The 56117-nt window shown below is 62.1% G+C and carries 53 protein-coding genes and 5 pseudogenes (2 of these 58 running past the window's edge); 21 read left to right on the forward strand and 37 right to left on the reverse strand.

Annotated elements, in window-relative coordinates; all coding sequences use genetic code 11:
• Both ligD and IVA93_RS11010 read left to right on the forward strand, forming a co-directional pair.
• A protein-coding gene (ligD, locus tag IVA93_RS11005) for a non-homologous end-joining DNA ligase (RefSeq protein WP_018460253.1) crosses the window boundary here: on the forward strand, positions 1–402 show its end. It extends 405 nt beyond the left edge of the window; only the last 402 of its 807 coding nucleotides appear in the window; its start codon lies beyond the left edge, outside the window; its stop codon occupies positions 400–402.
• A 526-nt stretch (positions 403–928) separates the two neighbouring features.
• Positions 929–1106 (forward strand): annotated as a pseudogene (locus IVA93_RS11010) (DUF3606 domain-containing protein).
• Between the two features lie 521 nt (positions 1107–1627).
• On the opposite strand, the gene IVA93_RS11015 reads toward IVA93_RS11010, so the two are convergent.
• The 8 genes and pseudogenes from IVA93_RS11015 to IVA93_RS11050 form a co-directional block, all read right to left on the reverse strand.
• A complete protein-coding gene (locus IVA93_RS11015; protein ID WP_247361292.1) occupies positions 1628–2032 on the reverse strand; it encodes a hypothetical protein in 405 nt (134 codons plus the stop codon).
• A 686-nt stretch (positions 2033–2718) separates the two neighbouring features.
• On the reverse strand, positions 2719–3141 hold the full coding sequence (locus IVA93_RS11020) for a hypothetical protein (protein ID WP_247361295.1): 423 nt from the start codon (positions 3139–3141) through the stop codon (positions 2719–2721).
• Between the two features lie 19 nt (positions 3142–3160).
• Positions 3161–3382, reverse strand: a complete 222-nt coding sequence (locus IVA93_RS11025) for a hypothetical protein (RefSeq protein ID WP_247361298.1) — start codon at positions 3380–3382, stop codon at positions 3161–3163.
• Positions 3383–4223: 841 nt separating this feature from the next.
• Positions 4224–5444, reverse strand: a complete 1221-nt coding sequence (locus tag IVA93_RS11030; RefSeq protein ID WP_247285483.1) for an IS701 family transposase — start codon at positions 5442–5444, stop codon at positions 4224–4226.
• 450 nt (positions 5445–5894) lie between these two features.
• Entirely contained in the window at positions 5895–6647 is a 753-nt protein-coding gene (locus IVA93_RS11035) for a Crp/Fnr family transcriptional regulator (RefSeq protein WP_247361299.1), read from the reverse strand.
• A 512-nt stretch (positions 6648–7159) separates the two neighbouring features.
• Positions 7160–7324 (reverse strand): hypothetical protein, encoded by a 165-nt coding sequence (locus tag IVA93_RS11040; protein WP_018460487.1) that lies wholly within the window; start codon positions 7322–7324, stop codon positions 7160–7162.
• Complete coding sequence (locus tag IVA93_RS11045) at positions 7321–7683, reverse strand: hypothetical protein (RefSeq protein ID WP_018460486.1); 363 nt, start codon at positions 7681–7683, stop codon at positions 7321–7323. The genes IVA93_RS11040 and IVA93_RS11045 overlap by 4 nt, the downstream gene beginning before the upstream one ends.
• A 363-nt stretch (positions 7684–8046) precedes the next feature.
• Positions 8047–8289, reverse strand: a pseudogene (locus IVA93_RS11050) (IS256 family transposase); the annotation flags it as partial.
• Between the two features lie 266 nt (positions 8290–8555).
• Between IVA93_RS11050 and IVA93_RS11055 the strand changes: the two are divergent.
• Positions 8556–9773, forward strand: a complete 1218-nt coding sequence (locus tag IVA93_RS11055; protein WP_247789916.1) for an IS110 family RNA-guided transposase — start codon at positions 8556–8558, stop codon at positions 9771–9773.
• Here IVA93_RS11055 and IVA93_RS11060 read toward each other — a convergent pair.
• The 3 genes and pseudogenes from IVA93_RS11060 to IVA93_RS11075 form a co-directional block, all read right to left on the reverse strand.
• Positions 9752–10075 (reverse strand): hypothetical protein, encoded by a 324-nt coding sequence (locus IVA93_RS11060; protein ID WP_157643167.1) that lies wholly within the window; start codon positions 10073–10075, stop codon positions 9752–9754. The genes IVA93_RS11055 and IVA93_RS11060 overlap by 22 nt on opposite strands.
• Positions 10076–10080: 5 nt before the next feature.
• Positions 10081–10908: pseudogene (locus IVA93_RS11065) on the reverse strand (IS256 family transposase); the annotation flags it as partial.
• Positions 10909–12167: 1259 nt separating this feature from the next.
• Positions 12168–12785: a LabA-like NYN domain-containing protein gene (locus tag IVA93_RS11075; RefSeq protein ID WP_247789767.1), complete on the reverse strand. Its 618-nt coding sequence runs from the start codon at positions 12783–12785 to the stop codon at positions 12168–12170.
• A 657-nt stretch (positions 12786–13442) separates the two neighbouring features.
• Here IVA93_RS11075 and IVA93_RS11080 point away from each other — a divergent pair.
• Positions 13443–13706, forward strand: a pseudogene (locus IVA93_RS11080) (transposase); the annotation flags it as partial.
• A 234-nt stretch (positions 13707–13940) separates the two neighbouring features.
• Here IVA93_RS11080 and IVA93_RS11085 read toward each other — a convergent pair.
• Positions 13941–14993, reverse strand: a complete 1053-nt coding sequence (locus IVA93_RS11085; protein WP_247385528.1) for an IS110 family RNA-guided transposase — start codon at positions 14991–14993, stop codon at positions 13941–13943.
• A 153-nt stretch (positions 14994–15146) separates the two neighbouring features.
• Here IVA93_RS11085 and bcsS point away from each other — a divergent pair, with 153 nt between their 5' ends.
• The 3 genes from bcsS (at position 15147) to IVA93_RS11100 (ending at position 18249) form a co-directional block, all read left to right on the forward strand.
• Positions 15147–15656, forward strand: a complete 510-nt coding sequence (bcsS, locus tag IVA93_RS11090) for a cellulose biosynthesis protein BcsS (protein ID WP_083926438.1) — start codon at positions 15147–15149, stop codon at positions 15654–15656.
• 250 nt (positions 15657–15906) lie between these two features.
• Positions 15907–17307, forward strand: coding sequence for an IS1182 family transposase (locus IVA93_RS11095; protein WP_247486096.1), 1401 nt, complete (start codon positions 15907–15909; stop codon positions 17305–17307).
• Between the two features lie 732 nt (positions 17308–18039).
• The gene (locus IVA93_RS11100; RefSeq protein WP_018456712.1) at positions 18040–18249 is read left to right on the forward strand and encodes a hypothetical protein; all 210 of its coding nucleotides are present in this window, start codon (positions 18040–18042) and stop codon (positions 18247–18249) included.
• 111 nt (positions 18250–18360) lie between these two features.
• On the opposite strand, the pseudogene IVA93_RS11105 reads toward IVA93_RS11100, so the two are convergent.
• Positions 18361–18574 (reverse strand): annotated as a pseudogene (locus tag IVA93_RS11105) (hypothetical protein).
• Between the two features lie 634 nt (positions 18575–19208).
• Between IVA93_RS11105 and IVA93_RS11110 the strand changes: the two are divergent.
• A complete protein-coding gene (locus IVA93_RS11110; RefSeq protein ID WP_247541871.1) occupies positions 19209–19724 on the forward strand; it encodes a hypothetical protein in 516 nt (171 codons plus the stop codon).
• A gap of 698 nt (positions 19725–20422) precedes the next feature.
• Positions 20423–20659 (forward strand): PilZ domain-containing protein, encoded by a 237-nt coding sequence (locus IVA93_RS11115; protein ID WP_083926437.1) that lies wholly within the window; start codon positions 20423–20425, stop codon positions 20657–20659.
• Positions 20660–21317: 658 nt separating this feature from the next.
• On the opposite strand, the gene IVA93_RS11120 is transcribed toward IVA93_RS11115, so the two are convergent.
• From IVA93_RS11120 to IVA93_RS11135, 4 genes are all read right to left on the reverse strand, one after another.
• Positions 21318–21908: a tyrosine-type recombinase/integrase gene (locus IVA93_RS11120; protein ID WP_247361304.1), complete on the reverse strand. Its 591-nt coding sequence runs from the start codon at positions 21906–21908 to the stop codon at positions 21318–21320.
• Positions 21859–22266 (reverse strand): site-specific integrase, encoded by a 408-nt coding sequence (locus IVA93_RS11125; protein ID WP_018456706.1) that lies wholly within the window; start codon positions 22264–22266, stop codon positions 21859–21861. The genes IVA93_RS11120 and IVA93_RS11125 overlap by 50 nt, the downstream gene beginning before the upstream one ends.
• 213 nt (positions 22267–22479) lie before the next feature.
• Positions 22480–22653, reverse strand: coding sequence for a hypothetical protein (locus IVA93_RS11130; RefSeq protein ID WP_018456705.1), 174 nt, complete (start codon positions 22651–22653; stop codon positions 22480–22482).
• Positions 22654–23357: 704 nt separating this feature from the next.
• The gene (locus IVA93_RS11135; RefSeq protein WP_018456704.1) at positions 23358–23576 is read right to left on the reverse strand and encodes a hypothetical protein; all 219 of its coding nucleotides are present in this window, start codon (positions 23574–23576) and stop codon (positions 23358–23360) included.
• A 227-nt stretch (positions 23577–23803) separates the two neighbouring features.
• Between IVA93_RS11135 and IVA93_RS11140 the strand changes: the two genes are divergently transcribed.
• The 4 genes from IVA93_RS11140 (at position 23804) to uraD (ending at position 26413) form a co-directional block, all read left to right on the forward strand.
• Positions 23804–24082 carry a hypothetical protein gene (locus IVA93_RS11140; RefSeq protein ID WP_018456703.1) on the forward strand — a complete coding sequence of 93 codons (279 nt, stop codon included), beginning with the start codon at positions 23804–23806 and terminating at the stop codon, positions 24080–24082.
• 88 nt (positions 24083–24170) lie between these two features.
• Complete coding sequence (locus IVA93_RS11145) at positions 24171–24584, forward strand: DUF3830 family protein (RefSeq protein WP_007601448.1); 414 nt, start codon at positions 24171–24173, stop codon at positions 24582–24584.
• A complete protein-coding gene (puuE, locus tag IVA93_RS11150; RefSeq protein WP_247297953.1) occupies positions 24585–25520 on the forward strand; it encodes an allantoinase PuuE in 936 nt (311 codons plus the stop codon).
• 5 nt (positions 25521–25525) lie between these two features.
• Positions 25526–26413: a 2-oxo-4-hydroxy-4-carboxy-5-ureidoimidazoline decarboxylase gene (gene uraD, locus IVA93_RS11155; RefSeq protein WP_247297950.1), complete on the forward strand. Its 888-nt coding sequence runs from the start codon at positions 25526–25528 to the stop codon at positions 26411–26413.
• On the opposite strand, the gene IVA93_RS11160 is transcribed toward uraD, so the two are convergent.
• Positions 26410–29136: a molybdopterin-dependent oxidoreductase gene (locus IVA93_RS11160; RefSeq protein ID WP_247361308.1), complete on the reverse strand. Its 2727-nt coding sequence runs from the start codon at positions 29134–29136 to the stop codon at positions 26410–26412. The two genes, uraD and IVA93_RS11160, sit on opposite strands and share 4 nt — an antisense overlap.
• Positions 29133–29960 (reverse strand): FAD binding domain-containing protein, encoded by an 828-nt coding sequence (locus tag IVA93_RS11165; RefSeq protein WP_247361312.1) that lies wholly within the window; start codon positions 29958–29960, stop codon positions 29133–29135. The genes IVA93_RS11160 and IVA93_RS11165 overlap by 4 nt, the downstream gene beginning before the upstream one ends.
• Positions 29961–30113: 153 nt before the next feature.
• On the opposite strand from IVA93_RS11165, the gene IVA93_RS11170 reads away from it, so the two are divergent.
• Positions 30114–31463 carry an 8-oxoguanine deaminase gene (locus tag IVA93_RS11170; RefSeq protein WP_247361315.1) on the forward strand — a complete coding sequence of 450 codons (1350 nt, stop codon included), beginning with the start codon at positions 30114–30116 and terminating at the stop codon, positions 31461–31463.
• 112 nt (positions 31464–31575) lie between these two features.
• Here IVA93_RS11170 and IVA93_RS11175 read toward each other — a convergent pair whose 3' ends face one another.
• The 4 genes from IVA93_RS11175 to IVA93_RS11190 all read right to left on the reverse strand — a co-directional run bounded on the left by IVA93_RS11175 (position 31576) and on the right by IVA93_RS11190 (position 36281).
• Positions 31576–32652 carry a BMP family ABC transporter substrate-binding protein gene (locus tag IVA93_RS11175; RefSeq protein ID WP_247361318.1) on the reverse strand — a complete coding sequence of 359 codons (1077 nt, stop codon included), beginning with the start codon at positions 32650–32652 and terminating at the stop codon, positions 31576–31578.
• A gap of 78 nt (positions 32653–32730) precedes the next feature.
• On the reverse strand, positions 32731–33648 hold the full coding sequence (locus IVA93_RS11180; protein WP_018456695.1) for an ABC transporter permease: 918 nt from the start codon (positions 33646–33648) through the stop codon (positions 32731–32733).
• Complete coding sequence (locus IVA93_RS11185) at positions 33635–34726, reverse strand: ABC transporter permease (RefSeq protein WP_018456694.1); 1092 nt, start codon at positions 34724–34726, stop codon at positions 33635–33637. The genes IVA93_RS11180 and IVA93_RS11185 overlap by 14 nt, the downstream gene beginning before the upstream one ends.
• Positions 34710–36281, reverse strand: coding sequence for an ABC transporter ATP-binding protein (locus IVA93_RS11190; protein WP_247789768.1), 1572 nt, complete (start codon positions 36279–36281; stop codon positions 34710–34712). Before IVA93_RS11190 ends, IVA93_RS11185 begins: the two co-directional genes overlap by 17 nt.
• A 573-nt stretch (positions 36282–36854) precedes the next feature.
• Between IVA93_RS11190 and IVA93_RS11195 the strand changes: the two genes are divergently transcribed.
• The gene (locus IVA93_RS11195; protein WP_018456692.1) at positions 36855–37964 is read left to right on the forward strand and encodes a hypothetical protein; all 1110 of its coding nucleotides are present in this window, start codon (positions 36855–36857) and stop codon (positions 37962–37964) included.
• A gap of 132 nt (positions 37965–38096) precedes the next feature.
• On the opposite strand, the gene IVA93_RS11200 is transcribed toward IVA93_RS11195, so the two are convergent.
• The 6 genes from IVA93_RS11200 to IVA93_RS11225 are packed head-to-tail and all read right to left on the reverse strand — an operon-like array spanning position 38097 to position 43969.
• Positions 38097–38582, reverse strand: a complete 486-nt coding sequence (locus tag IVA93_RS11200; protein ID WP_018456691.1) for a nucleoside deaminase — start codon at positions 38580–38582, stop codon at positions 38097–38099.
• A 13-nt stretch (positions 38583–38595) separates the two neighbouring features.
• Positions 38596–40128 (reverse strand): ABC transporter ATP-binding protein, encoded by a 1533-nt coding sequence (locus IVA93_RS11205; RefSeq protein ID WP_247541881.1) that lies wholly within the window; start codon positions 40126–40128, stop codon positions 38596–38598.
• On the reverse strand, positions 40125–40808 hold the full coding sequence (biuH, locus tag IVA93_RS11210; protein WP_018456689.1) for a biuret amidohydrolase: 684 nt from the start codon (positions 40806–40808) through the stop codon (positions 40125–40127). The genes IVA93_RS11205 and biuH overlap by 4 nt, the downstream gene beginning before the upstream one ends.
• Positions 40809–40819: 11 nt before the next feature.
• Positions 40820–41746, reverse strand: a complete 927-nt coding sequence (locus IVA93_RS11215) for an ABC transporter permease (protein ID WP_018456688.1) — start codon at positions 41744–41746, stop codon at positions 40820–40822.
• A 1-nt stretch (position 41747) separates the two neighbouring features.
• Positions 41748–42860, reverse strand: a complete 1113-nt coding sequence (locus IVA93_RS11220) for an ABC transporter permease (RefSeq protein ID WP_018456687.1) — start codon at positions 42858–42860, stop codon at positions 41748–41750.
• Positions 42857–43969 (reverse strand): BMP family ABC transporter substrate-binding protein, encoded by a 1113-nt coding sequence (locus IVA93_RS11225; protein ID WP_026233222.1) that lies wholly within the window; start codon positions 43967–43969, stop codon positions 42857–42859. Before IVA93_RS11225 ends, IVA93_RS11220 begins: the two co-directional genes overlap by 4 nt.
• A 403-nt stretch (positions 43970–44372) precedes the next feature.
• On the opposite strand from IVA93_RS11225, the gene IVA93_RS11230 reads away from it, so the two are divergent.
• On the forward strand, positions 44373–45632 hold the full coding sequence (locus IVA93_RS11230; protein WP_085384829.1) for an allantoate amidohydrolase: 1260 nt from the start codon (positions 44373–44375) through the stop codon (positions 45630–45632).
• Between the two features lie 97 nt (positions 45633–45729).
• Positions 45730–47103, forward strand: a complete 1374-nt coding sequence (locus IVA93_RS11235) for a hypothetical protein (RefSeq protein ID WP_247789769.1) — start codon at positions 45730–45732, stop codon at positions 47101–47103.
• A gap of 10 nt (positions 47104–47113) precedes the next feature.
• Here IVA93_RS11235 and IVA93_RS11240 read toward each other — a convergent pair whose 3' ends face one another.
• Positions 47114–48433, reverse strand: coding sequence for a dicarboxylate/amino acid:cation symporter (locus IVA93_RS11240; protein WP_018456682.1), 1320 nt, complete (start codon positions 48431–48433; stop codon positions 47114–47116).
• Between the two features lie 213 nt (positions 48434–48646).
• Positions 48647–48868 carry a hypothetical protein gene (locus IVA93_RS11245; protein WP_018456680.1) on the reverse strand — a complete coding sequence of 74 codons (222 nt, stop codon included), beginning with the start codon at positions 48866–48868 and terminating at the stop codon, positions 48647–48649.
• Between the two features lie 348 nt (positions 48869–49216).
• Here IVA93_RS11245 and IVA93_RS11250 point away from each other — a divergent pair, with 348 nt between their 5' ends.
• On the forward strand, positions 49217–49399 hold the full coding sequence (locus IVA93_RS11250; protein ID WP_247361327.1) for a hypothetical protein: 183 nt from the start codon (positions 49217–49219) through the stop codon (positions 49397–49399).
• 19 nt (positions 49400–49418) lie between these two features.
• Here IVA93_RS11250 and IVA93_RS11255 read toward each other — a convergent pair whose 3' ends face one another.
• From IVA93_RS11255 to IVA93_RS11265, 3 genes are all read right to left on the reverse strand, one after another.
• Positions 49419–50795: a vWA domain-containing protein gene (locus tag IVA93_RS11255; RefSeq protein ID WP_247361329.1), complete on the reverse strand. Its 1377-nt coding sequence runs from the start codon at positions 50793–50795 to the stop codon at positions 49419–49421.
• 5 nt (positions 50796–50800) lie between these two features.
• Complete coding sequence (locus IVA93_RS11260; protein ID WP_007601482.1) at positions 50801–51748, reverse strand: AAA family ATPase; 948 nt, start codon at positions 51746–51748, stop codon at positions 50801–50803.
• Positions 51749–51896: 148 nt separating this feature from the next.
• Complete coding sequence (locus IVA93_RS11265; RefSeq protein WP_007612817.1) at positions 51897–52097, reverse strand: hypothetical protein; 201 nt, start codon at positions 52095–52097, stop codon at positions 51897–51899.
• Between the two features lie 223 nt (positions 52098–52320).
• On the opposite strand from IVA93_RS11265, the gene IVA93_RS11270 reads away from it, so the two are divergent.
• On the forward strand, positions 52321–53295 hold the full coding sequence (locus tag IVA93_RS11270) for a quinone oxidoreductase family protein (RefSeq protein WP_204511912.1): 975 nt from the start codon (positions 52321–52323) through the stop codon (positions 53293–53295).
• Between the two features lie 142 nt (positions 53296–53437).
• On the opposite strand, the gene IVA93_RS11275 is transcribed toward IVA93_RS11270, so the two are convergent.
• Both IVA93_RS11275 and IVA93_RS11280 read right to left on the reverse strand, forming a co-directional pair.
• The gene (locus tag IVA93_RS11275) at positions 53438–53713 is read right to left on the reverse strand and encodes a hypothetical protein (RefSeq protein ID WP_247361331.1); all 276 of its coding nucleotides are present in this window, start codon (positions 53711–53713) and stop codon (positions 53438–53440) included.
• 96 nt (positions 53714–53809) lie between these two features.
• Entirely contained in the window at positions 53810–54418 is a 609-nt protein-coding gene (locus IVA93_RS11280) for a S24 family peptidase (protein WP_247297883.1), read from the reverse strand.
• Between the two features lie 165 nt (positions 54419–54583).
• Here IVA93_RS11280 and IVA93_RS11285 point away from each other — a divergent pair, with 165 nt between their 5' ends.
• Together IVA93_RS11285 and IVA93_RS11290 are read left to right on the forward strand one after the other, a co-directional pair.
• Complete coding sequence (locus IVA93_RS11285) at positions 54584–55111, forward strand: GcrA family cell cycle regulator (protein ID WP_247789770.1); 528 nt, start codon at positions 54584–54586, stop codon at positions 55109–55111.
• A 46-nt stretch (positions 55112–55157) separates the two neighbouring features.
• Positions 55158–55733: a hypothetical protein gene (locus tag IVA93_RS11290; RefSeq protein ID WP_247361333.1), complete on the forward strand. Its 576-nt coding sequence runs from the start codon at positions 55158–55160 to the stop codon at positions 55731–55733.
• Positions 55734–55779: 46 nt separating this feature from the next.
• Here IVA93_RS11290 and IVA93_RS11295 read toward each other — a convergent pair whose 3' ends face one another.
• Positions 55780–56117: the 3' portion of a hypothetical protein gene (locus IVA93_RS11295; RefSeq protein WP_247369311.1), read on the reverse strand. It continues 19 nt past the right edge of the window; only the last 338 of its 357 coding nucleotides appear in the window; its start codon lies beyond the right edge, outside the window — the gene reads right to left on this strand; it ends in the stop codon at positions 55780–55782.

A 56117-nucleotide genomic window follows, 5' to 3' on the forward strand; every position in this document is an offset into this window, starting at 1 on the left:
CTGAACTACGAGGGTATCGTCTCGAAGCGGGTTGATGCCCCGTATCGGTCGGAGCGGGTTGAGGCCTGGCAGAAGATCAAGACGGTGCACCGCGAAAAATTCCCTGTCGTTGGTTTCGTCAAGGACCCGTCCGGCGTCGCCGCGCTCTACCTCGGCAAGCAGGAGGGCAAAGAGCTGCGGTATATGGGGAAGGTCGGCACGGGTTGGAGCCGGACGAAGTCGGCGGAGATCCGCAAGGCCCTGGATACCGTCGTTAGCCCGAAGCAGAAGCTCACAAAGCCCATCAAGAAGCCGAAGGCCACGTGGGTCGATCCGAAGTTCTACGCCGAGATCGAATACCGGGACATCACCTCTGAAGGCCTGCTGCGCGCCAGTTCATTCAAAGGGTTGTCCAAGAAATAACTGATGTACATTTGACGCCTCAGCACGCGGGCTAGTGATACCTCTGCGTGAGCGATGAGGATGCGGTGGCCTTGAAGCGCCAACGCTCCAAGCAGACGGGCTCTGTTGAAGCCTCTCGCCATTGCTGCCAAAGGCAGGACAAGCTCACAACGGGGCCAAGCAGGGCTCTTGCTCAAGCGCACCTATAACGCAGATTAAGCGATCAGCGCAGAGGCGCCAGCTTCATACGCAGCGGTAGGAACGGGGCGAAGCAGGTCAAGTTTTCCAAGCTATATGTAACCTCCCCAGACTAGGCCTCCGCCCTTCCGGAGGCCTTCCTTTTGGGAACACACCGTTCTTACGGGCGTTTTCCTTGCCAGTGAGTGGAGTACCGGCATGCCGGACCGCGTAACCCAAGTGGTAAAAAAAGCCCAAGCCATCCTGGCTCGCTATGTCGAGCCTGGCCCGAGGGACTGCGAGAAGACGATCAATGACCTGCTGACCGTTCTTGACGATGAACGGCTTGTACAGGCGATGGGGGAGGAACATGAGCGACAATCTCACCAAACGGGACCAGCGCGACCGTAGCAAGATCAACATGCATGAAGACTTCGAGGTCAAATATTGGACCAGGGAGCTTGGTTGTCTCCAGCGACGAGCTGCAGAAGGCCGTCGACAAGGTAGGCAATTCGGCCGCCGCGGTTCGCAAAGAATTGGCGGCGTAACCGAGGCGCGCGGTATGCTTGCGATCTTTGGAGCAAGGCCCGCGCGCTTTTTCATGCCATGACGATCCCAACTGTCCCATCTGCTTTGGCTTAGGCTTTGTCTGCGAGAACCACCGGGACCGGGCATGGAGTGCAGAGCTCGGCTGCCAGTGTGGTGCCGGTGATCCGTGCGGTTGCAATTCCTCCGACGAAATCAAATCAAGGCATTGAAGAGCCTGACGCAAGCCACGTTATTCCCAATCCAGACGGAAAGAAGCGTCGTCATTGAACGGCAGACGACATCGAAGTGGGGACGCGCTATCCCGACGCGACGTTCGCTTTGATTGCGGCGCCCACGACAGAGCAATCGTTAGCGAAGATTACCGGCTTGGCGCATCGGACATCGGCGATCCTCACAGTAAGACGGCCGGCAGTCGTCGCCTGCGGCATGGCGTAAGACGGGCTGCCCGACGGGTGGTGTACAGGACAGAGGGCAGTCGAGAGCGTTTGGCCGTGATCGTGATCTGTGATTGCGGGCATATTCATCCAACTCGCTTTGCCACTTCGGCAACGATCAAATCCCGCTCCTGTAAATGAGCCTTTTGAGTCTCAATCAGAGTGTCGAGGACGGACAACGCGAGAGCAAGATCGCGCCCCTCGCGCTTGAGTCGGTTTATCAGCGTCTCTTGCTGGCTGATGTGTTGCTCGCCTTCATGAAGGCGACGCTCGGCCAAGGCTAAGAGTGCGCGGAGGCGCGGCAGCGGTCTCCCTTGCCTTCGCTCTGGCTCAAAGCGACCGAGCCGCCGTGGACCACACCACACTTCGATCGGTTGGTTCGCCACCCCGGCAGAGCCAAGCTGAAGAGCCTCTTCCGCGCTGCCGCACTCGATCTCCTGCACGTCCAGCGTCTTGCCCCAGTCGTCGAGCGTGAAGATATAGCAGCGCATCGAACTTTTGCAGCTGTTGCTCAGTCAAAGAATTCCGACACGGCCTAGACGTTCCTTAAGGATTTACCGGTTCAGCACCTTCGGTCGGCTTTCCCGGTTCCCGAATTAACTTCCAGCCTGCACATCAAGCTTAATTTGAACCTTAGATTGCGGCGAGCCTTCCGCGGGTTATCTTGGCGCATCGGACATTGCTCCCGTCCGGGCCCACCCATGGCGAAGTCGTCGCGCCAACATATTCGACGCGACGCTTCGTTCGATTGCAGGCCATTTCGTTGAAAAGCCAGCCGGACCACGAACCGCTTGATCTCGTCGAGATGCGTCGGCAACTCACCGGACTGCGTTCGCAACATTCCGACAATTTTCGAATAGCGTCGTTGTTGAACCGCTTCCTCGTGAAGATCGCGTTTCTGTCAGAGCCGAGGGACGTCGCGCACTCCCAACATCTTCGGTCTGAGTTCGCACGTACGCTACAAAAGGTTGGAGAGATCGCCTCGCGGTCTCCATCAGTAAAGCCATCAGACGCCGGCAAGCAGCCTAAGTAACATTAACGCACGGACGTTCTTGCGCCTGCCGCTGGCGGAGCCGACGCTGGATGCAGTCGCGAAGTCGTCCTCGTCTCGCGTAACGGCGCCTTCGCGGCGAGGGGTCGCCGCCGTCACAAGCGACGGCCCCGCCCATGATCAGCTCTAGTGACCGCGCCCTACTGCTCGGGGCACAAACGGCAGTCTCGGAGAAAACGACTTCGCGATCGCGAGAACTGCGGCTTCGTCAGTTTCGAGTGCGATCTTCTGGGCGAGCATCACATCGCCAATCGCCAACGCCCGTTCGGGGAGGAAGCACCACCCCACCTTAGGCTCCAGTTTTTCATCCAGCTCCAAAACATTACTCATCGTGCCCTGATAAATTCGGTATCGACGGCCAGTAAGAGAACCAGCGACTTCAAAAAAGCCATTGGCATCAAATTGCGCGCGCTGTTCTGGAGATAACCATTCCCGCAAAAGACGACGTGCACGCGCTTCCGGGCCATTTTGCTCGTTGAAGCTCCGATAGAGGGCACGCAGGGCACGCAGACGCGCGCCCTGGGCGACGTTACGTCCGAACAAAAACATCTTTGGTGCTGGAACGGTTCTAACCGCCGACTAAGTGCGGATAGAACAGCGTTTCCTCCGCTGTTGGATCAAATGACCGTATCAGCTTGAGATCGCCGGCCGGCGTCCGAGTGGCAGCGGTAAATCCTTGGCCGTTAAATTTCTTGAAGCGCCGCTCAGCCTCGGCGAGCCCGTTGGGGTCGTCTTGCTCAAAGAAATGTCTGCTGTCGCCTGTGCTGTCCATTACGATCTGGGTAGCCATGGAGGAGAACTCCGCGATCCTTAGCCTCTGATGAAAAACAAACCTCGCCCCGGTGAATAGTGTTCCTGCTCTCGGCAAATTTCGATGTGCCTTCTTGTTAGTCAGCGGTCGTTTGGCTCGCTGAATGGACGAAGACCTGATCCGCCGCGGCCTGACGGCGGCACAACGGGGTAAGCTGGTCGGAAAGCGGAAAGCGGCTTAGAGGCGGTGCATCCGGAGACGAGGAAGGGCGGCGACCGCAGATCAAACCGCAAAATCGGCGGTAAGGACAAGTTCGCCAAGGACACGGCGGAAAAGAGCGGAGAACCACTTCGCAGTGCCGAGCGGAATTTTAGGCGCACTCGGAAGCTAGGTCCCGAGCTTGGACCATGTTTCAACACGTCGCGTACCAGCCGTCAGGAAATGGAACGAGCAGCCAGGGGCCGTCCTCAATGTTATCGTTTGCAGCTACGGGTCTGCTGGGCGCTCGAGGCTCGGAGGCGAACTCATCCACCTCAGCGGCATTGGCCGCGTTACGTTTTTCGGCTAAATCTCTTTGCATGAACAAAACTCCCCACCGGGGCACCAACAAATTGGCAGCGTTTTCAAAAAATATCGGTCAAACTTTAGGCGACAAGATATCAGACCCTCGGCAAGCGATAGGAGGGCGGCGCTGTCCTTTTTGCACGCTAGCATTACAGTTGCTTTTTTGATTTGAAGTGGGCGCGTTGAGCGGCAGCCTGGTGAGCTCTGCGCCAGAAGGACCATGCGATGATGTGTGCGGGTTGAATCCGCTTCCGCGCAAGTCTGATAGCAATGCGGCGGATTTCCTGGATTGACCAACGGATCAGTGGTGGGGTGGTTATGTTTTGGCTTTTGCCGGGGGGCGCCGTTTCGTTTTTTTGGGCGGTGGCGGATTAGCGCGATGTCGGATCGCGGCCATCATGGCGAAGGCGAGCATCACCAAGGACACATGACGGTGCCAGCCATGCCAGGATCTGCTCTCGTTGTGATCGAGCCCGAACTCGTTTTTCGCCGTTTCAAAGCTGTCCTCGATCGCCCATCGATGGCCTTCGACCGCGACCAGCGTTTCAATGGCTGTTCCCGCTGGGCACCAGGTGGTGAAGAAGGCGAGGTCATCATCGGCAATGCGACGACGGATCAGTAGACCGCGTGTCCACAAACCGTCATTTGCACTGTTGGACTGCTCGGCCTCGAGATCCGCCAATTCGAGATAACACCAATCGTGCAGCCGCGGTCCTTTGGTTCCGGCTCCCGCCGACAGGCGCTTCCAGTCGGATGAGCGCCGCGTCCGGGCGAGGTCTGCAGCCGTACCGGCGACCGGCGGTCGCTTGCCCCAGGATCGAAACACATGAGCGCTGCTGACCCCAAGCACGTAGCCTTTGCCTGCCCGACGTAGTTGCTGTTCGATGTTGCCAACACCGTAGACGGTATCACCGGCAACCCACTTGAATGGTACAGACCCGGCTATCGCGCGTGCGATCATTCTCGTCGCAAGCTTTGGTTTGGTCGCAAAGCCGACATCGGCAGGCACATATGTGGCTTCCAGACGATCTGGATCGTCGGTCCATTCCTTCGGAAGATACAACGCGCGATCGATGAACGCATGGCCATGACGCGAAACGTAGGCAGCGAAGACGCCGATCTGGCAGTTCGTGATCTTTCCTGCCGAACCAGTGTATTGCCGCGCCACTCCGCATGACGCTTTGCCCTGTTTGAGAAAACCGGTCTCGTCGATCACGAGCACCGCATCGTCATCCGCCAAATGCTCGATGACATAGTCGTGCACGATATCGCGCAGGGCATCAGCGTCCCAGTCTCCACGACCCAGAATCGCCTGCTGCCGCCATGGGCCGGGATCGCCAGCCGCCTCCGCGCGCATCCAACCGGTCTTGCGCTGCTCATCTCCGAGCAGACCTTCCAGGAACAGACCTGCATTCGTCGCAACACGCTCTTGCGTGAACAACGGACGTATCCGTTGCTTGATCTCTCGAAGCGACGCCGCCCACAACGCAAGCGTCGCCTCAACCGACGCGGCCCGCGCCCACGACATTCGAATCATGGTTGCCCATGGATTCAGAAGCCCGCAACAAAAGCAACTGTAATGCTAGGCCATGTACCTATTAAGCGGCTGGCCGCCTGATGTCCGGACCGCCAACAGCGGCCGATGAGCCGATGGTCTCCGAGGTCGCAGACTTTGGCTTAGGCCAACAGACGAAAGGGTGGCCAAGAAGGGGGGACACGAAGGTCACCAGCTTTCAGTCTGCTCAACAGTGGCAGAGACCGTCAGGAGAACGCCGCCGTCATTCCTAACGACAATCGCGATGGTGCCTGGACGAGCAGCAAGGGTAAAATCGCGCACGGCCTCGCCTAGGGCAATCATGGCCACCTGTGAGCTGCAACAACGCTCTGCATTTCTTGGCCGAACTCGTCCAGAGTGACCCGTTCTGCTTCATGATAGTCGAAATGAAAACGCGGCATTTGCGCTAAGTTAGTAAGTGCCCGGACGTTCCTAAAACCGTGAGCCAGATTTGCTGAGCGTTGATCCTGCGCTTGGGTTCAACTCATGCAGATATTCAGGGCTGAACTCGGCTACAGCTTGCAGTTCGTCGGCGCGGAGCAGAGTAACGGTGTGGTTTTCCCATTCGATGAGGCCCAAACCCCTGAGTTCCTGGATCGTCCTGTTCACGTGAACTATCGAAAGCCCACATGCATCGGCAACATCTTGCTGGGTGAGCGGGATCCGGAAGCTGCCGTTGTCCGCCAGCCCAACGAATTCCATGCGAGTGGTAAGCTCGCAAAGAAGATGCGCGAGTCGACCTAAGGCTTGGCGCGCTCCGAGATTCTCAACCCATTCGCGATAGATGGCCGCCTGTATCAGCGTTTCGCGCCAAAACGCGTGTGTAAGTCCGAGAGATTCGGTCATCATCTCTCTGAGAGATGAATGAGACACAGCGGCTATCGTCGAATTGCCTACGCTGCACAGATCACAATCTGCAATCGGCAGATGCAGGGTAGGCAAGTCGGGCATGTCCCCAGCCAGGTAGAATGACGAGATCTGATTTCGATCATTCACCACCCTTTGCCGAGCTAGAAAGCCGTCGATCACAACGATGCAGCTGCTGGGCTTGTCTCCCTCGCGCACGGCGTATTCGCCATCAGCCAGGGACTTCACTTTGTATGGTATGCGCGCGAGTCTAACCTTATCGCGTTCGAATAGACCGCCGACTGCCTGTAGGCGCGCTATTAACTTGCGGTGCGGCATGATCACTCCCTTGCACATGCAGGCGGGAGCGCGACCTCTCTCAGCCACCGACGCCTACGGACAAAGCCTCGGCCGGTGATGCTTCAGTAGAGCATGAAACTCGCCAGCGTTCCTAGATTCTTCGGCAACGAACATCGCTTTCTCGCGCTCCAGCCGGATCCCGCCGATACGAATGTCCGCTTCGAGCCGCCGATCACGGCTAAGGTGGGGGACTTGCGCGCTTTGCGTTGGTAAGCCGACGTTCCTGAGTAAACGTCCTAGCTTCGCGGCTTCCGACGTGGCTTTCCAGCCTGGTTCCTCAACAGCGGGCGCATGCCGTCGATGCTGGTGATGCTGTTTTTAAATCCGGGCGGCAGCGGCAACTCGCCGGGCGCGGCATCGTTGCAGGCCGGGCAGGGGTCGCCGGCGCCGCCGCAGCCGCAGGCCTTTGGCCCGTCCCAAGGGCGTTCGGGATGGTTCTCGCAAACCCAGTGGGTGCCGTCACAGCGGGAGCATGCCACGTTCGGTCCTCGTCAATGCGCCGCGGACTCTTCCTCGATCTCCTGCCCGTGCAAATGGTCGAGCACATCGCCGAGGTCTCGCATGTCCAGCATGTTGCCGCAGCTCGTGCAGCAGATGAAGTGGTCACGTTCGCTTTGCGGCGGCGGACTTTGCGGCTTGCCCTCTCGGAACATCATGCGGCGCCCTGCAGCGGCAGCGCGAGCTGTACGTCAAAGCGCCTGGTGGCGTTGGCGGCGATGAAGTCCTGCAGGGCGACCGAGATATCGTCGTCGCTGTCGACGACGCGTTGCGCCAACGCATCGGCGATGTCGGAGGTGGCGTCGCGCGACCATCCTTCGCTCGCGTTGAAGCACACGATACGGACCGGATAGACATACTGGCCGGAGAGGAGGCCTTGCAGCACTGTTTCGAGATCGGTGTCCTGTTCGTCCGTCTCGCGCCAGGCGCAGCCGGCGTGCGCGCCAAAGTCTTCGAGCACGATGTAAATGTCTCGGTCGAGACGGTCGGTTGGCACGACCGAGGGCGAGGAACGCATACACTTACTCCGATACTACGGACGGCCGAGAGGCGGCCCCAGCTTGGGGGGCTGGTGGGGTAGGCCGGGGCCGCTCCGCCAGCTCAGGCGGCGAGCCGGCGATGACTCAAATGCCGCCGCTCCATGTGGTTCCACTTAGCTGGTCACCCGGAAAATCCCCAGTCGCGCGAGCTTACGTTCTTCTATCCTTCCTGGTCTCGATAGCGGGCGAGCTCCGCTCTTGCGAGTGCCCGGGCCTGTTCAAGCGCTTCTGCCCCGGTCAATAGGTTCGGTGCAAGCCGCCGCCCCGCGATATCGTCCCAATAGAAGTAAACGCTCGGCCGACCAGAGCTATCGCCAAATTTTGGTGACGGCCGGAGCCGGTCAGGCGGCGGCGGTTATGGGCTGGCGGTCGGTCGGCTTGGCGATGACCTCGATCCCATCATTGAATGTCACACCGACAACGAGTTTTGGCAACTGGTTGTGGCCATCGAGACGACGCCAGCTTCTCTGCGCGGCCTCGAGCAGTTTGAAGACCATCGCGAGTGCCGTCTTGTTGGACAGGCAGCCCTTCGATCGGATGGTGCGGTGGCGAACGGTGGCGAAGGTGCTTTCGATGGGGTTGGTAACCGGTATGAGATTTCTCGGTGCCAACGTTCCGCTGCGGTGTTCTGCGTCGTGGCGTATGGTGCGACCATCGGGACAGAGGCACCGGGAGCACGATGTGCGGGCAGGCCGATGCATTCGATGAGCCGCGAGCTCGAGTTAGTAGCTGGCCGCCTCTGCGACTCGCCCGGTTGCGCTGAGAGCGCGAATCCGTAGTTGTCGTGTCGCCCCTAGCTCCCGTCATGTGGTCTGATTGGCAGGAGGTGCGAATGCGACGGGTGATTGGCATCGACGTCCACCGAACTTTCGGGGAAGTGGTGATTTGGGAGGATGGCAGGCTCCGACATGCGGGCCGCATTGATATGACGCGGACTGCGTTGGAGGGATTTGGCAAGACCCTGCTGGCCAGTGATGAGGTGGTGGTCGAGGCGACCGGCAACAGCATGGCGGTATCGCGGGTTCTCGCACCGTTCGTGGCACGGGTGATTATCGCCAATCCGCTGCAGGTGAAGGCGATCGCCCAGGCTCACGTCAAGACCGACAAGATCGATGCCGGCACGCTCGCCAGTCTGCAGGCGGCTGGGTACCTGCCGCAGATCTGGACGCCTGACGCGGAGACGGAACGCAAGCGTCGGCTGGTGGCGCGGCGCTACCAGGTCGTGCGCCATCGCACGCGGCTCAAGAACGAGGTGCATTCGATCCTGCACGCGCACCTGATCCCGAAGTGCCCGCATGCCGATCTTTTCAACGGCCGCGGCCGGGCGTGGTTGGCCGCCCAACCGTTGCCGGACGATGAGCGCGCGGCGATCGATCGGCACGTCCGCGAGCTTGACCGGCTGGCGGAAGATCTGGCCCTGCTCGACCGCGAGATCGCGCAGGACGCCATCGACGATTCCGCGGTCAACAGATTGATGACGATCACCGGCGTCAACTTGGCGCTCGGTGCCGGCATCATGGCGGCGATCGGCGACATCAGCCGGTTCAACAGTCCGCAGAAGCTGGTGAGCTATTTTGGGCTGAACCCGCGGGTGCGGCAGTCCGGACTTGGCGCCGCCCATCACGGCCGCATCAGCAAGATCGGCCGCAGTCACGCGCGCGCCATGCTGGTCGAGGCGGCCTGGGCAGCGGCCAAGGCGCCCGGTCCGCTGCATGCGTTTTTCGTGCGCATCCGCGCCCGGCGCGGCCATCAGATCGCCGCGGTGGCCGTGGCCCGGAAGCTCACCGTGCTTTGCTGGCATTTGTTGACGAAGGGCGAGGATTACCTGTGGGGGCGCCCGGCACTGGTCGCCATCAAGACCCGCGCGATCCAGCTTCAAGCCGGACATCCGCAACAGAAAGGCAGCCGGCGTGGGCCAGCGTATGCCTACAACATCAAGGCACTGCGCGACCGCGAGATGTTGATTGCCGCACAGGCGGAGCAAAGCTACGAGCGCTTGGTGACGCAATGGAAACCACGGCGGCCAAAAACCGGTGCGCGGGCGCCTCAACTCGGCAAGACAAAATAGGGCAGCCTGGTGGCGCTTGCAGCCGATGCGCCACGCTTCGCCACGAGGTCGCCCGCGCCCACCCAGGATAATCTCGCCTGACGGCAAGTGCCAGCCAGGAATGCAGCCCCGTTCCACGCCAGCATGCCGCCGTGCTCGGGCCGGTCAAGGCCAAGCCTTGCGCTGGCCGCAAACGCGGCCAGCCTTGACTGCCCCTGCGCGCGGCGGCTGCGAGATCGATGGCCGGGACGGAAGAATGGCCCGCGGCGCAGCCGAACAAAAGAATGGACGTACGCGATTTCTGCAATCGTCATCTCGGTCATGAAAAAAATCGCTTGTCCATCTCATCCGTCGTCCGCAAGTGTTTCCAGTGCTCGGCCGGGAAGTCGTAGAACGCCAGTAGCGTGTCTCGATCCTTGCTCAGGCAATCGGCGGCCTTCTCGTACTTCAGCGCGTAGCTCTCGATGAAGGCGTCGAACGCCAGCTCGGCGGCGAGCTTCGTTTCAGCCATCCAGATCTCCTGCAACGCGCGTTTGGCCTTCGGCTGCTGGCTCTTCGGCAACTTGGCGAGCACGTTGGCGGTCTTGTGCACCCAGCAGCGCTGCTCGCGCGTTTTCGGCCAGACCTCGCCGGCCGCCTTCCAGAACCCGAGTGCGCCATCGGCGATGGTAAGCTGCGGCGCCACGTCGAGCCCGCGCCGCTTCAGATCGAGCAGCAGATCGCGCCAGTCCTGCGCGCTCTCGCGGGCGCCATCGGTGAAGCCGACCAGTTCCTTGCGGCCTTCCGGGGTCGCGCCGATCAGCACCAGGATGCACTGCTTTTCGTCTTCGAGGCGCGCTTGAAGATGGATGCCATCGGCCCAGATGTAGACGTAGCGCTTCGCCGACAGATCGCGCCTCTGCCACCCGGCGTGCTCGTCGAGCCAGCCATCCTTCAGGCGACCGATGGCGGATGCCGACAACCCGGCAGCATCCTTGCCGAGCAGCGCAGCCAGCGCCTCAGAGAAGTCGCCGGTCGAGATACCCTTCAGGTAAAGGATCGGCAGCAGCGTCTCGATCGACTTCGACCGGCGCATGTAGGGCGGCAGGATCGACGGCGAGAACCGGATGCGGCCAGGATCGGCGGCGTCCGCTTCGCGATCGCGTACAGAGGGGCGCTGCACGGAGATAGCAGGCAGCTCCGGTCGACGCCACTTCTGCCGAGGTTCACGCTCGCGGGTCTGTGTCTCTTCTAGTGGGCCGCAACGAGCGCTGCCATACTGAATGCGACTACGCTTGCAGCAGCCAAGGACCAGAGCGCTATAGCGATCTCTTTGGGCATGGTCGTGGCCTCCTGACGAAAGCCGCCTCACCCTTACTGCCGGACGAGCCTAGCGCGCATACCGATCAGCATTGTGTAGGCAAGCCGACGCCAAATCAGGTTCATCAGGACGAGCATGTGGTATCTCCCTATTTTATCCGGTCAGCTTCGACCTGTCATGTTTCAAGAAGATTTCGCCGAGGGTGCGAAATGGCTTCATCCGGCGATAAACAGGAGGCCCGCCGGTCTAGGCTGGCGGGCTTGTTTTCGAGCGTTCTCGACCGTTGGGATGGATCAAGGAATTTAGTCCCAAAGAAAGCGCGACTCCGAAATATCGGAGTCCGATCACCGCGGCTTGAGGGAACCCGCCCGGAATTTTCGCGTTTGATCGGCGGTTGTATCATCGTGGAGAGAAAGCCATGGGATCGCGCCACCGGGTCGTGCAATCATCCCCACTTGAAACACGGCTTGCCGAAGAAGCGAAGCGCCTCCGCGAGGAAGCTAAGTCGCTTCCACATGGTAGCGCACGGGAGGACATGATCCGCAAAGCCCGCCAAGCCGAAACCGGATCACACATGAGCGAATGGCTGAGATCCCCCGGCCTGCAGCCACCGGAATAGACGCCCCCGGATTTCCGCTCCTGCCCTCTTTTGGCAAGGCCTATAACTTAGGCTATTGGAACGTGTGTGCACTTTGAGACTTAGTGAGTCCTCTCGGCGAGGGCAGTACCGTGGACCGCGACTTTAAGAACGAAGTCTTTTCCAGCTATCAGCCAAATCCAACTAAGCCCTGCAACCACTGTGGCCAAAGGCCAGCCCTCGCGGTGAAGATGCTCAATCCCCAGACCGGGGGGATCGTTCGCATGTTCAAGTGCCAGTGCGGCGAGCAAACTTGGACCGAGGACAAAGAGTAGGGCCGCCTCAGTTGCCCGACGCTGGCCTCTTGAAGCGCCTTCGATCCACTGCCGCACGAACTTCGAACAGACTTCGAACAGGGTGACTATCGATCCGATCGGCGCCCAGCGCAATGGCCGCCATAGTGAACATCATGCCAGGCACGAATCGCCCCGCTGCTCACAGGCCCTAAGTACCAAAGTGGACGGCGGTCGCTAACAGCCTAGCCGGCAGGGTCGTTCCCTTTCGGCTCTTGCAAGAATTTTGGCATGTTTCCACGCGGTTCGCGATCACGCAGGGCCGGGCGTTCGGACGGGTCGCGGCCGAGCTTGGACTGCAGCTCGACGAGGTCGGTGAAGACGTCGGCCTGGCGGCGCAGCTCGTCGGCGATCATCGGCGGCTGGCTCGCGATCGTGGAAATCACGGTGACCCGCACGCCGCGGCGCTGAACGGCCTCGACCAGGGACCGGAAGTCGCCGTCACCCGAGAACAGCACCATCTGGTCGATGTGCTCGGCGAGCTCCATGGCGTTCACGGCGAGCTCGATGTCCATGTTGCCCTTGACCTTGCGCCGGCCGGAGGCGTCGATGAACTCCTTGGTCGCCTTGGTGACCACGGTGTAGCCGTTGTAGTCGAGCCAGTCGATCAGCGGCCGGATCGAGGAGTATTCCTGATCCTCGATGATCGCGGTGTAGTAGAACGCCCTAAGCAGCGTCCCGCGGCTCTGAAACTCCTTCAACAGGCGCTTGTAATCGATGTCGAAGCCGAGAGTTTTTGCCGTCGCGTAGAGATTGGCTCCATCGATGAAGAGCGCGATCTTGTCGGTAGAGGAAGGTGACATTCAGTTCACGCTTTCGGTGAAGCAGCGCGGATTAGGTTGAAAGCATCGCGAGCGCGCGACGCGGAGGCGGTCGTAATGTATATAGATCACTATCGAAGATCGTCGAGGAGGCGGATGCTTTAAGCTTCAACTATTTCCAAATGGTATCACGCCTTGGAAATCTGACATTAGCCGAAAGTTGGTCTGTCAGATTTGTAATGTGTCCTGTCTATTTCCAGGTGCTTGTTTCAGGGTGCTCGCGCCGTGACCGTTGGCGATTTCGCTCTGGTTTGATCTTTGGATCCACCGGCGCGGTCGCGGCTGGCGGTGGTCTGTCTCAGCTTCAGGCGGAGACGTTCTCCTGGTCGGAACGGAGAGAAGCCGACCCGTAGGATGGCAGCTCGAGCCGTGTTCCAGTTGCTGCTGACCGCTCCTTACTGCGACGGAATGAGATCTAAAGATAGGTCGGCACCGTGGCGTCGAGCTGAATGCCAGGAGGGGCGTTCGGCGGTGGATCGCTTAGGCCCACAAGGATGTCGCGGCGATTGAGACGGGTCTGCAGACGGGGGCGGGACCGGATACGTTCGAAGGACTGGTGCACCGAGCAGACCGGCTGACCTTGCCCCGCGGGCTTAATCCAGTTTGAAGTTCGTTCTGGCCCAAGACAAGGACCAGAGCATGAAGCGCAATCGCTTTTCGGAAGAGCAGATCATCGGGATTTTGAAGGAGCACGAGGCTGGGATCTCGGTCGCCGATCTCTGCCGCAAGCATGGCGTCAGCGACGCCAGTATCTACAAGTGGAAAGCTAAATTCGGCGGGATGGATGTCTCGGAGGCTAAGCGGCTGCGGTCGCTTGAGGACGAGAACACGAAGCTGAAGCGCTTGCTGGCTGACGCCATGCTGGATAATGCGGCGCTCAAGGATCTCCTGGGAAAGAATGTATGACCCGCCCCGCCCGTGCAAGGTCGTTTAATGAGGACGATGCAGTCTGCACAAATGTATCCGGCCTCTTGCAAGTGGGCCGCTGTTGCGGCCAGGCCATGATGAGATCCGCGCGTGCCGTTCCCAGATAAATGGTTCGGGCTCGAAGCCCGCTTTTTTGCACAGGGTTTACGGCGCGCCGATCGACTGTTTCGTCATCACCTTCACGAACCTCGCAGTCTGGAACAAACGGGATCAGCTAAAGGCCGGATCCCGCCGTTCATAGCTTGCGCCGGGCTTGGTCATCACCACCCATGCGATCCGCGCAATCTTGGCCGCCAAGGCCACGGTGACCTTGTTAGTGTGCATGCGTGCCTGAAGTCCATCAAGCCACGCGCCAAGGCGGTATCGCGAGCGATCAAGATGAGTCACGCAGGAACGGGCGCCATGGATGATCATCCGGCGCAGATATCGATTGCCGCGCTTGCTTATCCCCAGCAGCTTCGTTTTGCCTCCCGTAGAATATTCTCTCGGGACAAGACCTAGCCAAGCTGCCATATCGCGGGCCTTTTTGAACTGGCGGGCAGATCCAGCTGCTGCCAAAAGCGCCGTCGCGGCCAGCGGACCAATGCCCGGGATGGTCATCAATCGACGTGCGGTATCGCTTTGAGAGGCAATTGCCTCAATCTCGCGGTTGACCTCGGCAATCCGCAGCTCCAGCTGCCGCAGCTCGTCAAATGTAGATGCAAGAATGCGACGCATCGCCGAGGTTAGATCATTCGACTGATCGGCCAAAACCCTCGGCAGATCAGCCTTGAACTTGCCGGCGCCCTGGTGAATAGCGATCCCATATTCCAGGCAAAAAGCGCGCATCTGATTGATGAGGCACGTCCGTTGCGACATCATCCGATCGCGAACACGATGCAGCGCTTGCAGGTCAATGTGCTCAGGCGACCTTAGCTCGACGAAGCGCATCGTTGGTCTCGTCACGGCTTCGGCGATCGCCGCGGCATCGATGATGTCATTTTTGTTGGACTTCACATATGGCTTCACGAATTGAGCTGGGATAATGCGAACGGTGTGCCCCATGGCGGCGATCTTGCGGGCCAACCATTGTGAGCCGGAGCAGGCCTCCATCCCCACCAAAGCCGGTCCTGCACGTTCGAAGAACTGCAAGAGCGTATCGCGCCGAAAGGTCGCCTTCTGGATCGGCATTCCGGCGGCGTCGAGCCCAACGACGTGGAAAAGGTTCTTGCCAATGTCGATCCCAAACACCGTTGCCGGCCTGGGCTTGTTCCGTGTCCTCATTGCTTCCTCCTTTCAAAAGCCAACTCAGTCTGACTGAGAGGACGGGGCGGGTCATCCCATTAGTGGTGACGCCCGCGAGGAAGCGGAAAGCTGTCGCTCATCTGGTGGATGCCCACGGGATGAGCGAACGGCGGGCGTGTAAAGCCATCGGCTATTGCCTCGGCCCGCCGTTACAGCTTCATCGACACCGATCAGAAGCGGATCGGGCTCGATACCACTTTGGATGTGCTTGCGGGGTACCAGTTCACCCCGAATGGCTGGTCATGGCTTGTCGCCGCGGGCGTGACGGCCGTGAACAGTCATCTCTATGCCGCGCCTGGTTTGGCTGCGTCTAACACGCAGCTATATGGGCTTAAGGTTCTAACCTCTCTCTACGGCAAGCCGACCGACCAAACGATGGTCTATGTCCAGGCGCACTACAATACGGCGTCGGAGTTCTACTACGTGCAGGGCAAGACGGGCATTGCAATCGCGCCCAACGTTTTCGTGGGGCCCGAAGCAGCCTACTCGGGCAGCTGGACCTATAACCAGGTTCGCCTTGGCGGACACATTACTGGGTTTACCATCCTTGGTATGAACACGGGCGTCTCGCTCGGCTTTGTGCGGGATAGCAACTACGGCAAGGGCGTGTACGGCGGCTTGAACTTTCAGGTCCCTTTCTGATCAGCTCCCTGCGCTGGCTGGCCGCGTGACGATTTTGCGATAGACCTCCTGCACAGCTCGTCGTGGCAAATTACCCGCAATTGTCATACTGCCGCTCGATGTCAGTAAGTCGCCTTCTGGCCCTTAGCAGAAACGGCGTACAAGCCGCTGCGATGTCTGTTCTCCGTCCGATTGTGTTGCCAAACTCCGGTTGAGACGACTCGCGAACCGTGATTCCGTTGGTTTGAGGCGGCATTTGCGGGAGCAGCGGATGTTAGGTCGGCAGGAGAGCGGTCAGGGCCAGTTCTTTTACTCCTTTGATCTCGACAAGGTGGTGCCGGTTGATCACCTGGTACGGCAAATCGACGGTTTTCTGGACCTGAGTTGGGTGCACAACGAGCTCGCTCCATTCTACTCCCACACTGGCCGTCCTTCGATTGATCCGGTGCTCACGATCCGGATGCTGGTCTTGGGCTACGTATTTGCACTTCGTTCCGAGCGTCGGTTCTGCGCCGAGGTCCAGGTCAATCTGGCTTATAGATGGTTTTGCAAGCTCGGCATCGAGGATCATATCCCTGATCACTCGGTGTTTTGCCGGGCGCGGCGCGAACGCTTCCGTGAGAGCGATGCCTTACGCCGGGTTTTTGAACGTGTAGTGGCGCTGTGTATTTCGGCGGGGCTGGTCGGAGGCGAAGCGTTCTCAGTCGATGCGAGCCTGATCAAGGCCGATGTGAACAAGACTAGGCGACTTCCCGGCGACCAGCCTATTACCTGGCCAAAGGCGGAGGAAGCATCCCATGCGGTGCGCGAGTACATCGCAGCGCTTGATGCCGCCAATAGCGATAAGGACGGCGATGAAGACGGCGGCGGTTCAAGTGAAGGCAGCCGTCGCCGCAAGCCTCCCAAGGAAGTCTCGCTCACCGATCCGCAAGCAACATGGGTTACGAGGCCGGGCGTGGATCCATTCTTTGCTTATGATGCGAACTATCTCATCGACAACAAGGCCGGGATCATCCTCGATGCGGTAGGCACGCGCGCGAACCGTGCGGTTGAGATTGCTGTCACCCAGATCATGGTGGACCGTGTTGAGCGTCGCTTCGATCTGCGCCCCAAGAGATTGGCAGGCGACACGGCTTACGGCGCGGTCAGATTGCTCAAATGGCTAGTGGATCGCAAGATCACGCCGCACGTTCCGGTGTGGGACAAGTCGGCACGCCCCGATGGCACCTTTAGCCGAGCGGACTTCGTCTTCGACAAAAAGCGCAATGTCTATGTTTGCCCGGGTGGCGCGGAACTGACCAGCACCGGCAACATCGATCAAGGTCACATCGTTTACTACAGGGCCAGCAAGAGCGATTGCTCTGGCTGCGCCTTGAAGCCCAAATGCACGACGGCGGTCGTGCGCAAAATTACCCGTGACGTCAACGAAGATGTGCGCGATCATGTCCGTGCGCTGGCCAATACGGAAGCCTTCGAGCAATCGCACCGCGAGCGCAAAAAGGTCGAGATGCGTTTTGCTCATATGAAACGCATTCTCAGGCTCGACCGGCTTCGGCTGCGGGGCCTGAATGGCGTCAGGGACGAAGTGCTGCTCACAGCCACCGCGCAGAACCTGAGGCGGCTGGCCAAGCTAATCTGCCGTCCCCCGCCACAACTGGCAGTCGCGTGCTGAAATCCGCCGCAAAACGGAAACCGCCGACACCCCTTACCAAAAAAACCGCCGAAACTCCAAAGCCAAGCTCGCCCCCAAGTCAGAAACGAGTTTTGCAACACAATCCGTCCGACATCGGACGTGACCGCGCATGTCCGCATCCGGTTCATGCATGCGATGTTCAGCGCGTAATCTGGCAACCGCCGTTGCAGCGCCCCACGGCGCACGCATCCAGACATCGCGCTCGCTAAGGAAACGGTTACCGGTCACTGTCACCATTTACGTATAGGTCGCATAAATGCGGCAGCGCATTCTGAGAACACTCTAATTTTCGACACGCCCGATTGGCGGTCTCTTGCAGGGAGGGACCCAATGTTTAAGGGCTTCACTGTGGCAGTTGTGGCGCTGATTAGTACGGCGCAAGTGGATCAATACCTAACCAACGGTCGGTACACCGACGCGGCCATGGCTATGCTGCGGCAAATTCGTCACGCGTTGGATTTTAGATAGTTCTTTGCGAGGGAGACGCCTGATGGAAGGCACTTCATGGGCTGATCTCAATCGGGACGAACAGCGTGCCATCGCGATATTGGGAGCCGGTCTTTCCATCGAACTTTGCCACGCACTTGCTCTCCTGACGCTAGGTCGGCTCGGTCTGACCATAGGGTCTCATTTGACGATTGCTGGAGACGCTTTGCGGAGAAATGCCGTTCTGAAGGGTTTAGCAGGGTAAACATAGGACTGCGCTCGGGCATGCCAAACGCGATTGAACTCATTGTAGACGGTTACGTTAGCTTGAATGACCGGGGGGCTCTCGACGATTTGCGCATGCAGCGCCGGAAGCTGGCCGTAGACCTAAAGGCGCGCACAGGTTTTGATTATCAAGCAACGGTCCAGCAGATCGAAGACGATATCATCGTGATCGAGGCTGGGCTGGCGCGGTTGGATGCGGCGACGAGCTAACCTCCCGAAGCCGTTCGTGTTCAAATCTGCGATTGAAGACGCGCAAGAGCGCGGCCGATGGCCGCTTGTTTGCTGGGTGAAAGTTGCACATGGAAAACACCGGCTCGCGACCTACTCGACGTCAATCATTCCCTCCTTAGTAATGCGCAGTTTTCCGGACGTAGTAATACCCTTGTGCCTGAACGGCCGCTTTGATTTCGTCGCTGACCTTGAGAACTCTTGCTCTGCTCTTGCGCCACTTGTGTGCAGAGTAAAGCAGGGGTACGGCAGAGCCTGTACTCAGAACGAGCAAGTCGCGCTTGCTGCTGCGATAGACATCATACATTTCGCCCCCGCGATCATGTCGAACTACGCATGAAATATATTTTGGTCGGCTCGATGAAGAAGCTTAATATCTCGCATGGCGGTGTAGGTTGTAAATATGCAACGCCCGCGAGTTTTTTGCTCGGTGCCTTCCAAGCGGGGGCAAACTGAGGTGCCGCCCCGGCGGACTGTGAATTGCGGGGAAATCACCAGCGGCGGCACGATGAACTTAGGTTTTGTTTGTATGTTGTTCGTATGCCACGCCAACGCACCAACTCTGCTCTTGATCAGTACGAATTGGCGGTCGATGAGATCGTGACCGCTTGCGACGGTGATCTGCGCAGTGCGCTTCGAGCGCTCATGCTCCTCAACGAGCAGTTAGAGCAAGAGCTGACGCTTGTGAGCAGCGGGGTCCGTCCTCCTGACAAGCGACTTCATTAAAGTAAGTTGTGCTTGCGTATTGACATGCCCCACCACGCATCCGGCGTCATCCTGCTCTCAGCTTGGGTCCCGCCGATCGCCGGTTGATCCAGAAGCACGCCCGGCATCGGCGCGTGGTTGCCGGCATAGCGGTTGACTGGCCCCATGAGGCGGGAAGACGCCGGAGATCACCGAGCGGGCGTGGCTGCCAGATGACGACAAAGACACCGTCCGCCATGACAACTGAAGACGAGCGCGCCGCATTTTTCACGGTGATGGAGCGCGCCAACCGCGTCGGTGCGTTGTTGCCGGAGCGGATCGAGCACATCGATATTGACGATCCTGTTGTGCTCGCTGAATTGCGCGTGGTGATGGCCGAGTTCAACGCGACGTGTGGGGCTCTACTGGGCTTTAAAAAGCCCAGTAGCACCGGCTGCCGATCTCTTTTTGGGGGGCGGTTCTACAATTCTTTTTTCGGGATTTCGAAGGTTGAGCATGATCACCACCGATATCGGTCCGGCCGGTTCGCCCAATTCATCTCAGCAAATGCCTTCGCCAGCTTCTCCGGGCCGCATTTGGCTTTGAACGCTTCCCATTCTGCGCTGAAGCGCTGCTTCGCTACCTCCAATGTCGTCGCCTCGCCGAACGGCGCGCTGGGAATGGCCGGTGTGACGTTCCAAAGCCAAACGGCGGGCGGGCGCTCATGGGCAAGCCGGATCCCCCGATCAGCTGGCCGTCTCCAAACACCATGAAATCGTCAGGGCGGATTGCGCGGAGGCGGAGCATGTCAATCCTGATGCAGGTCTATGTTTGGAAACATCGTCTCCGCCGAAGCTCGCAGCATATCGAGTAGCATTCGCGCCTCTTGAAGCTGATGCTCTAGTTTGTGTTTATTGTCGCCCGGAGGGCAGTTCTCGATCAGCGCACGGGGTGTGCTGCAGGCAGAGATCGAGCAGAAGGATCGCGCGGCGAGCATGGTGAGCGGTCTCGACCGCTTGTTTGGAAGCGGATTTCGGAAATGGGACAACTTATGCACTTAGAAACACCACTCAATTGAAAAGAGGGGTAATGTACTGAGACCCGTTTAACGCGAGTTCAATTTTCCAATTGCTTTCGTGCATTGTTCTGAGACCGACCTTAGCAGGTCATTAATAATAAATTAGGCGCCGCAATCTAGGCTGCACGGGTTCGGCTTCGCACACCCCGGACGACCTTTCTGGCAAGCTTTGACCCCAGCGCTCTGGAGGCGTTGGGGTCTTTGCGTTTTGTGGGCCTTTGGGTTTAGCGCCCGACACGGCCGCGCTTGCCGCATCAGCGGGCGACGGTGTGTGCACAATCTCGGGGCCGATCTGACGGTAAACAATACATCTACCTCGTCAGCAAATTCTGATCTGAGTTTCCGCGACAGATTTCATCGATCTCTCAGAAATGGTGCGTAGAATTGAGCGCCATGGAAAAGCGAACCGCACGCCGTCAGCGCGTATTCAAAGGCGCAATGATCGAGTTTCCCGGAGGCGCCTTCAGTTGCGTCGTCCGAAATCTGTCCCACATGGGCGCCCAAGTGGACGTGCCTAGCGCATCTGGCATTCCGCACGAGTTCACATTGGTCATCCCCAGTGCACAGTTGCAGCAACCCTGCCGCGCGGTGTGGCGCTCCGACCGACGAATCGGAGTGGCGTTTTCCTGATCTTCAGTGTCGTTGTTAGCGCCGCGCGGTCTGTGCCGGGCGTAGTGGCCTGAGTGGCTGTGCCGTGAGCGCGCGGCGGCTCGCGGGAACTGCCGTTCGTTTTTTGATCCACATCAATAGTCCCGGCCATCGCGGCGCGACGTTGCAGCTATCATGACCCGGCAGACGAACCGGCACCCAAGCCCAAGCCGCCGCCCAAACCGAAGCGCAAGGCGTCGCGGATGGACGAGGCACGGGCAATTATCGCGGCCTATGCCGACGATCTGCGGGAGCTGAACAGAAAGCTGAAGCGGAAACTGTATTGACCGGCCGAGACGGAAGCGGGCGAAGGTGTATCGCGTCGTCCGATGATCCGGCGTCGGCCAGCCGGGTCCGCCTGTGAGCCGTACAACTACGGGTGTTCCACCAACGGAACGCTCGCGTTCGCGACCTGTTCAGCGAGGACTAGTCCGTGAACCGGGACCGACCCTGAAGCACGCGAAGGTGTACCGGATCGTGAGTTGAGGCGTATGGATGCAAAATATTTTTTGGATATCGGATCAGGACACAACGGAGGACACAGCCGCGTCATGGCATTGATCTAACTTATATTTTTGCCGTCTGCGAAGCCCTGCGGAGGGCAGGGCCTGGCCCGAGACGGCTTGGCGCAGTCAGGCGGCTAGCCGTGGCCCTCCAGACTTCTGGACCTTGCGACAGGCTCGCCGATGATCCGCAGCAGCTCGGCCGCGACGCCGTCCAGCACCGCACGCTTTTCTTTCATCCGCTTACTGTGGTTGTAGACCTTGCCCGTGACGGTCGGCACGACGGTGTCGCCCTTCTTTGTCACGGCGTGGTCAAGGCATTTGGCGATCGCAGCATCGTCAAAGCCGAGATCGCCGGCCAATGTTGCCGCCGTCCTCCTCAGATCGTGAGGCGTGAACGGCTTGAGGCCCAACAGCTCACAGAGGCCGGCGGTTTTGGTCTTGTCTTTGTTTATCTCATGCTTGGTGCCGCGCAGGGCGTCGGCCATCGCCTTGCGGTGGATCGGCTGGCCCTTGTACATGGGGCTCTCGAACACAAACTGCTGGTCTGCGGACGCCAGCGCCTCCTTAATGATTTCAACCGCTACATCGGACAGCGGCTGCTGGATCACCCGCCGCTTCTTCACCCGCTTGAGGGGCACGTCGAAACGTGGGTTGTCGCCGTCGAGGTCGAATAGCTCATCCCGGCGTGCACCGAGCAGCTCGTGGGAGCTCGCGATCAAGACCATGCCAGAAGACCCTGATCTCCTCCTCCGATAGGACTCGGGTGCGCGGGTGTTCCGGATCGAGTTTCGGCAGGTTGATGCAGGGGCTGGCGGTCACATAATCTCGCCCCGCTTCAGCCGCCCAGTTGAAGAGTCCCGAGGCGGCCTTGCGCATATGACGTGCGTTGCTGACGGAGGGCTTGCCGAACTTCCCCGCGACGATGTCGTTCGACAGCGTCGCGATGTCATGCTTGGTGACGTCACCCGCGAGTGTTTTACCAAGCCGCGCACCGAGGAAGCGGCGCAGATGGCTCGCCGTGTTTTCCCAAGCCTCCAGCCGGGGCCGCATCTCGCCGTCGGGCTTACGGACCGGCGTCTTCATCCACTCGATTCGCTCCTCGATGATCTCGGCGACCGTGTTGCCACGTCGCGCTTTCGTCGCCTTCTGGTCGCGGAAGGTCTCGGTGATAGCTTCGGTACCCAGTCCCTTGAGGCCGTAGACCCTGCTGCGGGCGTCCTCGACGGTGAAGGTCTCGGGATTGTAGACGCAGAGCCAGCCGGTGCGCTGCTTTCCAGTCTGCCGGTCGGTGAACTTTTACGAGAAGGTCGCGACGCCTGCCGTGGTGATGCTGACATAGAGACCAGGGCACTTGCGGTCGTAGAGCTTGGTCCGCTTGGCGACCCGCTTCTCGCATAGGCGGTCGGTCAGGATGACGCTGCTATTGCGGCCGCGCTTGCCGGCGGAGGAGGGGGCGATGCTACTATCCATGTGGTTTCGGCTCCTAAGGCTTGGGACCAAAGGGCTCGGCTTTGAGGCTTTCAGCTTGTCGTGCGGACGCTGAAAGGCTTAGGGCCGGGCCCTTAATTTGGTGAAGCCCGCTGAAACAGCCTGCATCAGGGTAGTCGAAAAGCACGTGTTTTAAAGACTTTTGTTAGTTTCGGCGTGTTTCACCGAATGCCAAAATATAGACGTGTGGTCCTGGCCGTCGTTGCTACGGTCAAGCCCTGGCGAATGCGGCATCTGCGTCAACCGGCGCGGTGTCGGTGACTTTCGCAGGGTGAGGGAGGCCAGCAGGAACTCGGCTCCCGGGAGAGCATGGCATAAGCCGTCCAACCATCGCGCAGGGAAGGCCGAGTGATTGGCTACACCTGTATGCTGCTGTGCGGTTTCCTGCGTGTGCTTTTCGCGCAGCGGACCGCGGGTGCCAGCCGGCACCCGGTCTTCCCTGCGCCCTCTTGGACAAGAGGGTGGAATGACCAAGCAAAGCTCGGCAGCCGCGAGGACGCGAAGGCATGTCTGCAAGTTGAACCTGAATTGGAGGATGGCGATGCTGCCCTTTGCTCCGTCATTACGAGCGCAGCGAAGCAATCCAGAAATGCATCCGTGGAAAATGTCTGGATTGCTTCGTCGCAAGGGCTCCTCGCAATGACGACGTGGAGGCAGTTTCGCTCTGTCGCACTAGGCTTCCCGGATCACCGTCCCGCTGGTGCAGACATCGCGCCGTTGGAATAGCGCGACCAGTCGGGCCCGGTCGGCTGCGACGACCAGAGCGCGGCGTTGGAGTCGCGCACCGACTGGGTGATGGGATGGGGTTGCGCCTTGCGGACATGACGGCGGTCGTTCGCCGCGGCAGTCTGGATGGTGGCGGCGGCAATCAGCGTCGCGCCGAGAATGATGAAAGTCTTTTGCATTGTTTCTTTCTCCCGTGACGACGCCCGGCTGTGAGATGTGTGTTTTGTGTGTCGCCGTCGCGGCTGACATGGCGACGCGCCCGGCCGATATCACCGCTCGCGACATCACATTGGGGCGAGCCAATTTTCTAGCCTCGGCTAAATATTCGGCAATCGCGACCGGTGGCACCGGTGGACTTGCCTGCTCCAATCCGGTTCAATGGGCCAAATCTGGTTTTCAGGCGACAATGATGTCGAAATATCTGCTGGTCCTTCTGCTGATCGCCTCGCCGGCCGTGGCGCAGGTCAAGCTAACCCCAAAAACATCGGCGGCGCATCCGGACCCCTGCGCGCCGATCGGGCGGACCGCGGACGGCAAGCTGGTCTACTCCATGAAATGCGAGAATTTGCCGGTGCCGCCTCCGTCGCCGCAGGCGGAACTGAGGGAGGCGCCGCAGCCCGCCGCCGAGCCGGAGCCCGAGACGCGGCGGAGTGGCGTTTTCGGCTGGTCCTACGACCGCAGGTAACGGGCCGCGCCCCTTGCGCGAAGCCCGACGGAGTGCTCTTTGCCTGAAAATTCCCCGTGGGGCCACCGCCCCGATCCAGAGAGATGAGATGACCAAACTCGTTATCCGCGCCGGCGACTTCACCTTCGATGCCCGTTTCGAGGAGCAAGCGGCGCCCAAGACTGTCGCCGCGTTCCGCAAGGCGCTGCCGTTCGAAAGCCACATCATCCACGTGCGCTGGAGCGGCGAGGGGGTGTGGATGCCGCTCGGCGACTTGGACTTCGGTGTCGGTTACGAGAACCATACCAGTTATCCCGCGCCCGGCCAGATCATCCTCTATCCCGGCGGCATCAGCGAGACCGAGATCCTGATGGCCTATGGCGGCGTGCACTTCGCGAGCAAGATGGGCCAACTCGCCGGCAACCATTTCATCACGCTGACCTCTGGCCTGGAGAATCTGGCGACGCTCGGCAAGAGCGTGTTGTGGAAGGGCGCGCTGCCGATCCGCTTCGAGGAAGTCTGAGTGACTGGTGCCCGCTACCCGCGCGATCTCCGCGGTTACGGCCGCAACCCGCCGCACCCGCAATGGCCCGGCAACGCGAGGGTCGCGGTGCAGTTCGTCGTCAATTTCGAGGAGGGCGGCGAAAACAACATCCTGCATGGCGACCCGGCCTCGGAAGCGTTTCTGTCCGACGTGCTCGGCGCACAGCCTTGGCCCGGCCAGCGCCACGCCAACATCGAATCGATGTTCGAGTATGGCTCGCGCGCCGGCTTCTGGCGGCTCTGGCGGATGTTCAGCGAGCGAAAGTGGCCGACTACCGTGTTCGGCGTCGCCACAGCGCTGAAGCGCAATCCGGAAATCGTAGCTGCCATGAAGGAAGCGGGCTGGGACATCGCCAGCCACAGCCTGAAGTGGATCGAGCACAAGGACATGACCGAGGCGCAGGAGCGCGCGGAGATCGCGGAAGCGATCCGCGTCCACACTGCGGCGACCGGCTCGCGGCCGCTCGGCTGGTACACCGGACGCTCCTCGATCAACACCAACCGTCTGTTGATGGAGGAGGGCGGCTTCCTCTATCTCTGCGATTCCTACGCCGACGATCTGCCCTATTGGGTCAAGGGCGCCAGCGGTAAGCAGCTCGTCATTCCCTATACGCTCGACGCCAACGACATGCGCTTCATCAATCCGCAAGGCTTTGCCGAAGGCGAGCAGTTCTTCACCTATCTGAAGGATGCCTTCGACGTGCTCTATGCCGAAGGCGAGAGCGCGCCGAAGATGATGTCGGTCGGCCTGCACTGTCGTCTCGCCGGTCGCCCCGGCCGCGCGGCGGGGCTGATCCGCTTCCTCGACTACATCGGCAAGCACGAGCGCGTCTGGGTGCCGACGCGATTGCAGATCGCCCAGCATTGGCACGACAAGCTCGCGCACCTTGCGGCCGACGCATTCGAGATCGGGTGAGGACGATGTCGCAGATATCGCTGTCTGATCTCAATGCCGCCGATGAAGCCGATTTCGTTGCCGCGCTCGCCAACGTCGTTGAATATTCGCCGTGGATCGCCGGTCAACTGGCCGCGAAGCGACCGTTCGCCGGCATCAACCAGTTGCACGCCGCGCTGATGGCGGCGATCCAGAGTGCCGAACCCGAGGTGCAATTGGCGTTGATCCGGGCGCATCCGGACCTCGCCAACAAGACCCAGCGCGCGGCGGGGCTCACCGCGGAATCGACCGACGAGCAGAACAGCGCCGGCCTCGACCGGCTGTCGGAGGCCGAATACGCGGCGTTCGAGCGCGTCAACAATGCCTATCGCGACAAGTTCGACATCCCCTATATCGTCTGCGTGCGCCGTCACACCAGGGATTCCGTGCTGCGCGATTTCGAGACGCGATTGCGCAATATCGCCAAGACCGAGACGCGACGTGCGATCGAGGAGATCGGCCGTATCTCGGCGTTGCGGCTTGATCAACTCGTCGAAGCCGATGACAAGCTCAAGGTCCACGGCCGGCTCTCGACCCATGTGCTGGACAACCACGCCGGCAAACCCGCGCCGGGCATTCCGGTCGAGCTGGTCGAGCTCGCGAATCTCGGCGAGAGCCGCGTGATAGCGCGCGCGGTGACCAATGCGGACGGCCGCACCGACCAGCCGCTGATCGGGGGCCGGCCGCTGCCGATCGGCCGCTACGAGCTCCGGTTTAGCGTCGCCAAATATTACGCCCAGCGCAACGTGCAGCTCACCGACCCGCCGTTCCTCGACGAGATCCCGCTACGCTTTGCGATCAGCGAGCCGGAAAGCCACTATCACGTGCCGCTGCTCGTCACGCCCTGGAGCTATTCGACCTATCGCGGCAGTTAATTGCCGAACTTGTCGTGCAGCGCCGGAAACAGCCGGTCCGGCTTGAAGGGCGGCGCCGTGAAGCGGATGCCGGTGGCGTCCGCGATCGCGTTGCCGAGCGCGGCGGCGACCGGATTGTACGGACTCTCGCTCATCGACTTCGCCCCCAGCGGGCCGATCGTGTCGGAGGTCTCGGCGAAGAAGACCTCGGTGCGGGGGACATCGGCGAAAGAGGGCAGGTGATAGTCGCGAAATTTGGGGTTGGCGACGCGGCCGTCCGCGTCGATCACCATCTCCTCGTAGAGCGCGGCACCGAGCGCCTGCGCGACACCGCCTTCGACCTGGCCGCGGCATTGCATGGGATTGGCGACGACGCCGGCGTCCGCCGCATGCACGCTCCTGAGAATCCGGAGCTCGCCGGTGCCCTTGTTCACGGCGACGCGAAAGCCCTGCACGTTGAAGCCGACCGAACGCGGCGTCCCGCCGGAATTGCCGGCGCCTGCCAACGGCTGTCCGCGCTCGCGCGCGAGCTTTGCCAGCTCGACAAAGGACATGCGCCGTACGCCACTGACGACGGCCTCGCTCTCGAGCGTGCAGCTGCCGACGTCGCAGAGCCATGCGCCGGCGGCGGCCGCCTTCAGCTCGGTTGCGAGCTGCACGGCTGCCGCATGCGTCGCCTTCCCGGCGACGAACATGCCGGCGCTGCCATAGGCGCCGGTGTCGTGGCCGCCATGGGCGGTGTCGGACTGGCGCAGGCGGATCCGGTCGACGGTGGTCGCAAGCGTGGTCGCCGCGATCTGCCGGTGCACGGTGCTGGTGCCGTTGCCGAATTCGGCGGTGCCGACGGTGAGGTCGAAGCTGGCGTCGTCGTTGAGGGTGACCATCGCATCCGCGAGATGGCCCGCCGGGGGCACCGTGTCGATCATGGTCAGCGCGACGCCGTCGCCGATCAGCCACTCCGGCGACAGGTCCGGCTGCGGGCCATCGGCCTGCATCGCGCGCTCGACGAGGTCGAGGCACTGGTCGAGCCCGTAGGAGCCGTAGAACACGTCGTGAAATTCCGACGGCGGTGGGGACACCATGGGATCGCCGGGCTTGACGACGTTGCGGCGCCGCATCTCGTAAGGGCTGATGCCAAGCTGCTTGGCCAGTTCGTCGATCGCGGCCTCGACCGCGATCAGTGTTTGCGGCAAGCCATAACCGCGAAACGCGCCTGCCGGCACTGTATTGGTGTAGACCGCGTGGCCGTCGACCCGCTTGTTCCGGCAATTGTAGACGCTGATGGATTCCGCCAGCGAGTGGAACATCACCGGGCCGGCATGATTGCCGTAGGCGCCGGTGTTGGAGAGCACGTCGAGCTGGAGCGCGGTGAGCTTGCCGTCCGCGTCGGCACCGGCCTTGACGTGGACCCGCATCGGGTGCCGCGTCGAGGTTGCGATGAACTGCTCCTCCCGGGTGAGCTCCAGCTTCACCGGCCGTCCGGTCTTGAGCGCGGCGAGCGCCAGAATGTCCTCGACGAACATCTCCTGCTTGCCGCCAAAGCCGCCGCCGACTCGCTCGCAGAAGACGCGGACCTTGTCCATGGGAAGCTCGAAGATATCAGACAGCGCGCGCCTGGTCAGGAACGGCACCTGCGTCGAGGTGCGGACATTGAGCACGCCGGAAGCGTCGAGCCAGGCGAGGCCGCCGTGGGTTTCCAAAGCGGCATGCTGCACACGGTGACTATGGAAGGTGCCCTCGAAGGTGACGGCAGATGTCGCGAGCGCAGCCGCCACGTCGCCGAATTCGCCATGCGTCTCCGCGGCGAGGTTGCGCTGGGCGTCGGCGACGCGGTTCGCGGTGGTGCAGTCGGGATGAATGATGGGTGCGCCGGGCGCCATTGCTATTTCAGGGTCGATCAGCGCGGGGAGGACCTCGTAGTCGACCTTCAACCGGCGGCAAGCGTCCTCGGCGGCGGCTTCGCTGTCTGCGACGACGGCGGCAACCTTCTGGCCGATGAAGCGGACGATTTCGTCGAGAACACGAGTGTCCTCGGGATCCATCCAGTCCTTCTCATGCCGCGCGGTCGAGAGCAGGATCGTGGGCGCATCCTCATGCGTCAGCACCGCCTGCACGCCGGGAACGCCCAGCGCGTCCGACTTGTCGATCGCGACGATTCTCGCGTGGGCGTGGGGCGAACGGAGCAGCTTGATATGCAGCAGGCCGTCAATCTGCGTGTCGAACGTGTAGCGCGCCTTGCCGCGCACGACATCGGGGCCAGCTGGCGCCGGCAGGCTGCGGCCGAATGCGGCGCCGGCCTCGACGCTCTCCTCGATGTTGGTCTTGCCGAGCAACGCGTCCTCGATCGCGCGATAGCCGGTGCAGCGGCAGATATTGCCCTTCAGCGCGACGCCGAGATCGGTGCGCTGCGCCTGGTTCAGCGAGGCGCAGGTCAGGATCATGCCGGCGGTGCAGAAGCCGCATTGAAAGCCCTGCGCATCGAGGAAAGCCTGCTGCATCGGGTGCGCGCCGCCGTCTCCGCCCAGACCTTCGATCGTGGTGACCGCACGACCTTCGGCGCGGAAGGCCGGGATCAGGCAGCTATGCACCGGTTCGCCGTCCAGCAGCACGGTGCAGGCGCCGCAATCGCCGGCGTCGCAGCCCTTCTTCACGCCGAAATGGCCGAGCTCGCGCAGGAACGTGCGCAGGCACTGGCCGGCGCGTGGCTCCTGCGGAAACGTCGTGCCATTGACCTCGAAGCTCATGACGACTGTGCTCCGATGAGTTCGTCGCGGATCTCTTCGGCAAGCCGCAGTGTCATGTGCTTGCGCCAGAGCGGCTTGCCATGGATGTCGGTGTGGTACAGATCGTCCGTGATCTTCTGCGCGATGGCGTCGCGAAGCGCTTTCGTGTCAGGGGCCTCGCGAAAGGACAACCGGATCGGCCGCACCGTCGACGCGGTGACCGTGAGCGTCAGCGTGCCATCAGCATCCAGGCTGCCGATCAGGAGCGCCGCCGAGCGGCCGACCGGCGCCAGCGAGATCTGGCGAAAGGCCGTACGACGCTTCAGCGCGGCGATCGGAATATCGATCTGCCGGAGCAGATCCCCCGGCGCCAGAAGGTTACGCTGGTTGCCGGTGACGAAGTCGATGACGGGCATCATCTGTTCGCCGCCGCCGACCTTCCAGATGGTGCAGACGCCCTCCAGCGCCGCGGTGAGCGAGATCATCGGTCCCGCCGGCAGCGACATGCAGAGATTGCCGCCGACCGTCGCCGTCTTCCATATCTTGAACGAAGCAAGGAAGGCGCGGCAGCACTGGTTGATCAGCGGTGCCGCGAACCAGTCGGGTGGGCAGGTGAATCCATCGAGCTGCGCAACGGTGCAGGTGGCCGCGATGCTGAAATGGCTCTCCGTGACCGTTAGCGCCGGCCATTTGAGGTCGGTGAGATCGATGAGCCGAGTCAGGTGAATTTGCGGCTCCGAGAACAGCCAGGTGCCGCCCGCGAGCCAAGCATCACCTGGCGTCCAAACGGGCAGCTGCGCGCGCGTTTGCGGATGGGCGACCGCTGTGATGGTATTCAAGTCCATGGCGACGCCAACGCTTCCAACGAGTGAATCGAGCCGGGAGAAAGTCTTGCAAGACGAGCGCCAAGTCGCAACAACAAGTCGCAGCAAAAGCGCAATCAGGCCGGCCCCTGCCTTGCAGGCCTGTCGGGAGCGGATGTGAGGAGGAGCAGATTCATGAGCGACGCAAAGCCGATCTGGATCAGGGATCCCCTGGCTATCCTCGCCGATGGCGCCGAGCGCGGCGTCGTGGTGCGGGACGGCCGAATTGTCGAGCTGGTGCCGGCCGGCGGTGCGCCCGCAACCGCTGACGTCGCGGTGTTCGATGCTGGCGACCACGTCGTGCTGCCCGGCCTCATCAACACCCATCACCATTTTTACCAGACGCTGACGCGGGCACTGCCCGCGGCGATGGACCGCGAGCTGTTTCCCTGGCTCCAGGCGCTCTATCCGGTGTGGGCGAAGCTGACGCCTGATGCGCTCGAGCTCGCTGTCACGGTGGCGATGGCCGAACTGCTGCTGTCGGGCTGCACCACTACGACGGATCATCACTACGTATTTCCGTCAGGGCTCGAAGACGCCGTCGATATCGAGGTGGCGGTGGCCAGGCGGCTCGGCGTGCGCGTGCTGCTCACGCGCGGCTCGATGAACCTGTCGCAGCGCGACGGCGGTCTGCCGCCCGATAGCGTCGTGCAGGATGAGGACACCATCCTCGCGGACAGCGCGCGCGTCGTCGCCAAGCACCACCAGCGCGGCGCGGATGCGATGGTGCAGATCGCGCTCGCCCCTTGCTCGCCCTTCTCGGTGTCGACGTCCCTGATGCGCGCCACCGCCGATCTGGCCGACAAGCTCGACGTGCGCCTGCATACCCATCTTGCCGAGACCGAGGACGAGAACAGATTCTGCCAGGAGATGTATGGCTGCCGTCCGCTCGACTATCTCGAACAATGCGGCTGGCTCAATGCGCGGACGTGGCTCGCCCATGGCATCTTCTTCAATGCAGAAGAGATGAAGCGGCTCGGCAGGGCGAAGACGACGATCAGTCATTGCGCCTGCAGCAACCAACTCCTGGCCTCCGGCTGCTGTCCCGTCTGCGAGATGGAGGAGGCTGGTGTCGGCATCGGCATCGGCGTCGATGGCTCGGCCTCGAACGACGGATCGAACCTGATGCAGGAGGTGCGGGCCGCGTTCCTGCTGCAACGGGCGCGCTACGGGGTGACGAAGGTCAGTCACAAGGATGCGCTGCGCTGGGCCACCAAGGGCTCGGCGGCCTGCGTCGGCCGGCCGGAACTCGGCGAGATCGCCGTCGGGAAGGCGGCAGATCTCGCGCTGTTCAGGCTCGACGAGCTGCGCTTCTCCGGCCATGGCGATCCCTTGGCCGCACTGGTGCTGTGCGGCGCGCATCGGGCCGACAGGGTGATGGTGGCGGGAAAATGGGCCGTGATCGATGGCGCGATCCCCGGTCTTGATGTGGCAGACCTCATCCACCGCCACAGTTCGGCGGCGCGAGCCATGCAGGCGGGATAGTACCTAGGCGAAGATAGAAAGAGGGGGCGACCACAAGTGCCGGGTGCTTCTGGCCACCCCCTCCGAACCTCCTCCGGGAGGAGCAGGTGATTTAGGCGAGGCAAGAAGCGTGCTACTTGCCCGGCAGCTTGTCGTCGATGCCTTTGACGTAGAAATTCATGCCGAGGATCTGGCCGTCGTCGAGATTGGCGCCGCCCTTGCACTCGATCGGCTTGCCGTCCTGCCCAAGGACCGGGCACTTGAACGGATGCAGCTTGCCCGCGGTGATCGCGGCCTGGGCATCCTCGGCGATCTTCTTCACGTCGTCAGGCATATTGGTGTAGGGCGCCATCACGAACATGTGGCTGTCGAGGCCGCCCCATGTGTCGTCGGATTTCCAGGTTCCGTCGAGCTCGGCCTTGACGCGGGCAATGTAGTAGGGACCCCAGGTATCGAGGATCGAGGTCAGCTGGGTCTTCGGCCCGAACTTGATCATCTCGGAATCCTGGCCGAAGGCGAGCTTGCCGCGTTCGCTGGCGATCTGCATTGCCGCCGGCGAATCCGTGTGTTGCATGATGATGTCGGCGCCCTGGTCGATCAGCGCCTTGGCGGCGTCGGCCTCCTTGCCCGGGTCGAACCAGGTGTTGGCCCAGATGATTTTGACCTTGATGTTCGGATTGATGGTCTGCGCGGCGAGGATCGTCGCGTTGATGCCGGAGACGACCTCGGGAATCGGGAACGAGCCGATATAGCCGAGCACGCCGGACTTCGACATCTTGGCCGCGATCAGGCCCTGGATGTAGCGGCCCTGGTACCATTTGGCCGAATAAGTCGACATGTTCGGGTTGCGCTTGTATCCGGTCGCGTGCTCGAAATGCACGTTCGGATATTTCTTCGCAACCTTCAGCGTCGGATCCATGTAGCCGAACGAGGTGGTGAAGATCAGCTTGTTGCCGGCGCGGACGAGCTGCTCGATGGAGCGCTCGGCGTCGGGGCCTTCAGGCACGTTTTCGAGGAAAGTGGTCTCGATCTTGTCGCCGAGCTCCTTCACCAGCGCCTGGCGTGCCAGCTCATGCTGATAGGTCCAGCCGAGGTCACCGACCGGGCCGAGGTAGATAAACCCGACTTTCAGCTTGTCGGCGGCGGAGGCTGCACCGACGCTCCCGGCAAGCAAGAGCCCGGCGGCCAGCGCAAGAAGTGATTTCCTCATCATCAATCTCCAAACATCAGGGGAAAGCCATGATCCGCAACGTGCGCGCCCCATCGCGCACGGTGCGGAGATGAAACGCTAGCGGTCAGGCACGAACACGGTGCCAAGCGCAGCCGGTGCGGTCGATCCACCCGTGCGCGCGCGGGAGAGCAGGACCAAGACGATGACAGTCGAAAGATAAGGCAGCGCCGACATCAACTGCGAGGGAATGCCGACGCCCCAGCCCTGCGCGTGCAGCTGCAGGATCGTCACCGCGCCGAACAGATACGCGCCGACCACGAGGCGGCCCGGCCGCCAGGACGAGAACACCACCAGCGCCAGCGCGATCCAGCCGCGGCCCGCGGTCATGCCCGGAATGAAGAACGGCGTATAGGCGAGCGGCAGATAAGCGCCGGCAAGCCCGGCGCAGGCGCCGCCGAACATCACCGCTAAGGTGCGGATGCGCAGCACGGGATAGCCGAGCGCATGCGCGGAGACATGGTTGTCGCCGCAGGCGCGCAGGATCAATCCCGGCCGCGTACGGTACAGGAACCACCAGACGCCGATGACCAGCGCCAGCGAGAAATAGACGAAGGCGTCCTCGCCGAACAACACGCGGCCAACCAGCGGAATATCCGTGAGACCGGGAATGTTGAGATGCAGCGCCGGCGTGATGCGCTCGCCGACGAAGCCAGCGCCGATCAGGCCGGAGAGTCCGACACCCAGGATGGTCAGCGCCAGCCCTGTCGCAACCTGGTTGACCGCAAGCCCGAGCGCCATCAGTGCGAAGACGAGCGACATCAATGTGCCTGCGACGATGCCGAACAGCGCGCCGATAAAGATCGAGCCGGTCAGCCATGCACCTGCAAAGCCACATGCGGCGCCGACGATCATCATGCCCTCGACGCCGAGATTGAGCACGCCGGAGCGTTCGGTTACGAGTTCGCCGGTCGCCGCGATCAGGAGCGGCGTCGAGGCGGCGAGCACCGCGAGGATGATGGCTTCAATGAGTTCCACGAGCCACCTGTCGGTTCGGGAAAACCAGCTTGAAGCGGTAGAGGATGAGGGAATCGCAGGCGAGCACGTAGAACAGCAGGATGCCCTGAAAAACCTTTGTCACGTCCAACGGGATCTTCATCGCGATCTGCGCCTGCTCGCCGCCGATAAAGGTCAACGCGAGAAAAAGGCCTGCAATTAATATTCCAAGGGGGTTCAACCGGCCGAGAAAGGCGACGATGATCGCCGTAAAACCGTAACCCGGCGAGATGCCGGGCTGGAGATGTCCGACCGGACCTGCAACCTCGATGATGCCGGCGAGGCCCGCCAGCGCGCCGGAGACGGCGAAGGTCAGGATGATCAATTGGTTGGAATTGAAGCCGCCGAACCGCGCGGCGCGTGGCGCGGCGCCCACCACACGGATCTCGAAGCCCTTGATGGTGCGTCCCAGCAGGATTGCGGCTGCCGCGACGACGAGCAGGGCGATGATCGCGCCCAGATGCAGCCGGCCGCCTTCGATCAGCAGCGGCACCGTCGCGACCGGATCGAACTCGGCGGTGGTCGGGAAATTGAAACCGTGTGGATCGCGCCAGGGGCCGCGCACGAGATAGTCGAGGAAGAGATCGGCGACATACACCAGCATCAGGCTGGTCAGGATTTCGCTGGCGCCGAACTTCACCTTGCAGATTGCCGGGATCAGTGCGTAGAGCGCGCCTGCGGCGGCGGCGAGCACGAGCATGACCGGCAGCACCCAGACGCCGGCGTCGGTGCCCTGCGTCTTCACCGCAATCCAGCTTCCGGCGACGGCACCAATCAGGAACTGGCCTTCGGCGCCGATGTTCCAGGCATTGGCGAGATAGCAGAGCGATAGTCCGATCGCGATCATCACCAGCGGAGTCGCCTTCACCGCGATTTCCTGGAGCGAATAGCTGTCGGTCAAAGGCGCGACGAAATAGGCGTGCAGCGCGAGCAGCGGATTCTTGCCAAGGATCGCGAACAGGATGACCATGGTCACGATCGTGAGGCCGATCGCGATCAGCGGCGAGATCAGCGCGATCGTGTTGGAGCGTTCGGCGCGCTTCTCAAGCACCAACTGCATGCGCGGCCTCCTTCGGCTCCAGCGTGCTGCCGCCCATCAACAGGCCTAGTTTTTCGCGCGTCGCCTCGCTGGTGGCGAGCGGTGCGGACAGATGGCCATGGAACATCACGGCGATGCGGTCTGCGATTTCCGCCAGCTCGTCGAGGTCCTGGCTGGTGACGAGCACGGCGGCGCCTGCGGTTGCGAGATCAAGCAGCGCCTGTCGGATGACGGCGGCAGCGCCAGCGTCGACGCCCCAGGTCGGCTGGCTCACCACCAGCACCGCGGGATTGCGCAGGATCTCGCGTCCCACGATGAATTTCTGCAGATTGCCGCCGGAGAGGGATGCTGCTTCCGGATCGCGCTTGGCCTTGCGGACGTCGAAGGTCTCGGTTGCGCGGTCGACCGTCTTCAGGGTGGCGGCAGTATCGATGAAGCCGTGATGGACCATGCCGCTGGCGGCGTGCCCGGTGAGAAGCGCATTCTCGGAAAGCTTCATGCGCGGCGCGGTGCCGTGGCCGAGCCGCTCCTCGGGAACGAATGCCGCGCCGAGCTTGCGGCGCTGCGTGATCGAGAGATGGCCGGCAGCAAGGCCTTCGATGACGATCGTGCCGGGATCCTCCGACAGGCGTTCGCCGGACAGCGCGGCGAAAAGTTCGTCCTGGCCGTTGCCGGCGACCCCGGCGATGCCGAGGATCTCGCCGCCTTTCAGCTCGAACGAGATGTGCTCGAGCCGCACGCCATGCGCTTCGCCGGGGGCGAGCGAGAGGTCGTTGACGACGAGACGCGGCACCGTGGTCTGCCGGCCGGCGGCCGCCTTCACCTCCTTGATCTCACCGCCGACCATCATGCGCGCCAGCGAAGCGGCGGTCTCAAGCCTGGGATTGCAGGTCTCCACCTTCTTGCCGCCGCGCAGGATCGTTGCCGTGTCGCACAAGCGCTTCACCTCTTCGAGCTTGTGGCTGATATAAAGGATGGCGCGACCTTCGGCCTTGAGTCGCTCCAGCACGACGAAGAGCTGGTCGGCTTCCTGTGGCGTCAGCACCGCGGTGGGCTCGTCAAGGATCAGGAAATGCGGATCCTGCATCAGCGCGCGAACGATCTCAATGCGCTGGCGTTCGCCGACCGACAATTGCCAGACCTCGCGTTTGGGATCGAGCGGCAATCCATAAGTGTTCGACACCTGCTCAAGCCGCGCCGACATGTCCTTGAAGGATTCTTTCCCGTCGAGGCCGAGCGCGACGTTCTCGGCGACGGTGAGATTGTCGAACAACGAGAAGTGCTGGAACACCATGCCGATGCCGAGGCTGCGCGCTTCCGAGGGACCGGACAGCACGATCGGCTGGCCCTGCCAGAAAATCTGGCCAGCGCTGGGCTGGATCAGCCCGTAGATCGCCTTGACCAGCGTCGACTTGCCGGCGCCGTTCTCGCCCAGCAGCGCGTGGATTTCCGTTGGCCAGATATCGATGTCGATGGCATCGTTGGCGAGGAAATCGCCATAGCGCTTGGTGAGCCCGACCGTCCTGAGGAGCGGGGACTCGCCGGAATGCAGGCTCTTAGCCGTGGGATCCAACATTCGCTGATGCGCTTGCATGGGGTGAAGTGCCTCAATACTGGGCTAGTTTGAACCGCCGCGTAAGGTGTGAAAAAGCGTCATCCCTTGCTCAACGCTTCGGCAGGCAGGAGGTGTCGGCGAGTCTCGGCTCTCGCCGGCGGCGATCGTCCTCAGACACCTTCCGAGCAGCCTTTGCAGTCCCGGGTTGCGTGTGACGCCTGTTGCAAATTTGTGACGGCTCAAGCCAAATCGGAACCCGCTATGCAGGCTTGGCGTGAAGTTAAGCAGAGACGCGCCAGCACGCGTATGCATTTGCGAACACCGCGACAGTAGCTTCCACCCATCTTGTTTGCCTTGTCCGGTCGACATGAAAAGGCGAACGAAATCAAATGGGGATATCCGGCAATGGGTCGCTCTCGGCCGACGGCGTGGCGGTGAGGTTGGCCTTCCAAATCGGCCGGTGAAACGCCGCGCCCTGTGCAAACAAGCGGCATGCCTTGAAACAAGTTGAGGCTTCTCACTCCGGGAGATCGGCGCAAGTGTCGCACCCAAGGGACGTTCATTTTTACGTGTCCAAACTTGAGGGTATTCAGGATGTCGTTTCGTTTCAAGGCAATTGCAGCAGGCGCGCTGTCACTTGCTACAGTTGCTACCGGTGGCCTGGCTCAGGCGGCGGATCTGCCGGTCAAGGCTGCCAAGAAGGCGGCCGACCTTCCGTTCTTCCTGGTGATCGACGACCGCGTCACCTTCTCCTACATCTTCAATGCCTCGCAGCCCGGTGCATTCACCAACACCAACGGCGTGATCAACGCCAAGACGACGAAGCAGGTCTACTCCTTCACCCACTTCGATGCCTGGACCTACGGCACCAACTTCTTCACCATCTCGATGTTCAAGTCGGACCACAACGATCCGGCAGGCCCCTGCACCGCCACAGGCGTGGTCGTGTCGCCGGCTGCGGGCTTCGCTGCGACGCCGACGAGCTGTGCCGGCGCGACAGAAATCTACGGTCTTTTCCGTTCGACCTTCGGCTGGAACGAGATCTTCAACACCAAGGCCTTCACGCAGGGCCCGTTGCATAACATCTCGTTCGAGGTTGGCATGGATGCCAACACCGAGAACCGGTATTTCGGCGCCGCCAAGCGTGACGTCGTTGCCGGTCTGCAGTTCGCCTTCGATCTTCCCTACAAGGGCTACTTCAACGTCGCGCCGCTGGTGTATTGGGAGTTCGCCAACCACAACTCCTTCTCGCAGTGCGGCGCCGGTTGGTCCGCTCCGTGTATTGCTGACGGCAACACATCGTTCAAGCCGACCTGGGCGATCGAAACCAACTACTATATGGACCTCGGCTTCCTGCCGCAGAACATGCAGTATTTCTCGATCAGCGGCCGAGCGGCGTGGTACGGCAAGAAGGGCACCGACACTGAGCCGCTTCCCGCCAGCGTCGCCAACGGCGTCTATCCCACCAAGGTCGAGTTCAACTCCGAGCCGATCCGCCTGACCCTCGATGCCTCGAAGGCAGTGTGGGGTGAGAAGTACTCGCACTTCGTGGACGTCTGGGTCGCCTACCGGTATTGGCAGAACAAGTTCGGCCTCGATCACAACAACGCCGTGGCCTGCACCACCCTGGCCGGCGGCGCGAGGGTGAGCACAGGCTCCTGCACCGAGTCCTCGCTCTACTCCGGTGTCACTGTGAAATTCTAGCCACCTGACACGCTTCAGGTGAACGACGATGGCGCCGCGTCAAACCTCCGCGGCGTCATCTTCGTTTGTGGGCAGGAAGGTAGGGGATGAGCCGTAGGCGCAATCCGCTCTACGAAATTGAATTGGTGTTTGCTACTTCGTCCACACGCCGTCGTGCAGCGCTTCGGCCTCGTTTTCGAGCAGCGGCCCCGCAACCTCTGTCGGCCGCTGGCCGCTGGCAAAGACTTCGCGACAGGGCAAGTCGAGCGTCGGGTTCTCCGGATGATCGCCGGTGATGCCGCGCAGGCGGTGCTCGCTGAGGCCATAGACGACACGGCCGATGCCGGCCCAGTAGATCGCGCCGGCGCACATCGCGCAGGGCTCGGCGGAGGAATAGAGCGTGGCTCTCGCCAACACCTCGCGGCCAAGCGTGCGGCAGGCCTGCGTGGCGCCGAGGCGCTCGGCATGCGCGGTGCCGTCGTGATCCGGCATGTAGCCGTTCTCGGCCTCGATCAGGACCTTGCCCTCGGCATCGACCACGATGCAGCCGAAGGGATGGTTGCCGTGCGTGAAGGAACGGCGGGCGACCGCGAAGGAAAGGCGGAGGAAGTGCTCGTCACGCTCGGACCCGCCGCTCATCGCTCTTCCCCGGTCAATGCCCCGCCATGTGCCGGCCGACCACGGTGAGATCGGCTTCGCTGGTCCGTGCTTCATACACGAATTCGCCGTGGAACATCACCACCAGCCGATCGGAGAGTTCAAGGAGTTCGTCGAGGTCCTCGCTGACCAACAGCACCGCGGCGCCGCGGTTGCGCGCGGCCATGATCTCGGCATGGATTTGCGCCACCGCCGCGAAATCGAGCCCGAAGCAGGGATTGGCCGCGATCAGCACCTCGACGTCGCCGCCGAGCTCACGGGCCAGCACGGCGCGCTGGACGTTGCCGCCCGACAGCGCCGAGATCGGCGTGTCGGGCGTGCGGGTCTTGATCTTGTACTGGGCGATCTTCTTCCTGGCGTCGACGCGGAAGGCACCGCGGTTGAGCCACCAGCCGAGGCTAGCGAAAGGCGCGCGGTCGAATTCGCGGAAGGCGATGTTGTCGGCGACGCTCATGCCGCCGACACAGGCGTTCTTCAGCGGCTCCTCCGGCAGGAGTGACATATTGTGCCGCCGCATCTCCTCGCGGCTGGCGTGATAGGGATCGCCGGCGACGCGGATCTCGCCACTCTCAGCCCCGCGCTGCCCGGCCAGCACCTCGACGAGCTGGCGCTGGCCGTTGCCGGAGACGCCGGCGATGCCGACGATCTCGCCGGCACGGACCGTGAGGGAGACTTCATGCACGGCGATGGCGCCGGCGTCGTCGCGCGCGCGCACCTTCGCCAGCTCCAGCCTCGCCTTGCCGGCCTCACCGGTGCGCGGCGGCTGTACCGTCAGCTCCTCGGCGCCGATCATGGTGCGCGCCATGGCGTCCGGCGTCAGTTCGGAAACCTTGCCGGCGCCGGCGAGCTTGCCGCGGCGCATGATCGTGACGTCATCGGCAAAGGCCATGACCTCGCGGAACTTGTGCGTGATCATCAGGATGGTCAGCTCGCCCTTGACGACCATGTCGCGGAGCATGCCAAGCACCTCGTCGGCTTCCGCCGGGGTCAGCACCGAGGTCGGCTCGTCCAGGATCAGGAAGCGACGCTTCAGGTAGAGCTGTTTGAGGATCTCGCATTTCTGCCGTTCGCCCGCGGAGATGTCGGCAACTTTTGACCTGAGCGGTACCTTGAACGGCATGCGCGCGAGAAAGGCCTCAAGCTCCTTCATCTCCTTCGGCCAGTTCAGCACGGCCGGCACGTCATCGCGCGCCAGCACCAGATTTTCGGCGACCGTCATCGCCGGCACCAGCGTGAAATGCTGGTAGACCATGCCGAGGCCGAGGGCGTGGGCGTCCTTCGGATTGCCAATCGCCTGCTCGCGCCCGCCGACGAGAATGTCACCCTCGGTGGCGTGGTAATAGCCCATAATGCATTTGACGAGCGTCGACTTGCCGGCGCCGTTCTCGCCGAGCAGCGCATGGAACGAACCCGGCCGCACTTTCAGCGCGACATTGTCCAGCGCCAGGAAATCACCGAAACGCATGCTCATGGCGATGGCATCGACGCCGAAGGCGCCGGATGGCGGCGACGTTTCGCCGACGATCACGAAATCGCTCCGATGAAGGCGTCGGCGGTCGAGACCGCGCCAAACACGCCACCCTGCATTTTGATCATCTTCAGCGCGTGCTCGTGGTTGCTCTTGTCGGTCGCACCGCAGCAGTCATGCAACAGCACGCATTCGAAGCCGCGGTCGTTGGCCTCTCGCATGGTGGTGTGAACGCAGACGTCGGTGGTGATCCCAGTGAGCACGATGTTCTCGATGCCGCGCACGCGCAGGATCAGCTCCAGATCGGTGGCGCAGAACGAACCCTTGCCGGGCTTGTCGATGATGGGTTCGCCGGGCAGCGGCGCGAGCTCGGGGATGATGTCCCACCCGGGCTCGCCGCGCACCAGGATCCGGCCGCATGGGCCGGGATCGCCGATGCCGGCGCCGATCTGCCGGGAACGCCAGCGCTTGTTGGCAGGAAGATCAGAGAGATCGGGACGGTGGCCTTCGCGGGTATGGATGATGTGAAAGCCTTGAGCGCGCATTGCCGTCAGCAGTTTCTTGATTGGCTCGATCGGCGCCCGCGTCAGTGAGAGATCATAGCCCATCTTGTCGACATAGCCGCCGACGCCGCAGAAATCGGTCTGCATGTCGATGATGATGAGCGCGGTGTTCTCGGGGCGCAGATCGCCGTTATAGGGCCATGCATAGGGTTCGGACTTGATGGTGCGCTCGGGCATGATTTCGCTCTCTAGCGGGTGATCGACAATTCGGCCGGGGCTCCGGTCAGCGTGCGTTTCGGCGAGCAGGTGATGATCATGATCGCCAGCGTCAGGAGGTAGGGGGCTGCGTTGAAGAGGTGGTAGCCGGAGGTGACGCCGACCGATTGCAGCGCCGGGCCCAGCGCCGCGGCGCCGCCAAAGGCGAGCGAAGCCCACAGACACAGCAAGGGGTCCCAGCGCGCGAAGATCACGAGCGCCACGGCCGTGATGCCCTGGCCGGAGGACAGGCCCTCGTTCCAGCTTCCGGGATAGAACAGCGACAGGAAGGAGCCGCCGATGCCGGCAAGGAAGCCGCCGACCATGGTCGCGCGCAAGCGGATCAGCAGCACGGAGTGGCCCATCGCACGCGCGGCGTCCGAACTCTCGCCGGCGGTGCGGATCAGGAGGCCCCAGCGCGTGGTCCGGAAGGCCCAGTAGAGAGTTGGGGCGAGCGCGACACCAATCAGGAACAACACGTTGACCCGTAGTGCCGCGCGCACCTGTGGAATGTCGCTCCACCAGCCGAAATCGATCGCGGGCAGCCGCGGCGCGGTGGGCTCGATCAGCGGCTTGCCGAGATAGAAAGCAAGCCCGGTGCCGAACAGCATCAAGGCGATGCCGACCGCAATATCGTTGACGCGCGGCAACGAGCAGATGCCGGCATGCAGCGCGCCCAGAAGCGCGCCGGTGATGCCAGCGGCGAGCACGCCGAGCCACGGCGATCCCGTAAGGTAGGAAATCCCGTAGGCGCTCATCGCGCCCATTACCAGCGTGCCTTCGAGGCCGAGATTGATGCGGCCGGAGCGCTCGGTGATGCATTCGCCCAGGCTCACGAACAGGAACGGGGTCGAGACTCGAATGGCGCCGCCGAGCACGGCGAGCGGGACGGTCCAGAGTCCGATCGAGCCGTCTGCCATCTCAGGACTTTCCCTTCAGAAACCCGATGCGGCCGTAGAGCGCATCGCTGGCCAGCACGAAGACGAAGATGACACCTTGCAGCACCAGCACGGATGCATCCGGCAATCCGAGGCGGCGCTGCAACAGCCCGCCGCTGGCGCTGATACCACCGAGCAGGATCGCGACGGGGACAATGGCGAGCGGATTTTGCCGCGCCAGGAAAGCGACGAGAATCCCGGTGAAGCCGTAGCCTGCGGCGAGGTTGGCATTGGTGCGCCCCTGCACGGCGGCGACCTCGACCATGCCGGCAAGGCCAGCGGCGCCGCCGGCCAGGAAGCAGATGGTCAGGATCAGCTTGCTGACATTGAGACCGACGATCTTCGCGGCGCGGATGTTGCCGCCGGCAACACGCGCGGCGAAGCCAAACACAGTGTGATAGATCAGGATATAGGCGGCGAACGCGGCGATCAGGCCGAAGACGAGACCCCAATGCACGTCGGTGCCGGGGATCGATCCGATCATGTTGCCCGCACCGATCTCGCGGGTCGACGGCTTGTTCAGGCTGCCGGGGTCGCGCATCGCGCCTTCGACGAGATGGTTGAGGACCGCGAGCGCGATATAGACGAGCAGCAGGCTCGAGATCGTTTCGTTGACGCCGCGATATTGCCGTAGCGCGCCCGAAAGCATGACCCAGAGGCCGCCGCCGATCACGCCGGCGACGACCATGGCGATCTGCACGATGAGCGGCGGCATGCCCTGAAGCACCAGTGCTGCGCTGGTTGCCGACAGCGCGCCGATCAGGAGTGCGCCTTCGCCGCCGATGATAACCATGCCGAGCTGCGCGGGCAGTGCCGTGCAGAGTGCGGTAAGGATCAGCGGCGCCGCGCGCGTCAACGTGTTCTGCCATGAGAACCAGGTGCCGAACGCGCCGTAGTACATGTAGAAATAGAGGTCGAGCGGGCTCTTGCCGAACATTGCGACGAAGATGCCGAAGACCCCGAGCGCGCCGGCCAGCGCCGCGCCCGGGATCAGGATATATTCGATCGCTCCGCCGTGACGCTGGAGGAATCCCGGATCGGCGGCCGGGGCAACGGTCCCGACCGCTTCAGCGAGATCTGCAGCTTCCGTCGTCACGAAGTCGCCCCGACCACGCCCTCCACGAGATAGTCCATCTTCTCGAGTTCGGGATCCTTCTGGCCACGATCGGTGCCGGCCGCGATCACCGTCTTGCCCTTGTTGTCGACCAGCCCTCCCTTGAAGATGGCGTAGCCGTCACCGGACAAGAACTTGGCCTTGACGTCGTCGGCGTGCTTGCGCGCCTCGGCGGAGACCGCTTCGCCATAGGGCGAGGTCTTGACGATCTCCTCCTTGAGGCCGCCGCGATAGAAGTTCGGAATGCTCTCGCCGGCGGCGATCATCTTGACGAACTTGGGGTACAACGCTTCCCAGTTCCACTCGGCTCCCGTGAGATACGCTTTTGGCGCGAGCGGCGACTGGTTGACGTGATAGCCGCACACCATGGCGCCCCGACGCGCGGCGTTCTCGACCATGGTCTTCGGACCGTCGACATGGCAGGTCAGTACGTCGACGCCCTGATCGATCAGGCTGTTGGTGGCCTCGGCTTCCTTGACTGGCATCGACCAGTCACCAGTGAAGATGACCTGCGTGGTTGTCTTGGGATTGGCAAGCCTCGCGCCGAGCGCGAATGCGTTGATGTTGCGCAGCACCTGCGGGATCGGTTTCGCGGCGACGAAGCCGAGCTTGCCGCTCTTGGAGCTATAGCCGGCGACGATGCCCGAGATGTATTGGGCTTCATCGATGTAGCCGAAATAGCTGCCGGCGTTTTTCGGGTCCTTGTCGCTCCACAGGCCGCCGCAGTGCTCGAAGTGCAGCTTCGGGAATTTGTTGGCCATCTTGACCATGTGAGGATTGTAGTAGCCGAACGAGGTCGGGAAGAGCAGGGTGGCGCCGTCGAGATTGATCATGGACTCGATCGTCTTCTCGACCGCGTCGGTCTCCGGCACCTTCTCTTCTTCCACGACTTTGAGGCCGGGAATCTTCTTCAGCGCCGCCGCGCCCTGCGCATGCGCCTGGTTGTAGCCATAGTCGTCCCGCGAGCCGACGTAGATGAATCCGATGGTGGTCTCGGCCGCGAAGGCCGGACGAATGCCCGTCGCCGCACCGACGGTGACGGCCGCGCCGCCCTGCAACAAATGACGTCGTGAGATCCTGCCAAATTCCATTGCTTGCTCCCCTTGGCGGATGCACCGCCTCATCTCGCGCTGCGCCGGTCTGGCGGAGCCCGGGATAGATTGTCGCAAGCTTCGTGCCAGAGACTACCGAGGGAGGATCTCCACTTAAGTTGTTGAGAGTATTTACTATTTTCGGTGATCTGCGCTTGAACAGGAAAGTAGCAGATGAAAATATAGGCAGTATTTTATGATTGTATGCAATGGAGTTAAGCAGTCTTAACCAGCTTGGACATGTGCATGACGAGGGTCGGGTGGTCTGCCGGCAACCGCATTCATGCTAACCACGCGCTGATCGGAACGATGTCGACAGCGTGATTTCGCTGGCACCGAACTTGAATCGATTGCCGCCAGGATCGCCGTCGCCGCGGTCCCAAGAGATGGAAAGCCCGCCGAGATGGCTGCTGGTACCGCCGTTCATAATGGTTCGCTCGGCGAAGAGATCGTGCGAAGGATCAACGAGCTCGCGGCGATCTCGGAAGAAGGCGACAAGCTCACCCGCATCTATCTGACCGGCGAGCTGCGCAAGGCCGCGGACCTCATCCTGAGCTGGATGCGCGACGCCGGCATGAGCGCGCGTCTCGACGCGATCGGCAATGTCTGCGGGCGCTACGAAGGGGAGCGGCCGGGCGCGCCCTGCCTGATGCTCGGCTCGCACTACGACACCGTGCGAGATGCCGGCAAATGGGACGGGCCGTTGGGCGTGATCACGGCGATCGCCTGCGTCGCCGATCTCAACCGCCGCGGCAAGCGCCTGCCGTTCGCGATCGAAATCGTCGGTTTTGCGGATGAGGAAGGGGTGCGCTTTGCCTCGACCCTGCTCGGCAGCCGCGCCGTGGCCGGCACTTTTGACGAAAGCGTCCTCAACACACGCGACAGCGATGGCGTCGCGATGCGCGATGCGCTGGTGCAGTTCGGGCTCGACCCCGATCATATCGGCGCGGCCGCGCGGGCCCGGCGCGAGCTGCTTGCCTATCTCGAGCTGCACATCGAGCAGGGGCCGGTGCTGGAAACGCAAAACCTCCCCGTCGGAGTTGTCACTGCGATCGCGGGCGCGACACGGCTTGCCGCGCGGCTGACCGGCATGGCGGGGCACGCGGGCACGGTGCCGATGGCGCTCCGGCGCGATGCGTTGGCGGGCGCGGCCGAATGCATCGGTGCGATCGAGCAGTTTTGCCGCACCGACGAGGGTGGGCTGGTCGGCACCGTCGGCTACATCCAGGCGAGGCCCGGCGCAACAAACGTCATTCCGGGCGAGGTGTCGTTCACCATCGATATGCGGGCGCCGACCGACATGCACCGCAAGCGCGCGGTCGCCGATGTCGTGAGGCAGATCGAGGCCATCGCAAAGCGCCGCCAATTGACACTTCAGCTCGACGTCACCCACGAGAACCGCACCGCGCCCTGCGCGCCCTGGCTCAAGGAGCAGATCGCGCAGGCGATCAAAGCGGAAGGTTTTTCCGTGTTCGAGCTGCCGAGCGGGGCGGGGCATGACGGCATGGCCATGATCGACATTGCCGACGTCGGCATGATCTTCGTTCGCTGCCGCGGCGGAATCAGCCATCACCCCGACGAGCATGTTGAGCTCGCCGATGCCGACGCCGGCGCGCGAGTGTTGCTGGGGCTGATCGAGAATTTTCGGCCGCGGCAAGGGTAAATCGGCTCCTCACGTCACCGGCTAGAGATAAGAATCAGACAGGTCTAGCGTCGTAACGGCGTCCCGCCGGACCACGAGACAACATTCGACGGCGCGTATGAACAGCGGCATCTCTTTTCCATCCCATGGCGAAAACCGATTTTACCAGGGTATGGCGGCGACCTTCGTTGCCAACGCGCTTCAGGCGGTGAACTTTCTCGGTGATCGCTTCCTGAGGAAGTCGCATCATCCGTTCACGGCCATCGAGGACCTTTACCGGCACTCGATGGACAGTGCTTTTGCGGTATCTGAGTCCTTTCTCGTTACGGGCGCGCCGCACGCTTGTGCGTACTATCCGCGCGACTTTGCCTGGTTCTATCCCGACGTCCTCGACCCCGACACCATCATGGATTCGCAGGATGCGGTTCGCCGGGCTCGTCTGCTCGAAAAGAGCGTCCGCCTGCTGCTGGAAGCGGTTCGCGCCAACGTCGTCACGACGACGATCGTCCCGGCGGCGCGCGCCCGGTATCTCGGCGTGAACTATTTCTCGCGCCCTTCGGATACGCTGCTCGGCATTCTGGCCGGCCTGCGGCAGATGATCTCTGCCGAGGAGAGAGCGTCGTCCTATCTGGCGATGTCGCAATGCGTGCATGCCGGTCGCCTGCTGCTCGCCGAATATTGCGGTGATCTGAAGCGCGCGATCCTCCAGCTCGCAAGCGAGCTCGAACCGTTCAATGATGATGGCTCTACGTATTTTCTGTGCGATGCCAGTGCTCCGCGCTCTGCGGCAACCGACACGCGCGCCGAGCGCAGGCGTTTCGTCACCAATGCCTGCGTCTACACGACCTTCGTGTGGGGCGTGCGGCTCGGGATCATCGACGAGAACGAGCTGAAGCGGCGGCTCGGACGCGACCTGGCGCAGTACAAGAGGGACCTGCTCCGCCTGTTCGGCAAGGGTGGCTATATCAGGCATTCCCTGGATGGCCCCCCAGGCTCGCCGGTGTCCTCGGTCGCGCTGGATTTCGTCAGTGTGCATCGCGGCTTCTGGGATATGAACGAGCCGGCCGAGCGCGCGCTGTTCGCAGCCACGGCGGATCTGATCATTGCGGAGCCGCGCTTTCGCATCCCCGGCACATTCCACTTCCTGGTGTCCGCGGATAATCCGCGGAACAAGATGATCCACAAGATCGCGGCTCCCGCCTACCAGGGACGTTCCTCCTGGCCGACTTTCAACGTCGAATTCGCGGATCGCATGCTGGACTATGACGAATTCTCGTGCAGCGATGCCTACCGTTCCTGCGCCCAGGGAATTCTGAAGGACATTCGCACCGCAACCGAAGTCCACGGCGGCTATCAGGAACTGATCTCGGAGCGGGGCCTGAAGTATCGCACCTGGGCCTACAAGGGCGCCGTGGCCCACTCCTGGTTTCCGCGTTTCCTCTCCGTCTGGAGGAGGGCGCATGGAACGCCGCTCCTCCAGTGGAATGACTGAACGGCGGTCGTTACCCCGCCGTCACGTCCACAAGCTCGCCACCGTCGAGGACCTTGGCCGCCTTGGCGCGATCGAGGTCGCCTTCCCAGGCGGCCACCACCACGGTCGCAACGCAATTGCCGGTCAGGTTGCCGACCGCGCGAGCCATGCCGATGAACCAGTCGACCGACAAGACCAGCACGAGGCCGATCGCAGGGATGCTGGGCACCGCGTTCAGCGTCGCCGCCAGAATCACGATCGCGGAGCCCGGTACGCCATGCGCGCCCTTCGAGGTGATCAGGGAGACGCCGAGCACCAGCAGGAGGTCGCCGAAGGACAGCGGCGTGTTGGTCGCCTGCGCGATAAAGACGACCGCAAGCGTCAGGTAGATCGAGAACGCGTCGAGGTTGAAGGAATAACCGGTCGGAATCACAAGGCCGACGACGGAATCCTTCACGCCCATCCGCTCCAGCTTCTTCATGATCTGCGGCAGCACGGCGTCGGACGAGGCGGTCGCGAGCACGATCGTCAACTCCTCGCGCAGGTAGGCGAGGAATTTGAGGATGTTGATGCCGGCAAGCGCCATGACGCCGCCGAGCACGCCCAGCACGAAGATGCCGACCGAGACGTAGAACAGCGCAACCAGTGAGACGAGCTGCTTGAGCGAGCCGACGCCGTATTTGCCGACGGTGTAGGCGACTGCGCCGAGCACGCCAAGTGGAGCAACGCGGACGATAAGCCCCATGACACGGAACAGTACGGTCGAGGCGGCATCGATCATCGATGTCACGAGCTTGCCCTTCTCGCCGCCGACCAGTGCGAGGCCTACGCCGAACAGCACGGCGAAAAACAGCACCTGGAGCACGTCGTTGCGCGACAACGCGTCGAACGAGGTGCTCGGGATCACGTTGAGGAGGAAGGAGCCGATGCCGCCGCCCTGAAGCTTGTGGGCGTTGTCGGCATAGGTATTGAGCGCCTTGGCGTCCAGCGTCGAGGGGTCGATGTTCATGCCATGGCCGGGGCCGAAAGTGTAGGCCAGGATGAGACCTACCACGAGAGCGACTGTGGTCATCACCTCGAAATAGACCAGCGCTTTGACGCCGACCCGTCCGACCTTCTTGAGGTCGCCCGCGCCGGCAATGCCGTGCACGACGACGCAGAACACGATCGGCGCCACGATCATGGAAATCAGCTTCAGGAAGGCGTCGCTCAGAATCTTGAGCGAGATGGCAAAATCCGGCGCGGCCACGCCGAGAATGATGCCGAGGATCAGCGCGGCCAGGACCTGGACGAACAGCGACGTGTAGAGCGGCTTTGGCTCGGCGGCCGGGGCCGCGGCAATGGTCGACATGGTGACTCCCCCGTTTTGACGACGTCTCGATCGTCGAAAGGAGCAACTAGCGTGCCAGATTGTCGCGGTTTTCGCTGAGGAGGAGGTCTATTCGGTCTTTTTGCGGTGCGACCGGCATCCGCATCGGCGCCGGGAAACCGTTCCAGGTGCCGTCGGTCACGTGAACAGCCGATTTTGCGGTCCAAAGTCACGTTCTGCGCGCGGGTGGCCGCGTCACGCCGCGAGATCCAGCAGCCGACACGATCCGCGTACCAGCACCTTGCGTCCATTCGGCGTCATGACCGGCACGCCGTCGCAGACGACGACAAGACCGAACTTGACGAGGCTCTCGATGAGATAGGCCTTGGAAAGCCGACCGTTCGACACCGGGTCGCGAAGCGCCTTCAGAACCTCCCATTGGTCTGGCGAAAGATCGAAGTCGATGTCGTTGCTCATGTTGCCTCAAGCCGTAGTGCCGTTCCTGCGCCTCTGTTAGAGGCGCTGCATGAAGACCGTGCGACGACAATGAGTCGGGAATTCCGTGAGGCGTTTAGAACTTCTCTTCACAAATTGCTGCACGCCATTGCGCCACAAGAGTTAAGACCGCTCGGTCACGAGGACCGTCCGAGCCTCGATCACATATTGATGATGTAGGCTTGATGTTGGTCCGCGAACTACCGCACTGCACGGGACGCGCTGCTGTCCCATTCTGCGTCGCAATATGCACAGAAAGCATGAGACGAAGGGTCGGATTCTGTTACGCTGATTCGCGGGGAATGGCTTCACATGGCAGGAGTGGAGTGCATGAACAGACTGGTCGAAATTCGCAGTCAGGAATCCCTGTGCCGGGAGCGCGCCGCGCTTGATTTCCAGCGCCGGGTTTTCTGGCTTGCGCAAGCTCAGGAATGGGAGCAACGCGCGCTTGACGAGATCGCCTATCATTTCCGGGAGTCCAATGTGGCTCAGACGGAGCTGGGGCGAAACTGACGTCGGCTGTGGGTAAGGCCTACTGATAAGTCGCCACAATATCGGACACCGCGCGCTCGAGCTGCTGCGCGGTGGCGCACTGGCGCACCACGCTGCAGAAGGTCGCATAGCGCGGCATCTCGGAATCGCCAAAGCCCCAGGCGAGACGTCCTTCGGGATTGAGCCACACCAGTCGCTTCGAGCGCTCAGAGATGCGGCGCAGGATGTCGGCGCGCGGATCGAGATTGTTGCTGCGGGCATCGCCCAGCACGATCACCGTCGTCTGCGGCGTCAGCGTGCTCATAAACTCCTTCTCGAAATCGACCAGCGACGAGCCGTAGTCGGAGGAGCCGAAGCCGACCTTGGACATGATCTCGGCCATCGCTTCTTCCGGCGATTTCGATTCCAGGATGTCGCTGACTTCGATCAGATGCGAGGAGAAGGCAAAGGAATGGACGTCGTCGACCACCTCGTGCAGCGAGTGGATCAGGAGCAGGAAGAAATCCGAGACCTGCGCCACCGAGCCCGAGACGTCGCAGAGCGCCACGATCTTCGGCCGATCGCGATGCTTGCGCTTCCAGGCCGTGAGAAAGGGGATGCCGCCCCAGGCGGCATTGCGGCGCAGCGTGCGGCGGACGTCGAGATGACCGCGCCGTTGGCGCTTGCGTGGTTTCGAATAGCGCTCGCGCAGGCGACGTGCGATCTGGCGGATGAGAGCGCGCATCTCCGCGACATGGCGCCGCTCGATGCGGGCAAGCGGCGCGTTGCGAAGAATCTCGTTGCGGAGGTTTTCAGCTTCCTCGCGGGCATAGAGCGCAAGCCCCTGCGCGACGGTGTCGCGGACGGCTTCGCGCAAGGCATCGAGCGCGGCGCGAAGCCGCTCGGCCAGTGCCGGATTGCTCGCGGTCAGCTCCTCGAGATCGTCGCGCAGCCGCTGGAGCCCCATGGCGTCAAGGATGCGGCTGGAGAAGATGCCGCGCTGGGTGGAGTAGCGGATGTCGGATAGGGAGGCCGCACCTGAGGCGCTGGCGATCGCGGCGGTGATCGCGTTGCGATCCTGCAACAGCAGCATCTGCGCGAGGGGCCCCAATTCTGCGGGAGGCGAACCGGCGCTCGCATCGCTGGCCGCGCCCGACGACGGAGATTGATCCGCGTCCTCCGAAACATAGTTGCTGTCGGCTTCAGGCTGTTCCTGTCGCGGCTCCGGCTGGCTGAAGAACAGATCGAAACAGTCTCCGAGCGCGAGCTTTTCGTCCTGCGACTTGGCGAGCGTCAGAAGGAGCGCATCGCGCAGGATGGTCCGGTCGGAGACGCCGACCTGCGCGACCGCACGCATCGCATCGATGCTTTCGGCCGGCGAGACATGGACCCCGGCGCCCCGTGCCGCACGGAAGAAACGATGAATATTCTCGCGCATCGCCGTCAACCGAAGACGTTGGATCGTGCTGCCTTGGCAATGAAGGTCGTAATCTGAGGCTGAGCCGCCTCGATGTCGGCCTCGTATTTCAGGAGCACGTTGAGCGTGTCCTTGACGATCTCGGTGTCGAGCTCCGAGGCCTGCAAGAGCACCAGCACGCGTGCCCAGTCGATGGTCTCGCTGACCGAAGGCAGCTTCTTCAGGTCGAGCGAGCGGATTTCGTGGATGAAGCCGACCATCTGCCGCCGCAGCGTCTGCGAAATGTTGGGGACGCGGCTCTCGACGATGCGCTCCTCGAGCCGCTGCTCGGGGAAGCCGATGTGCAGATGCAGGCAGCGCCGCTTCAGGGCGTCGCCGAGATCGCGCTCGCTGTTGGAGGTGAGGATCACCGTTGGCGGCGTGATCGCGGAGACGGTGCCGAGTTCGGGGATCGTGACCTGGAAATCGGAGAGAATTTCCAGCAGCAGCGATTCGAATTCCGCATCCGACTTGTCGATTTCGTCGATCAGGAGCACGCAGCCGCCCGGCTGCTCCAGCGCTTGCAGCAGCGGCCGCGGCTCGACGAACTCCTTGGAGAAGAACACGTCACCGAAATCGTGGAGTTGATTAAGTGCAGCGTGCAAAGTCTGCGCGCCGCCAAGGACTTCCCCGAGCTTGTCCTTGAGGATCTGCGTGTAGAGAAGCTGCTTGGCGTATTTCCATTCATAGAGCGCCTTGGCCTCGTCGAGGCCTTCGTAGCACTGAAGGCGGATCATCTTCAGGCCGCGCCAGGCCGCGATCGCCTTGGCAAGCTCGGTCTTGCCGACGCCCGCGGGTCCTTCGACCAGGATCGGCTTCTCGATCTGTTGCGACAAATAGACGGCGGTCGCGATCTGCCGGCTCGCGATGTAGCCTTGAGCGGCGAGACCGCTCTCCACTGCCTCGATCGCTGTCGAGGGCTTCTGTTCAGCCACCAAAAGGCGCTCCCAAAGGTCTTGATTGAGGCTTGTTCTGCCTGCGTTCACGGCAAAGAACAAGCCTCGTTTGGGAGAGGCCAGACCCGCGCGAATGAGCGTTTTTTCCGCTCAACGCAAATAGTCGGGCGGCCAACCGGCCGCGGGATCAGTGCCGCAGCAACTCCGGCTTGCGGATCGTCTGTCTGACCTCGGCGCCGCAATCGGCGCATTCATAGACGAAGTCGATCTTGGCAAGACTCCAATGCGGTTCGACCTCGCGCACATACATTGGAAGGAACCCCATGCAAGCAGGGCAAATCACAGGCGCGATCTCGATATCCTGATGATGCTGTACATAAGCTGGCATCTCGGCTCTCCTTCGCAGACGACCTCCAAACCCGCGCGAAGGCTACTGCCGGCCGGCGAAAGGCCGACATCAACTCTTTCGAACAGAGGCGGAACGGCGGAGGTTTGTCGTTCGCTGTGACATTCTTGTTACGTCTCTGTACTGTGACGGGTGGAGCAAATACCTATTTCAAAGCCCGATCCGATATTCGGACTTCGACCTCAACGATAAGGGAGCAACGCCCATGACGCATGCCATTCGCTTTCACAAGACTGGTGGTCCGGAAGTGCTGGTCTGGGAAGAAGTCAGTGTCGGCAAGCCCGGACCAGGCGAGGCACGAATCCGCCATACCGCCGTCGGTCTCAACTTCGTCGACATCTACAATCGTTCGGGCCTTTACCCGGTGCAACTGCCGAGTGGGCTTGGTAGCGAGGCTGCTGGCGTCGTCGAGGAGGTCGGGCCTGGCGTCACCGATCTGAAGCCCGGCGATCGCGTCGCCTACGGCGCCTCGCCGCTCGGGGCCTATTCCGAGGCGCGGCTGATCCCGGCCGACCGACTGCTGAAGCTGCCGGACGGTGTCGACGACAAGACCGCAGCGGCGATGATGCTGAAGGGGCTCACAACGCAATATCTGATCCGGCAGACCTATCGGGTGAAGGCCGGCGACACCATCCTGCTGCATGCGGCCGCCGGCGGCGTCGGCCTGATTCTCTCCCAGTGGGCCAAGCATCTCGGCGCAACCGTGATCGGCACCGTCAGCAACGACGAGAAGGCCAAGCTCGCCAAGGAGCATGGCTGCGACCATGTCATCATCTATAGCCGCGAGGATTTCGTGAAGCGCGTGGACGAGATCACCGGCGGCAAGAAGGTGCCGGTGGTCTATGACTCCGTCGGCAAGGACACGTTCTTGAAGTCGCTCGACTGCCTCGCGCCGCTCGGCGTCGCCGCGCTGTTCGGTGCGTCCTCCGGCGCCGTCGAGCCGCTCAATCTCGGTCTGCTGGCGCAGAAGGGCTCGCTCTACGTCACCCGGCCGACGCTGTTCACCTACGCCGCCAAGCGTGAGAGCCTGGTCGCGATGGCGGGCGAGCTGTTCGATGTCGTCAAGTCCGGCGCGGTCAAGATCGAGGTGCGCCAGACCTATCCACTGAAGGACGCCGCCAAGGCGCATGCCGATCTCGCCGCGCGCAAGACCACGGGATCGACCGTCCTCACGGTGTGATCTCCGACCGGGCTGTGGCGCAGGCTGGCAGAGCGTTTCGAGCGAACCGGATTCCGGTTCGCGTAAAGAAAACGCGTCAAAATAAGAAATCCAGGGCCCGTTCCGATTCGATCGGACCGGAAAGGCCGGCCCTGGGTCTACGTCACGTCCGCTCGTGCTTGCGCAGATCGCGGGCGTGATCGAGGCGGAGAGCCTGGAGGTCGACTTCTTCGGGCGGGATCCGGGGCAGGGCAGCCTCAGCGAGGATCGCCTCGGTCACGTCTTCGACCGAATTCTCCATGATTTCCTGGATGAACGAGATATTCCGATATTCCCCTGAGGCACCGCGGGAAATGACCTCGCGCCTGGTGATTTCAGGGTCGACCACTGCCTCGCGGCCGCGGCGCCCATAGTCGATCATCACGACGAAATACTGCATGAAACGATCCTGCCGTGCCCACGGTCGGGCACGGCAGAGTATTTCCGAAAAACGGAATCAAGTCAAGGTGAATTTCGTAAAAACGGAAATTGCAGCCTACTTGCCCCTCTTGCGCGGGCGCGCCGACTTGGCGCGCAGCCGCTCCAGCTGCCCCTTGGGCATCGACAGGCAGATCTCGCCGACCCACTCCAGTTTCACGCCGACGATCTGCTTGGCATTGAAGCTGCTGAGATTGACGACGGAGGGGGATTTGCCTCGTTCGATGGTCTTCAGATAGCGCTCGCCGGTCTTGAGCCGGACCACGGCCTCCTCGCCGTAGAAGCTCGACAGCGGATGGCGCTGGTCCTTGTAGACTACGATTACGTCGCCGCTCTCGTATTTGGGCAGCATCGAATCGCCCACGATCTCGAATGCGATGGTCTCCTCCATGATCGGAAAGGGCAGCGCGATGTCGCCAAGGCCTTCGGGGGGAACCTGCTCATAGTCCGGCTCGATCACGGCACCGGCCCCGACGCGGCCCATGATCGGCGCGAGATTGAGCTCGAGATATTCCATGATCGGAATGATTTCCGAAGCCTTCACCAGGCGTTCGCCGCCGAGGATCTCCGAGACAGCGCCGGGGCGTACGCCCATGGCAGCCGCCAGGCCGCCCTTGCTCTTGCCCGTCTTTTCCAGGCCCCGTTCGATCATTGCAGCGTCCAACATGGTGATTCCCTCGATTGTCCATCGTCCGTCTCTTGTAATCCGAAATTCGGAATTGATGCAATTATGAATATCAGAATTATCGCTTGACTTCGACTTCGGAATACCGGAATGTAGGCTCCGCCTCGCGGTCGTGCGATCGGAGGAGGCGCATCACAGGACAGCAGCATGGAACCGGCTCATTGGCCGTCGGAGCACTCCGACGCGCTTCGCGACTATTTTCTCAAGGGGTTGTCTTATGCGGAGATCGGAAGACAGATTAACGCAAGGTTCGCAACGGCTTACACGCGCAACGCGGTGGTCGGCCGCGCCAAGCGGCTCGGGCTGATCGTGCAGGTGCGGATGACGAGCCCGTCGTTCGTGCCGGTGCTGCCGTCTGGAGCCTGTCTTATCCTCCCGCACCGTCACGCGTTACTGAACCTGCCGCCGAAATCTGCGATGAAGCCTGCCGCGCAGGTCAAATTGCGCTGCGTCGGCGTCCAGCCGCGCCTGGTCCCGTTGGTCGAACTCGCTGCCGAGGACTGTCGCTATCCCTATGGCGGCGACAAGGACGGGGAGGAGATTACCTTCTGCGGCCATCCAAGTGAGCCGGGCTCGAGCTATTGCATGCCGCATGCGCGCCTGACGAGCCGCGCCGGAGCCGGATCCGCCCGCGTCGACGGCCCCGTCGTGCTGAGGCTGGTCTCTGCCGCCTGACCTCACGACCGTCCGTTCAATCGTCAATTTCGCAAGGAGTATCCGAGTGGCACGTGTCCGACGCAACAGTTCCTTTAAACTGGCGAATGTCTACGACCGACGCTCACGTGAGATACCGTTCAATGCGGAGGTGGCGGAAGTCGAGGTGGACAATCCGCTGGCGCTCGACCCCGGCGAAAAGATTATGGCCGTGCGGTCGATCCGCAGCGATCCGCTCGGCCGGCTGCATGCGCACCGTCAGATCGACGAGGCGCAGTATCGCGGCGGGCGCGCCTTCCAGGACGATTGGGAGAAGGCCGAGCGAGGCCCTCAGGCAATGGACCCGACTCGCGAATATGTCGATGGCGCGCGCATGCGCGAGCCGGTCACCGAGAGCCAACGCCAGGCGGTGCTGCGGCTGAACCGGATCGAGCGCGAACTCGGCACAGACGGCGCTGCGCTAGTGCACGACGTGTTGGTGCTGGGCCTGACCATGGACGAGATCGGCCAGCGTCGCGCCGTCCGTACGCAGCGCTGGATCGACTATTTTGCCCGACGTTTCCGTGAATGCCTGGACCGGCTGGCAGTGATCTATGGCTTTGCGACGGAAACGGGGAGACAGCGTGCAGGGCAACGAAGATGACGTCGGCGCGCCCGCGACCACGATCGTGGGCGCGCCGGTCTTGTGCTTAGGGATGCGGTAGGATCTGGTAGGTCGTGGCATAGGGCTCGACCCGCAGCGAGGCGTTGGCCAAAAGGCCGATTCTGGCGGTCGGCGCCTGCTGCAATTCGCCGTTCGGACCGCGATGCACGTTGTATTGCCAGACGGTGAGATCGCCCTTCTGTACCAGAGCATGTGCAACGGCGCTGGCATCATTGCCGCCGAGGGCCTGAAGCTCCTCCGTCGACAATCCGACGACGATTTCGTCCTTGATGGTGACGATCTTGAACAGGTTCATCCTGGTCTCCTGCGCCCACGCGCTTTGTGTCGAGAAGGTGAGAAGCGCGACTGCGGCGCCCTTGATGA

It is taken from the genome of Bradyrhizobium sp. 155, assembly GCF_023101105.1.
GTDB lineage: Bacteria > Pseudomonadota > Alphaproteobacteria > Rhizobiales > Xanthobacteraceae > Bradyrhizobium > Bradyrhizobium canariense_D.

Excerpts from the sequence above, each read along its gene's own strand:
- IVA93_RS11185 (WP_018456694.1), bottom strand. The coding sequence starts at position 34,726 with ATGCAGTTGGTGCTTGAGAAGCGCGCCGAACGCTCCAACACGATCGCG.
- IVA93_RS11120 (WP_247361304.1), bottom strand. The coding sequence starts at position 21,908 with ATGGTCTTGATCGCGAGCTCCCACGAGCTGCTCGGTGCACGCCGGGAT.
- uraD (WP_247297950.1), top strand. The coding sequence starts at position 25,526 with ATGTCGCAGATATCGCTGTCTGATCTCAATGCCGCCGATGAAGCCGAT.
- IVA93_RS11235 (WP_247789769.1), top strand. The coding sequence starts at position 45,730 with ATGAACAGCGGCATCTCTTTTCCATCCCATGGCGAAAACCGATTTTAC.
- IVA93_RS11230 (WP_085384829.1), top strand. The coding sequence starts at position 44,373 with ATGGCTGCTGGTACCGCCGTTCATAATGGTTCGCTCGGCGAAGAGATC.
- IVA93_RS11190 (WP_247789768.1), bottom strand. The coding sequence starts at position 36,281 with ATGTTGGATCCCACGGCTAAGAGCCTGCATTCCGGCGAGTCCCCGCTC.
- IVA93_RS11240 (WP_018456682.1), bottom strand. The coding sequence starts at position 48,433 with ATGTCGACCATTGCCGCGGCCCCGGCCGCCGAGCCAAAGCCGCTCTAC.
- IVA93_RS11265 (WP_007612817.1), bottom strand. The coding sequence starts at position 52,097 with ATGCCAGCTTATGTACAGCATCATCAGGATATCGAGATCGCGCCTGTG.
- IVA93_RS11195 (WP_018456692.1), top strand. The coding sequence starts at position 36,855 with ATGTCGTTTCGTTTCAAGGCAATTGCAGCAGGCGCGCTGTCACTTGCT.
- biuH (WP_018456689.1), bottom strand. The coding sequence starts at position 40,808 with ATGCCCGAGCGCACCATCAAGTCCGAACCCTATGCATGGCCCTATAAC.
- IVA93_RS11225 (WP_026233222.1), bottom strand. The coding sequence starts at position 43,969 with ATGGAATTTGGCAGGATCTCACGACGTCATTTGTTGCAGGGCGGCGCG.
- IVA93_RS11250 (WP_247361327.1), top strand. The coding sequence starts at position 49,217 with ATGAACAGACTGGTCGAAATTCGCAGTCAGGAATCCCTGTGCCGGGAG.
- IVA93_RS11275 (WP_247361331.1), bottom strand. The coding sequence starts at position 53,713 with ATGCAGTATTTCGTCGTGATGATCGACTATGGGCGCCGCGGCCGCGAG.
- IVA93_RS11020 (WP_247361295.1), bottom strand. The coding sequence starts at position 3,141 with ATGTTTTTGTTCGGACGTAACGTCGCCCAGGGCGCGCGTCTGCGTGCC.
- IVA93_RS11145 (WP_007601448.1), top strand. The coding sequence starts at position 24,171 with ATGACCAAACTCGTTATCCGCGCCGGCGACTTCACCTTCGATGCCCGT.
- IVA93_RS11115 (WP_083926437.1), top strand. The coding sequence starts at position 20,423 with ATGGAAAAGCGAACCGCACGCCGTCAGCGCGTATTCAAAGGCGCAATG.
- IVA93_RS11025 (WP_247361298.1), bottom strand. The coding sequence starts at position 3,382 with ATGGCTACCCAGATCGTAATGGACAGCACAGGCGACAGCAGACATTTC.
- IVA93_RS11035 (WP_247361299.1), bottom strand. The coding sequence starts at position 6,647 with ATGCCGCACCGCAAGTTAATAGCGCGCCTACAGGCAGTCGGCGGTCTA.
- IVA93_RS11085 (WP_247385528.1), bottom strand. The coding sequence starts at position 14,993 with ATGAGGACACGGAACAAGCCCAGGCCGGCAACGGTGTTTGGGATCGAC.
- IVA93_RS11075 (WP_247789767.1), bottom strand. The coding sequence starts at position 12,785 with ATGTCACCTTCCTCTACCGACAAGATCGCGCTCTTCATCGATGGAGCC.
- IVA93_RS11095 (WP_247486096.1), top strand. The coding sequence starts at position 15,907 with ATGTTAGGTCGGCAGGAGAGCGGTCAGGGCCAGTTCTTTTACTCCTTT.
- IVA93_RS11040 (WP_018460487.1), bottom strand. The coding sequence starts at position 7,324 with ATGATGTTCCGAGAGGGCAAGCCGCAAAGTCCGCCGCCGCAAAGCGAA.
- IVA93_RS11270 (WP_204511912.1), top strand. The coding sequence starts at position 52,321 with ATGACGCATGCCATTCGCTTTCACAAGACTGGTGGTCCGGAAGTGCTG.
- IVA93_RS11030 (WP_247285483.1), bottom strand. The coding sequence starts at position 5,444 with ATGATTCGAATGTCGTGGGCGCGGGCCGCGTCGGTTGAGGCGACGCTT.
- IVA93_RS11015 (WP_247361292.1), bottom strand. The coding sequence starts at position 2,032 with ATGCGCTGCTATATCTTCACGCTCGACGACTGGGGCAAGACGCTGGAC.
- IVA93_RS11285 (WP_247789770.1), top strand. The coding sequence starts at position 54,584 with ATGGAACCGGCTCATTGGCCGTCGGAGCACTCCGACGCGCTTCGCGAC.
- IVA93_RS11130 (WP_018456705.1), bottom strand. The coding sequence starts at position 22,653 with ATGGATAGTAGCATCGCCCCCTCCTCCGCCGGCAAGCGCGGCCGCAAT.
- IVA93_RS11135 (WP_018456704.1), bottom strand. The coding sequence starts at position 23,576 with ATGCAAAAGACTTTCATCATTCTCGGCGCGACGCTGATTGCCGCCGCC.
- IVA93_RS11170 (WP_247361315.1), top strand. The coding sequence starts at position 30,114 with ATGAGCGACGCAAAGCCGATCTGGATCAGGGATCCCCTGGCTATCCTC.
- IVA93_RS11175 (WP_247361318.1), bottom strand. The coding sequence starts at position 32,652 with ATGAGGAAATCACTTCTTGCGCTGGCCGCCGGGCTCTTGCTTGCCGGG.
- IVA93_RS11045 (WP_018460486.1), bottom strand. The coding sequence starts at position 7,683 with ATGCGTTCCTCGCCCTCGGTCGTGCCAACCGACCGTCTCGACCGAGAC.
- IVA93_RS11140 (WP_018456703.1), top strand. The coding sequence starts at position 23,804 with ATGATGTCGAAATATCTGCTGGTCCTTCTGCTGATCGCCTCGCCGGCC.
- IVA93_RS11110 (WP_247541871.1), top strand. The coding sequence starts at position 19,209 with ATGACAACTGAAGACGAGCGCGCCGCATTTTTCACGGTGATGGAGCGC.
- IVA93_RS11245 (WP_018456680.1), bottom strand. The coding sequence starts at position 48,868 with ATGAGCAACGACATCGACTTCGATCTTTCGCCAGACCAATGGGAGGTT.
- IVA93_RS11160 (WP_247361308.1), bottom strand. The coding sequence starts at position 29,136 with ATGAGCTTCGAGGTCAATGGCACGACGTTTCCGCAGGAGCCACGCGCC.
- IVA93_RS11165 (WP_247361312.1), bottom strand. The coding sequence starts at position 29,960 with ATGGACTTGAATACCATCACAGCGGTCGCCCATCCGCAAACGCGCGCG.
- IVA93_RS11215 (WP_018456688.1), bottom strand. The coding sequence starts at position 41,746 with ATGGCAGACGGCTCGATCGGACTCTGGACCGTCCCGCTCGCCGTGCTC.
- IVA93_RS11100 (WP_018456712.1), top strand. The coding sequence starts at position 18,040 with ATGCCAAACGCGATTGAACTCATTGTAGACGGTTACGTTAGCTTGAAT.
- IVA93_RS11255 (WP_247361329.1), bottom strand. The coding sequence starts at position 50,795 with ATGCGCGAGAATATTCATCGTTTCTTCCGTGCGGCACGGGGCGCCGGG.
- IVA93_RS11060 (WP_157643167.1), bottom strand. The coding sequence starts at position 10,075 with ATGACCGAGATGACGATTGCAGAAATCGCGTACGTCCATTCTTTTGTT.
- IVA93_RS11125 (WP_018456706.1), bottom strand. The coding sequence starts at position 22,266 with ATGAAGACGCCGGTCCGTAAGCCCGACGGCGAGATGCGGCCCCGGCTG.
- IVA93_RS11200 (WP_018456691.1), bottom strand. The coding sequence starts at position 38,582 with ATGAGCGGCGGGTCCGAGCGTGACGAGCACTTCCTCCGCCTTTCCTTC.
- IVA93_RS11280 (WP_247297883.1), bottom strand. The coding sequence starts at position 54,418 with ATGTTGGACGCTGCAATGATCGAACGGGGCCTGGAAAAGACGGGCAAG.